Here is a 46,737-nt window from a genome sequence, read left to right as displayed (position 1 = left end):
TAGTATGCCTTATGGACAGAATTTATTTAAAGGTATAGTCGATGATAAAGGCGATGATGAATTTCTTGAACGCATAAAAGACACCTTAAAAATCAATGGGTTGACATATTTTAATGAACCAATGGATTCTTTAAATCTTGATGCATTTTTATCTATTAATAATTATCATGCAGGTTTTGCGGCAGTGGCTGAATATCCAGCGATTACTGTTCCGATGGGTTATACGGATAAAGGAGTGCCAAAGGGTTTAACTTTTATAGCCAAGCGACTTCAAGAAAAGCAGTTGTTAGAATGGGCTTATGTTTATGAACAGGCTACTAAAGCTAGGAAAGAGCCAAAAGCGTATAATTAATTGATAAGAGTGTTAATTTTTTCCCATAGCTGGTTGTCATAACCTGATGGGCCTAGATGGCCTTCGGCGCTATTTTCTCCAAGCCTTATTATAACGAGGTTTTGACTTGGTATTACGTATAATTTCTGATCATTAGCACCAAGTCCAGCAACTAAATCGTCTGGTGCATTAGGAATTAATTTACCGCTAAATGTTTCTGTGGTGCCTGGTAACTTAAAGGACGTTTTTCCATTAAGCCACCATAAATAACCATACGCTTTATTTAGATCTTGAGAAGTATTTATCATAGCATCAAAATAATCGGAATCATTAATAATAACTTCATTGTCCCAAACACCATTGTTTAAACATAATAATCCAAACCGAGCCATACTTCGAGCATCACTATTATAAATATTATTATATCCACTTTGTAGCCAGAAGCCATTCATACCAATTTTATTCCTAATTTTTTCGGTGAAGTAGTCTTCAAAATTTTCGTTAACGGCACTGGTAATTATATTGTCAAGTAAAGTATATGGTGCATTATGATAATACCAAAAAACACCTGGCTCATTCAAATAATAAAGACAGTCTGTATCTGTACAAAACTGATTAAAAAAGTCCGTATAGTCTAAGCCTGTAGTCATAGTAAGATGATGGATTACCTCAATATTATTTTCCTCTTCATTAGTAAGACTAGACCAACCATTTCCCAAGTACTGCGCGGAAGAATCATTGAGGTTTATAAAACCTTCATCTTGAGCAATTCCCAATGTCATAGCTGTGAGTGTTTTTCCAGCCGATGCCCAATACCAGATATTATTTTGAGTAAAGTTATTCATGTACCACTCCGTTACAATTTTACCGTCCTTAAGAATTATGAAAGCTTTTGTATTTGAGTTTTCTAAAAAATTGAAAAGCGGCTGCGTGGCATTTTCATTCCAGTTGAGATCTGATAAATTTTCGGTATCCCAAATTTCGGAATTCAAAGGTGGGAAGTACATATTCTCACCTGATGGTGTATCTATTGTATCGTCATTGCTATCTGATGCACAAGAAAATGACAATACAATACCCAATAAAATATAGGTTAGGCGCATTAATTTCATAATTGTGGTTTGTTTTTAAGACCTATAAATATATTAAAGGTTTAATTTAGATTGTATCTTTGCCCACTGATTTAATTTATCATGCGTACTAAAACAATAAAGAAGAATAGAATCAACGTCGTCACTTTAGGGTGTAGTAAAAATGTTTACGACAGTGAGGTATTAATGGGTCAACTAAAGGCGAGTGGAAAAGATGTGGTTCACGAGCAAGAAGGAAATGTTGTTGTAATTAACACTTGCGGTTTTATAAATAATGCAAAAGAGGAAAGTGTGAATACCATTTTGCATTATATGCAGAAAAAGGAAGCGGGTGATGTTGATAAAGTTTTTGTTACAGGTTGTTTGAGTGAACGTTATAAGCCAGATTTAGAAAAAGAAATACCAAACGTAGATCAGTATTTTGGTACTACCGAATTGCCGAGTTTATTAAAAGCTTTAGGCGCTGATTATAAGCACGAGTTAATAGGTGAACGCTTAACGACAACACCAAAAAATTATGCCTATTTAAAAATTGCTGAAGGTTGTGATAGACCTTGCAGTTTTTGTGCAATTCCTTTAATGCGCGGTAAGCATAAAAGTACTCCGATTGAAGATCTAGTTACTGAAGCTGAGAAACTAGCCGTAAATGGAGTTAAAGAGTTGATTCTTATTGCCCAAGATTTAACCTATTATGGATTAGATCTCTACAAAAAAAGGAATCTAGCAGAACTTCTAGAGCAACTGGTAAAAGTAGAAGGTATCGATTGGATTCGCTTACATTATGCTTTTCCAACTGGATTTCCGATGGATGTTTTAGACGTTATGAACCGCGAGCCGAAAATATGTAATTATTTAGATATCCCATAACAGCATGTTTCAGATTCAATACTGAAAAGTATGCGCCGCGGAACTACTAAAGAAAAGACTACAAAACTTTTAAAAGAATTCAGAGCTAAAGTACCTGAAATGACCATTAGAACCACATTAATTGTCGGTTATCCAGGTGAAACCGAAGAAGACTTTCAAACCCTTAAGGATTGGGTAAAGGAGATGCGTTTTGAACGATTAGGTTGCTTTACCTATTCCCATGAGGAAAATACGCATGCCTATAATTTAGAAGATGATGTTCCTGAAGAGGTGAAAATGAAACGTGCCAATGAGATTATGGAAATTCAATCTCAGATTTCTTGGGAACTAAACGAGGCCAAAATTGGTCAGGAATTTAAAGTAGTAATTGATAGAAAAGAAGGCAATTACTTTGTTGGTCGTACAGAATTTGATTCACCAGACGTGGATAATGAGGTCTTAATTGATGCCTCTAAGACTTACCTTAAAACAGGAGAATTTACTAAGGTTAAAGTTATTGAAGCTGAAGATTTTGATCTCTATGGTTTAGTTGTAGATTAAAAAAGGCAGATCACTACCTGCTTTTTCTTAACCAACTAAATAATTTACATGCTATAATTAGTCCCATTGCTTTGTACTTTTGGTTAATCCCTGCTAAAGTACAATTCCTGGTCAAATGTAAGTGAGTTCATTAACATCGAAACTATCATCTTTTGAAACATAAACCATCTGCGTCATTGAAGTAGCCAAATCGCTCTGCGCCTATAGCCATATATGGTGTCTCCAAAATTGGATGATTATTTGCCTTTTAAAACATCACCTTCAATTAACAGATATTTAGTTATTGATTGTTGGACGTATAAAGTAAATGACGCAGTAGCTAGGACTAACCATCCAATCCTAATCCATTTGGATTGCTCTTGAAAAAATAATTGAGAAAACCCTATAACAAACCAGGTAAAATTAAAAATAAGGTTTTGCTTACTCATGTTTCTCTTAAAGTGAATTTTCATTAGAGTTCAATAAAACAGGTTTGCCAAATCCTAGTTCTTCAAGCCTCTCTAATTGCGTTGCCGCATCACCAACAATAAGATAAATCATTTGACTTGGTTTAATGTATTTGTCTATTAGAGTTTTGACATCATTTACAGTCATATTCTTGACAATGGTTTCGCGTTGTTTTGCATAATCGTCAGCTAAACCATAATTGCTAATATAACTCAACATACTGAGTATTGCATCTAAAGTTTCAAATGCTCTTGCTGTACTCTTAATCGTATACCCTTTAGTGACATCGAGATCTTCAGTATTGTAATTTTCGCCGTAATTCTCAAGAATTTCTTTAACTAAACTTGTAGCCTCATAGGTTACATTAGTGCGGATTCCACTGTTAATTCTAAAATTACCTTGCTGTGAAGTACCGCTAAATCTTGACCTTATGCCATATGTGTAACCTTTACCTTCTCGTAGTTGCTGTGTAAATTGTGAAGCAAAACCTCCACCACCTAAACGGTAGTTCATTACAGTAGCCGCATAATAATCGTCATCGGTTGCTTTCAAAGAAGGATAACCGAATTGGATAACAGATTGTTTTGCACCAGGTACATCGTAAAAATATACTTTAGAAGTTTCAGGATATAAAGGTAAGGGTAGTTCTGGTAGCGAGACCTCTTTTATGTTCCAATTTGAGTTGATGTTTTCTAAGGCATTCACCACCTTGCTTTCAGAAATGGCGCCAACTACATGTAGGTTTGTTAAAGTAGGCGAGAGGTTGTTTTTATAATATGTTTTTAAATCTAAGATTGAAATACGCTCAACAGATGCCTCTGTACCGCTATTATCATATGCCAGTATATTTTGCTCGCCATATAATAATTTTGAAAATTCAATTTCAGCGATTTGATTTGGATTTGCCTTGCCTCTTTGAATACGACTAAGCGTACTTTGCTTTAATAATTCAAACTCATTTTCGTCCCAACGTGGTTCAAGAAGAATTTCAGAGACTAAATCCATTGTAGCATCAAAATGTTTTGATAATGTGGTTCCTGAAATTGTAATGTTTTCATTACTTGCAAAGGCTGAAATTCTAGCACCAATACTTTCAATTGCCTTTTCTAATTCTTCAGGTGTTTTATTCTTAGTGCCTTTAGTCATTAGATTGGCGAGTAAATTAGAAACACCAACTTTGTCTTTATTTTCTAGTAATAAGCCACCAGCAATCTGCATTTGAAATTGAACTAGCGGAACTTCGTTATTTTCTATGCCATATACCTTTAATCCTGATGATAATTCTCTTTTCCATACATCAGGAATATTAAGTTCTGGGCTCTCGCCATAGGGTGGCTCTATACTTCTATCAAAGCTACTTGGTGTGCGCTCATAGGTAGCAACAATACTCGCATCAAATTCTTCTTCTGCTCCTTGTACTATTTGTTCTTCAATTACATTTGCTAGTTGTGAATTGTCAAGAACTAGATTCTTTTGACCCTTAGGTACGAAGCTAGTTGCAATATAGTTCTGGTCTTTAATATAGGTTTTGTAGACGCGCATAACATCCTCTGGTGTTACAGCTAAAATATTTTTTACATCTTGATTTATGAATGCAGGATCACCTGCAAAAATTTCGTATTGAGCAAGTTGAAACCCTTTTCCTAAAACACTAGATAGTCCTTGGTAAAAACGTGTTTCTTGACCAGCTTTTATGCGATTCAAGTCTTCCTTTGAAATCCCGTATATTTCAAAATCTTTTAATCCATCTTGAATAGCCGAAGCCACAGCGTTTAAATCTTTTTGATTAAACGCAGTAATAGATAAAGTAAGTTGACCAGCAATTTCGGATAATTGTTGCGACATTCTGACGTTACTTGTGAGTTTTTGATCTTCAACAAGAACTTTGTATAGCGGAGCTTTTTTACCTTGAGTAAGGTACTGTGTTAATACCTGTAAGGCATATGAATCTGGATGATATTGGTATACTGTCGGCCATGTCATTGTTAATCTTGGAGCACGCGCAAAGTTATCTTCATAAAACAAACGCTTAGATGATTTTAAAGTGACAGGTTGCTTTTCAATTTCAGGAATTTCCTCACCTCTCGGAATTTCATCAAAGTATGTTTTGACCCAGGTTTTTGTTTGTTCAACATCAATATCTCCAGCTATAGTTAAAGTAACATTATTAGGAACATACCAACGTCTGAAGAATTCTTTTACATCCGCTAATGTTGCATTTTGTAAATCCTCCAAAGACCCGATGACTTCCCAGCTGTATGGATGTCCCTCAGGATATAAGTTGGTATTTATAACATAAGAATTGTGTCCATAAGGTTGATTATCCACACGTTGACGCTTTTCATTTTTAACCACTTGCTTCTCTTTAGCAAGCACAGGATCAGTAACTGTATTAATAAAGAAGCCTAATTTATCCGCTTCGGCCCAAATCATTTTTTCCAAAGCATCTTTAGGAACTGTTTGAAAATAATTGGTACGATCACGGCTTGTAGAACCATTAGCACCAGAACCACCAATACGTGCACTCATTTGGTCCAAACCACCTTTACCTAAATTTTCAGATTCTAAGAATAATAAATGTTCAAATAGATGTGCAAACCCTGTTCTTCCTTCTTTTTCTCTTGCAGACCCAACATGTGCTGTTAATGCTACAGCTGCGACAGGATCTGATCTGTCAACATGTAAAATAACTTGCAAACCATTATCTAAAGTGAACTTTTCGTAATCGACTTTAAATTCTTTTGTTGTGTCTTTGGTTTCGTTTTGTTTGCAGGATGTTATTGCTGATAGGATGAAAAGGCTTAGGACTAGTGATTTGATTGATTTCATGATTTATAAGTGCATATATAGCTTCTAAAGTACAACTTTTGATGTATTTCAATGTTAAATAAACCACAAGAAAACTGATATACAATTCTATTTTTAGAGTTGTATATCAATTTAAAATAATTACTCTGTATTTAATCCTGAATTATAGATCTAACAGACTTACACTCGTTTTCATCAATTGAACAAACACCTACCTTGTCTGAACATATCCAAGCTTTAGTTAAATCAGAATTAATCACAACATTTGGAAAGCACTTCTCATCTTTACCCACACAAGAATTATAAATTGTATTAAAGACAGAGTTTTCATTTAAGTAAAGATTACTAAAGTGATTCTCTAAGAATCTAACCGTTTTCAACCTTTTTTGATAATGGTATAAGATTACATAGTAGTATTCCTCTCTTGATTCTCCAAGTGTTATTGCCTTTTTGATTTCTAATTTATCATAAGTATCTCCTTTAGATTCTTTAGAAAATAACTGATTAGAAATAGATTTTTTAAAAGTAAGTGTATCTATTACATATTCAAAAGAATTGTTTTTTACTTTTCCGAAAAGTACAAAGTTTGGTTCTTTTTTTTCGATTTCTTGAGAAGAAGATTTGCAAGAATAAATAAGTAACAGTATCGCCAATAAATAAAGCCTCATACCACTTACTTATTACAATCCAACAGACGCTGATCTTGTACAATCTGCACTACACTCTGTACAAATCCATACTTTTATTTTTTCACCAAGAACAGTTAAGGTAGCTCTTATAGGAAGGCAACCAGTTGTCGAACTACACCCTGTTGTAGTGCATGTAACAGTTCCACTATTCATGGTTGATACAATCAAATTGTTACCTCTTTTAAGCGCTCATATTTAACACTTAAATTGTCTACACTTGCTAATTGCTCAAACTTAGCTAATAAATTTTCTTTATCGACTCTAATAATAGGTTTTCCATTTTTTAATTCAGCTACAGAATCACCTTTAATAGATTCAAAATCATTATCTTCTTTAGTACAGGAAGTAAATGATAGTACAAAAAGTAATAAAAATAAGCTTAAGATTTTTAAATATTTAGTTTTTATTTTTTTAAATTTTATCGATTATTTTTTGTGTCAACAAGAATTAGTCTAATGTTATTTTATGTCGATTAAACTTTCAAGTATTTCGACTTTGGGTGATTAGTCCATTAAAATCAATTTAAATTTGATATTATCACTAAAGTTACGTTAAAACTGATTAAAATCTAGACCTAATAGTACGTCTGTTTCAAATAAAAATTTTGTGAGAACATAATTTACAATTCATAAGCATTATTATTTACAAAGAAAATAGAGTTGACTAAGAACAACTTTCCATTTTCCCAGAAACTTCTGAATAAGGGATTGTCTGCCATATAGATAACACTTCCACTACCCATACGTTCCTCTCCAAATACTAATGTTTGGTTAAGATTAGCCAATGCATCTTTACCAGCAAATCCAGAATAGACTTTGGTATCTGTGATGTAAGCCACGTTATAACCGCTATTTAATAGGCTGTAGCCAGAACTGCCAATTTTTAATGTAAAATAGGTGTCGTCATATCCAAATGCCATAGGATGTGTGTGGTCTACATTAGATTTAAATATAGCTCCTGTAATGAGTTGATTGGTGTATTCGCGTTCACGATCAGCATAAGCTGTAAGATTATCTGAATCGTTACTGACTGAAGGAGATTTATAGCTAAGACTAAAACCATCTTTACCAGCAAAACTTCTTAGAGCACCATCAATAGCGATGACCTTTCCACCGTTTCTTACCCAATCTTTAAGCTTGGACATGTTACTTTCGCCTAAGACGCTACCGTAATAGCCACTAGGAAGAATTAATACGTTGTATTTACTTAGGTTAGTTCTACTTAAATCGTTTGTATTTATAGAAGTTAATGGATAATGTAACTGTTGCTCAAAGAAATGCCATATAGCACCATAACTTAGTGAAGACGTACCTTCTCCTGATAAAATGGCTACTTTTTGTTTGTTAACGAGTTTAATATCTGGAGATCCAATATCTGGCGTTGTTTGTGAGAATCCGGAAGTAATTGTGGTTAAGAATCGTAAATGTTTTTGCGCAATTTTATTAATTGTTGTGGTAAAATCAGTAATGTGCTTATTGTCTCCTTTAGTTATTATTAATGAACCACGTTCAAAATTTGAACCATTAGAACGAAATGGTTTTTCAGTAAATCGAACTTTGATATTATTTTTTAATAATTCCGCAAGAAATTGTGCATCGTCCATAGAATTCCACTTACTTACATAACCATAGGCATCGTATACGACACCGAGGTCTTTGCGTTCAAATTGTTTAGAACTACTTATTTTGTTGATGCTTGCAATGGCATCTAAACCATAAGCATAAGGTAGAGACCACGCTGTAATATCGTAGGTTAAAGAATCAGATAATTTAGCATTAGGTTCAAAAAGTACTTTGACCATTTTTCCTTTTGGTTGATCAGAATGGATAACTAAAGTTTCGTCATTAATTGACATACTACCTTGCTGTCCAGTAGCATAATTAAAACCTGAAACTTTATTGCCAGATGCATTTTCAAATTGAATTTCGTGCGTTTTTAAAAGCGCTTTTAGGCTGTTTAAATTATCTGCATTGCCTTTTAGGACGTAACTTTTATATTTAAGATTTGAATTGTCAAAAAACTTAGCAAATTGGTTGTTCAATTCTTTTGCATTTTTTGATGCTATTTCCACTGTTGATATCCCTGTGGTTGTGTGATGTGTAAGGCGTTCTACCAAAGTCAATACATGACCTTCATTATTTAAAATCCCTAAACCAGCCATACCATGACCACCTTGTTCGTAGGTCATACCTATGGCTCCCATATAGGTCGGATAGGTGTCACCGTAACTAGGGTAAAACAAATCGAAACGTTCTCGTGTAAAGAAAAGCCATCCTTCGGCATCAAAATATTTTGAATGGTTTTTTCCAATTTGAGTTTGGAAATCCCTTTGCCAATCGGTTATAATTTCATGGAAAGGTTCTGCTGCAGGTGCAAAATAGTAAGGCTCATTAATGCCTTGTTCATGAAAATCGACGTGAATATGAGGCATCCACTTGTTATAAACTTTAATTCTAGCCTGTGTTTCTATTTGTGAAGCCCAAACCCAATCTCTGTTAAGATCAAATAAGTAATGGTTTGGTCGTCCTCCTGGCCATGGCTCATGATGTTCGCTTGCTTGTTGATCGATATCATAAGGTTGGCTCGCAGTTTCATTAAACCAGTTAACATAGCGATCTCGCCCATCTGGATTAATACCAGGATCTATAATAACAACCGTATTTTCTAATAATCCCTTTCGTTCGGTAAGCAATTTGTAGAGCGTAAGCATAGCAGCTTCAGAACTTGAAGCTTCATTACCATGAACGTTATAGCTCAACCACACAATTGCAGTATTCGTTTGATCGGGTGTTCCATCCAAAAGTCCAGTGTTTTTAAGGTTATTTTTTCTGATGGTCTCTAGATTTTGCATGTTGCCTTCGCTCGAAATATAAGCCAGGTATAAAGGTCTACGCTCATAAGTAGAACCATATTGTTCGAGCTTCACTTGATTTGGAAGTGCAGTCGCTACATTTTGGAAATAGTCGATTATTTGATGATGGCGGCTAAACTGAGTTCCGATATCATAGCCTAGAAACTCACTTGGGGATTTAATATTTTGTCCTGATACTAAAGTAGTATTAAAACAAGCAATCAATAAGATGACTAATAATTTGCGCATGAAATGTGTTGGTTTGAATATATAACAAGTAAATATAAAGACTGTAGCTCACATTAATGCTCTTGTGATTTGAATTAACTAAAAATTAGGAATTAGATTATTGACTTAGCGTATCTTTATACCTTCTTATTATTTTTATATGCCAACCGACTGTATCCCCTATAAAGACACCAACTATTTTTCGGATTTTATTTGTAATTATATTAGCCAGAAAAGTGATTTAAAAGGTCTATATCATCGTTTTCCTGTATTAGAAAATTTTAAGGCACAGCTGAAGGAAAAATCAGCTCATAAGCTTACCAATAGCAATCGAGCTGTTTTGGTAAATACCCTTCTTAAGCAATATGCTTTAGTGGATACTTCAGAATTTACCTTAAATAATATAGAACTATTAGCATCAGATCATACATTTACGATTACAACTGGTCATCAGCTTAATTTATTTACAGGGCCATTATATTTTTTGCATAAGATTATTTCAACGATTAATCTTACCAAGCAATTGAAAGATAAATTTCCAGAGTATAATTTTATACCTGTGTATTGGATGGCTACAGAAGATCACGATTTTGATGAAATAAACTACTTTAATTTTAGAGGGAAAAAGATACAATGGAATTCTGATCAGTCAGGTGCTGTTGGCCATTTTAATACGGAAGGATTGGAGGATGTTTTGGCCATACTTAGTTCAGAGTTTGGGCTAGGCAAACATGCAGATCAGTTGAAATTTTGGTTTAAAGAAGCTTATTTAAATCATAATAATCTTGCTGATGCAACACGTTATTTGGCCAATCAATTTTTTAAAGAATATGGATTGGTGGTTGTTGACGCAGATGATAAGGATCTTAAGACGTTGTTTGTACCGCAAATGGAAAAGGAATTGTTAGAGCAAACGGCATTCCATAACGTTTCTGAAACAAATAAAAACCTTGAAGCCTTAGAACTAAAAATACAAGTCAATCCAAGAAATATCAATTTGTTTTACATCGATCAAGGATTAAGAGAACGCATTGTTTTTGAAGATGAAAATTATAGTGTACTTAACACTGAAATTACTTGGAGTAAACCTGAACTAATTGATCATTTAAGGCAATTTCCAGAACGCTTTTCACCAAACGTGATTATGCGTCCGTTGTACCAAGAGGTTATTTTACCAAATCTTTGTTATATCGGCGGTAGTGGTGAAATGATATATTGGTTGCAATTGAAATCTAATTTTGAAGCACAAGACGTAACGTTCCCAATGTTGCTACTCAGAAATTCTGCATTGATAAAGACCAAAAAGCAATCGGAAAAGCAACAGAAATTAGAGATATTGGATTTGGATTTGTTTTTAGATCGTAATTCATTTATCAATAAAAGAGTCAGAGCCATTTCTAATATTGATATAGATTTTAAAGATCAAATTAAACATCTTGAAGACCAATTTAAAGATTTACATGAGCTTGCTGAATTAACGGATAAGTCCTTTATAGGTGCTGTGAAAGCACAAGAAGTAAAGCAGTTAAAAGGGCTTAAAAATTTAGAGAAGCGATTGCTTAAAGCCCAAAAGCGAAAATTAAAGGATCATATCGAACGCAGTACGGATCTAAAAGATGAGCTTTTTCCCAATGGTAGTCTGCAGGAACGAAATACTAATTTTTCAGAATTGTACTTAGAATTTGGTGATGATTTAATTACTGGGTTAATGGCATCATTGGATCCATTGAACATTCAGTTTTCAGTGATAACTTTATAATACTATCATGAATTCTTGATTGGTTTCTTATGTATTAAGTTTGTGTTTTTTTCCACGTGGAAAACTCGTTTTTTTTTTTAATGTTTTTTTTTTTTTAATTTTTTTTTTTTTTCCAATTTTTTAAATTGTTTTTTTTTTTTTTTCTATGGCCATGCTTAAAATATTAGTCGTTTCCTTAAGAGATTCCTTAGGTAACGAATACCAGCATCTCGTACTATATTTTTTGAATATGAAACTGCAAACGCCAAGATTTGGGTTTTGAGTTTATAGAATTTTCCGACAGCATAAACTATAGAATTTGAGACAGTAAATTTATTAAATAACTATTCAAACACTTGAATATTACAAATAGAATTTAACCTGTCAATTTTAGAATTGAAGGTAACATGGCGCAGGCTAGAATTTCTATCATATTAGTAAAAGAGTGAAAGCTTATGTATTATTTTCTGCAGAATTAGTTTTTCCAAATATGCATCATAGCAATAACGCAACAAACTAAGTGAATTTGGTTTGGAATGGAAACCATGTTGGTTTCGAAATTAATAGTTGTCGTACGTATTTTTAAACATCTATTCAACGGGACCTTATTGCAAACAAAATTACCAATACAACCTATTTTGATAATGCGGCTCAAGTAATAGTATACTATTAGAGAATTTTTATGAATGAATTCACAGTAAACTCTACTTAATCAGAGACTTTTCAGTTTAGGGTTATAGGCTAATTGCTGTTTAAATCATTGTTAAAAAAATATCTAAAAAAATAGCAATGTGAAAATTTACAATCTGAAAGCAATTGTTATTTTTGCACATGCAACAAAACAAAGTCCTAATTTTAGATTTTGGATCCCAGTACACACAGCTTATTGCAAGACGTGTAAGAGAATTAAATATCTACTGTGAGATTCATCCTTTCAATAAAATCCCTAACGATCAAGCCAGTTTTAAAGCTGTAATTTTATCTGGTAGTCCTAATTCGGTAAGAGGAGAGGATGTGCTGCATCCAGACTTGTCTGAGATAAGATGTAAAAAACCTGTTTTAGCCGTATGCTATGGCGCACAATATTTAGCACATTTTTCTGGAGGTGAGGTAGCAGAATCCAACACGAGAGAGTATGGAAGAGCCAATTTAGGTTTTATAAAGACTGATGAAGATTTTTTTGAAAATATTCATGAAGGTAGTCAGGTTTGGATGAGTCATAGTGATACTATTAAAAAATTACCTGAAGGTGGAGTGCTACTAGCGAGTACTGAAGATGTAGAGAATGCTGCATTTAAAATTGAAGGTGAGGATACATTTGCTATTCAATTTCATCCAGAAGTGTACCACTCAACAGATGGTCATCAATTGCTTCAAAATTTCTTAGTTAAGATTGCAAAAATTGAGCAGGATTGGACTCCAAATGCCTTTGTTGAAGAAACAATTGCTGATTTAAAGGAAAAACTCGGAAATGATAAAGTAGTCCTTGGATTATCCGGTGGTGTAGATTCTTCTGTAGCAGCTATGTTATTACATAAAGCTATTGGTGACAATCTATATTGCATCTTCGTAAATAATGGTCTTTTGCGAAAAAATGAGTTCGAAGATGTACTACATCAATACGAAGGCATGGGATTAAACGTTAAAGGTGTAGATGCTTCGGCACGCTTTTTGGATGCCTTAGCAGGAAAGAGCGATCCTGAAGAAAAACGCAAAACGATTGGTCGCGTGTTCATTGAAGTTTTTGATGATGAAGCACATTTAATAAAAGATGTAAAATGGTTAGCCCAAGGAACAATCTATCCCGATGTTATTGAAAGTGTATCGGCTACTGGTGGCCCTAGTGCTACCATTAAGAGTCATCACAATGTTGGAGGTTTGCCTGATTTTATGAAATTAAAGGTTGTAGAGCCATTAAAGACCTTATTTAAAGATGAGGTAAGACGAGTAGGTGCATCTATGAATATGGATTCTCAATTATTAGGTAGACATCCGTTTCCTGGTCCTGGATTAGCAATTCGCATACTGGGAGATCTAACTCGTGAGAAAGTACGTATATTACAAGAAGTCGATGCTATTTTTATTAATAATCTTCGTTCTTGGAATTTGTACGACAAGGTATGGCAGGCTGGTGCTATGTTATTGCCGGTAAATAGTGTAGGTGTTATGGGAGATGAGCGTACTTATGAGAAATGTGTAGCACTTAGAGCCGTCGAAAGTACAGACGGCATGACAGCAGATTGGGTGAATTTACCATATGAGTTTTTACAAAAAACTTCAAATGAGATTATAAATAGAGTAAAAGGGGTTAATAGAGTTGTTTATGATATAAGCTCTAAGCCACCAGCGACCATTGAATGGGAATAAATTAGTGATTTAAAAGCTGATTTTGTTTCATATTGTTAAGTCAGCTAAAATTAATTAAATGAAGAATTTATTATCAGTCTTACTAATCATTGCAGCTTTGAATCTTGGTGCTCAAAACTATGTTGAGCATAAGGTGAAAGAGGGTGAAACCATTGAAAGTATAGCCAAAAAATACTTGGTTACACCATTTGATATTTTTGCATTAAATCCTGATGCAAAATCTAATTTTCAAATTAACAGGGTTTTAATTATTCCTAATTCAAGAATTAAGAATGAGCCAATTGTAGAGGAATCTCGAGAATTAATAGGATATAAAAATCACAAAGTTAAGCGTAAAGAAACGTTATTCGGTTTATCTCAAAAATATGGTGTCTCCGAAGAAGACATAAAAAAAGCAAACCGCTTTTTGTATTCAGAAAACTTGAAGAAAGGAAATAGAATCAGAATTCCTAGGTTTAAAACCATTATTTCTAAACAAACCTATAGGAACACCCTTAAAAAATATGCTGTACAACCTAAGGAAGGTAAATGGCGTGTTGCTTATAAATTTGGTATTACCGTTGCTGAGTTAGAAGCACTAAATCCAAATATGAATCCTGTGTTACAGCCTGGTGATGAGCTTAATGTGCCTAATGTTAAGGATGATGAAGAGAGAATTATTGAAACAGCTTATAATTATTATGAAGTATTACCTAAAGAAGGTTTCTACAGACTAAAAGTTAAAACTGGATTAACTCAAGAAGAATTGGAAGAATTAAATCCTGAGCTGAAAGAATCAGGATTAAAAGCTGGAATGGTACTAAAGATACCAGCTACCATTGATACTGAAGCGAATCTTTCAGGTGTTGAGACTGTAGAGTTGACTTCAAAACTTAAGAATTTCGAAACCAAGAAATTAGCACTTATGTTGCCTTACCGTCTGAATAGAATTGATATAGATTCTATGGCTGAGGTAAAGTCTATGATCAAGAATAACAGATTGTTATCTATAGTTTTAGACTTTCATGTAGGAGTAACGATGGCACTTGATTCTGCAAAACGATTAGGGATTTCGTCCGATTTAAAAGTTTTAGATACCGAGTACCGCGCTGCTAGAACTAGAGAATTATTAGAGGATAACGATTTTTCAAATTATGATGCTGTTATCGGACCAATGGAAGAAAAGAGTTTTGATCGTGTAGCATCGGCATTAAAACGCGATAACATACCCGTTATTGCAGCACTTAATAAACCGAAGGAAGTGTATTCAAATGTTTTTCAAACTATACCTGAGGATAAACTATTGCGAAAGGCAATGATTGAGTTTGTGAAAAAAGACAGCTTAAAATCAAAAGTTATTATCATTGCAGATCAATCGCATCGGGCTATAAGTAATCAATTAAAAAACGAGTTTCCAGGAGCGACTCAATTTTTTTCAGAACGAAATAAGAAAACAGGAAATGATGATTTTTTCCTTTATCCTGTGCGTTTGGAGAATACATTTTCTAAAGGAAAGACTGTTGTTTTCTTAGAGACCAATAATGATACCTTCGTCTCAAGTGTTGCTAGTATGGTCAATGGTTATGTTAGTGAAGATATCGAAATTGTTTTAGTGACATGTAATAAGAATAAAGCATTTGAAGGCAAGGATATTGATAATAATTATTTATCCAATCTTAAATTTCATTACCCATCGACGCATAGAAGTTATGACGAGACTAAAAATAGTAGTTTTGTTAGAGCTTATAAACGAGAATATGGAGTATCTCCAAGTAAGTACGTAGCTAGAGGATTTGATATAACTTTAGATGTTCTTTTACGTTTGGCGTCTGAGGAAAACCTTTATGAGGCTTCTGCAGATGTTATTGAAACAGAGTATATAGAGAATAAGTTTAGATACAACAAGTCTTTATTTGGTGGCTACATAAATGAAGCTGTTTACATTGTGAAATATGATAATTTAAGGATAGTAGAAGCCAATTAGTATGACGTCAAAAGTAACTTACCTAGGAAATCTCAGAACAGAAAGTATACATATTAGATCAGGAAATTCTTTCATTACAGATGCTCCTACAGACAATAATGGTAAAGGTGAAGCGTTTTCTCCTACAGATACTGTTGCCACAGGATTAGCAAGTTGTATGCTTACAGTAATGGGAATTAAAGCCAGAGATATGGATATTGATATGACTGGGACTAAAGCGCAGGTAACAAAGACCATGGCTAGTAATCCAAGGCGTATTTCAAAAATTGAAGTGGTGTTAAATCTTCCATTTGAAGCTGATGAAAAAACTAAAACAATTCTAGAGCGTTCAGCAAACACTTGTCCTGTGTATCACAGTTTACATCCTGATATTGAAAAAGATATCACGTTTAACTGGCAATAAATGCAAGTGAAATATATACTCGTTTTTTTAGTTTTATTTTTTGTTGCAAATCCAAGCAGTAAAGAGACCATGACATGGAATGCGTCTCGTAAGTTAACTTGGTCAGACTTTAAGGCTAATCCAAATCCAAGTTCTGGAGCTGTAGCTTTAACGGCTTCTGGAATTACATTTGGTTATTCAGTTAAAACATCTGGAAAAAGAATTGTAGATTTTTCAGCGTCAGTAGAGGCTCATTTTTATCCTAATAAGTCCTGGTATATTAAGGAGAGGGCAAATACTTATATTTTAAAACATGAACAATTACATTTTGATATCACAGAGCTCTATGTCCGGAAGTTCAGACAACAATTGGATGGATTGGTTGTCAATCAAAATATCAAAATTCAAATGAATCAAATACATAAGGCAATAAATGACGCGCTAGATAACACTCAAAGGACTTATGATGAGCAATCGAACCACTCTATAAATTTAGAAGCGCAAAAGTATTGGGAAGCTTATATCACTGAAGAGTTACTAAAATTAGAAAAGTATAAATCAGAGTAATTTGGAAGGGTCTAAAGAAGCATTGATTGAACTAGCGCATTATAAAATGCCTTTTGGAAAGTACAAAGGTGAATATCTAGTAGATATCCCAGAATACTACTACACTTGGTTTAAACAAAAAGGATTTCCTGAAGGTAAGCTTGGAAGAATGATGCTTCAAATGCATGACATAAAAATTAATGGTCTAGAGGAATTAGTAAATACTATTAAAAGGGACTTTTCTAGAAAAACTGACTTATAAATCATTGACTTAAATTAAAAATGCACGCTTCTCTAATTGCCCAAACTTCATTAAAAGTTATTGGTATTTTGTGATTAATAATCCACTGACTGATATAGTTTTTGTGAAAATTAACTTTGAAATCAACGACTTGACTAGGCGAGATAATTTGTTCTAATACAATGTCTTTTTCTATATTTTTAATATCTGAATTTTGTGATGTGTAATCCAAACGTTTACCGTTTTGCTTCAGATAACAGTGAGCTTCTGGAATATAATCTAACCCATTTCGAGTTAGAACAGTACCTATATTTCTTGTGTTCGACTCTTTCATTTTGTAAATGCCCAAAATCAATTCAATATTAGTGATCGTATTTAAATCCGCAACATATTTAAGGAACGCATGTTTAGAACTACAGGTGCCTTTTTGTTCTTTCCAAACTAGAGTAATGTCTTTTCTATTGCTATTTCTACCATAGGGTAAGTTTCTAACAATTGCTAACAGCTCTTTCCAAGTCTGTATTTGACTCGCAAGTAATTCTAATGTTAGAGGGTCTTTAGATTTTAATGTATAGGCTATTTCCACACCATAAAAATAACATATTAACAAACCTTGAACAATTCTACGATTCCTCGTTTTATTTTGTAAATTTGCCTGCGTTTAACAACGTAACATGTCCACAAACCCTAAGTATATTTTTGTAACTGGTGGTGTGTCTTCTTCTCTCGGAAAAGGCATAATTGCTGCCTCTCTAGCCAAACTCTTACAAGCACAAGGTTATAGAATAACAATTCAGAAGTTAGATCCATATATTAATATAGATCCTGGAACCTTAAATCCCTATGAACATGGTGAATGCTATGTAACTGATGATGGTGCAGAAACAGATTTGGATCTTGGACATTATGAACGTTTTTTAAATGTGCCAACATCACAGGCTAATAATGTTACCACTGGAAGAATTTATCAAAGTGTAATTGATAAAGAACGGCGTGGTGAATTTTTAGGTAAGACCGTTCAGGTTATTCCTCATATCACAGACGAAATCAAACAGAGAATACAGATTTTAGGTAATTCTGGTGATTATGATATTGTAATTACAGAAATCGGTGGAACCGTTGGCGATATTGAATCACTGCCTTATGTAGAAGCTGTTCGTCAGTTGCAATGGGAATTAGGTGATAATAATGCCTTAGTTATTCATTTAACACTAATTCCGTTTTTATCTGCAGCAGGCGAATTAAAAACAAAGCCAACACAGCATAGTGTAAAGACTTTAATGGAGAGTGGTGTGCATGCAGACATTTTAGTTTGTAGAACAGAACATCAGTTACACGATGGTCTAAAGGAAAAACTCGCTCGTTTTTGTAATGTTAAAAAGGAAGCTGTTATTCAGTCTATAGATGCTTCAACTATTTATGATGTGCCTAACCTTATGTTAGAAGAGGGACTAGATAAAGTGGTGCTTGAGACGTTAGACCTCAAGAGCGATGAGCCTGATTTAAATCGATGGAATGAATTCTTGAAACGTCATAAGAATCCTAAGAGTGAAGTAATTATTGGACTCATTGGTAAATACGTAGAACTTCAGGATTCTTACAAATCAATCCTTGAAGCCTTCATCCATGCAGGTGCTGAAAATGAGGTTAAGGTGCGTGTAGAATCAATACATTCAGAATATTTAAATGAAGATAATATCGATTTTAAACTTGGTCACTTAGACGGAATTCTTGTTGCACCTGGTTTCGGAGAACGGGGAGTTGAAGGCAAGATTGATGCAGTTAAATACGTTAGGGAAAATAATATTCCATTTTTAGGGATCTGCTTAGGAATGCAAATGGCAGTTATAGAATATGCTAGAAACGTGCTCAATCTTAAGGATGCTAATTCTATAGAAATGGATGCATCTACTACAAATCCAGTTATTAATCTTATGGAATCTCAAAAGCATGTAGTTAATAAAGGTGGTACTATGCGTTTAGGTGCTTGGGATTGTGCTATTAATCAAAATACTATAGCATTTAATGTGTATGGTCAAACCAATATCAAAGAACGTCATAGACATCGTTTTGAATTCAATAATCACTATAAAGAGGCTATTGAAAGTGCAGGAATGAAAGCGACAGGATTAAATCCCGATACTGGACTTGTAGAAATTATTGAAATTCCTGAACATAACTGGTTTGTTGGTGTACAATACCACCCAGAATATAAAAGTACTGTTGCCAATCCACATCCATTGTTTGTGGCCTTTGTTGGGGCAGCATTAAAGTATAAGAATAAAAAATAATATGCCACTTTGGCGTAAAGTGAACTTTGGATAGCTTTTTGGGATAACAAGATCATTAATCAGTCAGCCGCAGAAGCGGATATAAATTATGGAAGAAAAGAAACTCGATATTAACTCTATAATAGGGTTTGTCCTTATTTTTGGTATACTGGTATTTATGATGTACCAAAATACACCTACACCTGAAGAGTTAGAAGCTCAGAAAAAGGCAGAGCAAGAGCAGGTTGAAGCAGAACAAAGGGAAAGTAAACAAAATGAAACTCTTGTAACCACAAGTCAGGATTATGCACCTGTAAAGGCATTAGATTCTACTCAGCTAGCAGAAGCCAAGAATAGACTTGGTGCCATTTCATACGCATTAACTTTACCAGGTGATGATATGACTATCGTAGAAACTGACGTTTTTGAATTAAAGTTTCAACGTCAAGGAGGCCAATTAGCTGAGGTAAAGCTAAAAAACTTTGTGGATTATGATTCTGTGCCTATATATATGGTCAAGAATCAAAATAGCAATTTCAATATCACCTTTAATACTAATGATGGTAGGCTCCGTAACACTCAGGATTTTCCATTTCAACCAAGTGTTACAAAAAGCGGTGATAACACTGTTGTTTCTATGAAGCTTAAATTCTCTGAGCAAGAGTTTTTAGAGTATAGATATGAGTTAAAGCCGGATGATTATATGATTGATTTTTCAGTTAAGTCACAAGGCTTAAATGGTATATTCAACACCTCTCAGCCAATTACTTTAGATTGGAGACAAAAGGGAATACGTCATGCTAAAAGTATCAGTTACGAAAACCGTTACACGCGTTTAACATACATGCATGATACAGATCGTGTTGAGAAGTTAGGCCAAATGGGTGATGACGAGGAAACGGTAGAAGATGTGGAATGGTTGTCTTACCGTCAGCACTTTTTTAGTTCAATACTTGTAGCGAATGATAATCCATTCAGCAAGGTAGAAATGACTTCAAAAAACCTTGTAGAAGATGAAGAAGTAGATTCACTTTTCACAAAGTTGTATACCACTAAAATGCCTTTGGCTTTTAATGGAGGTGAGGTTAATAAAAACTATGGATTGTATTATGGTCCAACAGATGCAAAAACATTAAAAGCATATGATAAGAACCTAGAAGAGAGTATTCCTTTTGGTTGGGGAATTTTCGGTTGGATTAATAAAGCTTTATTTATTCCATTATTCGGATTCTTGAGTGGTTTCTTGCCATATGGTATAGCCATTATTGTGATGACAGTTTTAGTGAAAATAATGCTGTCATTTGTTCAATACAAGCAATTTTTATCACAGGCAAAGATGAAAATACTGAAGCCAGAGTTGGATGCGATTAGAGCCAAGTATAAGGATAATAAAATGAAAGCGCAGCAAGAAACTATGGCCTTGCAAAGTAAAGCAGGTGCAAGTCCGCTTAGTGGATGTTTACCTGGCTTAATGCAGATTCCAGTATTTTATGCCTTATTTATGTTTTTCCCAACAGCTTTTGATTTAAGACAAAAAAGCTTTCTTTGGGCAGATGATTTAAGTTCTTTTGATTCAATATATGATTTCCCTGATGGATTCAGTATCCCTTTTTATGGAGACCATGTGGCTTTATTTCCAATTTTAGCAGCAGTTGCCATTTTCTTCTACATGAAAATGACAACAGGTCAACAAACTGCTATGCAAGGGCCACCACAAGAAGGAATGCCTGATATGAGTAAAATGATGAAGTACATGATTTACTTCTCACCATTACTAATGCTAGTTTTCTTTAATAACTATGCCTCTGGATTAAGTTTGTATTATTTTATTTCTAACTTAATTAGTATTGGAATCATGTTGGTGATTAAGAACTATATCATTGACGAGGAAAAAGTTCTTGCTAAAATTGAAGTGAGTAAGAGTAAACCTAAAAAACAGAATCGTTTTCAAAGGAAAATGGCTGAGATGATGGAGCAGGCAGAACAGCAAAAGCAAGCACAGCAGCGTCGTAAGAAGTAGTAATTACGATTGTAAGATTTTTATTTTAGTTAGCCTTAGTTCATACAACTAAGGCTTTTTTTGTTTCTTATTACTACACTAATTCTTTTTGTAATTTTAACAATGAGATTAATAAAAGTAGTATGAGAATTCAACCAAATGATAAAATAGCTACATATGGAAGCTATTAGAAGGAAAGAAGAGCAACTAAACTAAGGATTAAACTGCGTAAGCTTAGAATACTGTTTACATATGTGTTGTAAAGTCTATTCTTTTTCATAAAAGTTCGGAGTTATAATAGGTCGTTTATGATAATAGGACGGTACAAAAAAACCCAGACGGACGTCTGGGCTTTTACTAACTAAATCAATCAATATAAAAATGAGGTAATCAGCCTCGATCTTTCCTATCCTTGTGGTGTTAAAATTACACGGTCTATAACGTGAACTACACCATTTGTTCCTTGTATATCTACAAGCGAAAGAACAATATTACTTACACGACCATTAGCGTCAGTTAAAGTAAAATTATTTGTATCTGCAGTGATATCACCACCTATTGTCCCTACTGTTCCACTGGTTAATTGACCAGATGTTACATTGGCTCCGTTAACTACGTGATAAGTTAAAACTGCATCAACAGTTGCTTCATCTAAATCTGTTAAGGCTGCAAGTTCTAATTCTCCTAATAATCCTATAAAAGCATCATTCGTTGGTGCAAAAACTGTAAAAGGTCCAGCATCACCATTAGAAACAGTACTTATCCACGGAACTGTTGGAGATCCTGTGTCCGCATATGCTAAAGCATCTACTAAAATTGATAGAGCATCATTAGTAGTTGCAAAAGTTGCGATAGTTGGTCTAGCAATCACTTTATCTACAACATGAATAATTCCATTTGTAGCTGTAACATTTGGTGTAGTTACATTTGCACCACCTGTTACACCAGATCCTCCATTCAATTCAACAACTCCATTGTTCACATTATAATATAAACTTAACGTAGTATTATCTGGTCCTGGAGAAGCAGTTGAAGCATAGCCAGATCCAGCATCTATAAGAGTTTGGGCTTCAATAGTAGCACCTATAATAACATGGTTTAAAAGAATGTTTCTAACCACTTCTTCTTCTGCAGCACTTAAGTTGTTTAAGTCTAAACCTGTATCGCTTAATAAAGTTGCAAAGGCGTCATTGGTCGGTGCAAATACAGTAAAAGGTCCAGTACCTTCTAAGGTAGATACTAATCCAGTTGCTTCTAAAGCTGCTGCTAAAGAAGTAAAACCATTTGCTAAAGCTACATCTACAACTGTTGTAGAATCTACACCACCACCGGTGTTGTTGTCATCATCACTGCTGCATCCAGTTAAACCTACAACTAATAAGAATACTGTCAGTAATTTGAATGTTTTTGAAATAATTTTCATTTTTTTGGGTTTTTAAAATTGTTCAACATTGCACAAACCTATATAGTTTGTTTAACAAAACTACAAAATGATTAAACAAAAATTTTATCTAACTTTTATTTTTACAATAATTTTAACACTTGCCTTTGCTCAAAAATCCGTCAATCAGTATAATAAAGACGGCAAACGTCACGGATTATGGACAAAGACCTATTATAAGACAGATCAAAAACGATATGAAGGCACTTTTGTCAATGGTAAAGAAGTAGACACCTTTAAATATTATGCCTTATCAAAGGGAAAAAGTGTTTTAAGCGCTATTAAAATATTTAACCCAACCGATAGTATTTCTGACGTTATTTTTTATTCTTCCAAAAAGAAAATTATAAGTAAGGGTAGGATGAATGGTAAGCGCTACATTGGTAAATGGGTCTATTTCCATAAAGATGGTGTTAGCTTAATGATTGAAGAGTATTTTAACGATAATGGATTATTAGATGGAGAGCGAAAAGTGTTTTATCAGTCAGGTAATCTAGCTGAAAGTGCCCAATATATGAATGGAAAATTGGAAGGTACGTCTAAATGGATTTTAGAAAATGGTCAGGTATTTAGATCATCCGTATATAGTAAAGACCAGTTAAATGGTAAAACAGTAAATTATGATTCTTCGCAAAATATAACCTCAGAAGGAAAATATACAAATAATCGTAAAGTAGGGATCTGGAAATATTATGAAGGAGGTAAAATCAAAAAAGAAATAGATCACACCAACCAAGTCGTGATTAAAACGTATGAATAGCCTTAAACTATATTAATGATAGTTTTTATGCATGGCAGTCACACAAAGTTTACCTTTTTTATTTTGTAATTTTGCCGCTGATTTTGAGTCTAAATATAAATTCAAATTTATAGTCAAAGTGAAACGTGTCATTGTAGGACTTTCGGGAGGAGTTGATTCTAGCGTTGCAGCCCATGTTTTAAAAGAACAAGGCTACGAGGTGATTGGCTTATTTATGAAGAACTGGCATGATGATTCTGTGACTATTTCGGATGAGTGTCCATGGTTAGAAGATAGTAATGACGCAATGCTGGTGGCTGATAAATTGGGAATTCCTTTTCAAACAGTTGATCTTAGTGTTGATTATAAAGAACGTATTGTCGACTACATGTTTAATGAATATGAAAAAGGTCGTACTCCTAATCCGGATATTTTATGTAATCGCGAAATAAAGTTTGATGTCTTTATGGACATTGCTATGAATCTTGGTGCAGATTATGTTGCAACAGGACATTACTGTAGAAAGGGAACCATTGAGAAAAATGGAACCAAAATACATCAATTACTTGCAGGCGTAGATGGAAACAAAGATCAATCATACTTCTTATGTCAATTGTCTCAAGGACAATTGGCAAAAGCATTATTTCCAATAGGTGAATTAACCAAACCACAAGTCCGAGAAATTGCCAAAGCTCAAAATTTGATAACTGCGGAAAAGAAGGATTCTCAAGGTTTATGTTTTATTGGGAAGGTACGGCTACCAGATTTTTTACAGCAACAGCTAAAACCAAAAGATGGAATTATTGTTGAAGTGGATCAGACCTTAGATATTTACAATCAGGCTTTACCAATATTTGATTCAAAAGAACAGGAATTGGCATATTTATCTAAAAAGCCGGAGTATGCGGTTTCAGATGGCAAGGTTGTGGGTAAACATCAAGGAGCGCACTATTTTACTAAAGGGCAACGTAAAGGACTAGCTGTAGGTGGTACAAAAGAACCTTTGTTTGTTATAGAAACTGATGTTGAAGAAAATATCATATATACTGGTCAGGGTAAAAATCATCCGGGTTTACTTCGTAATGTTTTATTTGTAACGAATGAAGAACTACATTGGATAAGAGAGGATTTAGCACTTAAAGATGGTCAAACCATGCAAGTCATGGCCCGAATTCGATATAGACAGCCTTTGGAGAAAGCAACATTATACAAGGTTGCAGGTGGTCTTTATGTTGAGTTTAACAATAAGCAATCCGCAATTACAGAAGGTCAATTTGTAGCTTGGTACCACAGGAATGAATTATTGGGCTCTGGTGTAATTGCGTAGTAGATAAGCTATTCTTTATACGTACCTTTAACTTTTATTGTAAAGCATTTATGGCAAATAGAATTACCTCACTTTTTAATATCAAATATCCGATTATTCAGGCAGGAATGATTTGGAATAGTGGTTGGAAATTAGCTTCCGCTGCTAGTAACTCTGGGATTTTAGGTCTAATTGGAGCCGGTTCTATGTATCCTAATGTATTACGAGAACATATACAAAAATGCAAGTCAGCAACTGATAAACCATTTGGAGTCAATGTACCAATGTTATATCCGAACATCGAAGAGATCATGAATATTATAGCCGAAGAGGATGTTAAGATTGTATTTACGTCAGCAGGAAATCCAAAAACTTGGACTAAATGGTTACAAGACCAAGGTATTACTGTTGTTCATGTGGTTAGTTCTGTAAAGTTTGCATTAAAGGCCCAAGCAGCTGGTGTTGATGCAGTTGTTGCTGAAGGGTTTGAAGCTGGAGGCCATAATGGGCGCGATGAAACCACGACCTTAACTTTAATACCAATGGTAAAAGAACAATTGACGGTTCCTTTAATTGCAGCAGGTGGTATTGCTACAGGAAAAGCTATGCTAGCTTGTATGGTTCTTGGGGCAGATGGTGTGCAAGTAGGTAGTAGATTTGTAGCTAGCGACGAATCTTCGGCACATCAAGATTTTAAACAAGTCGTGGTAGATGCTAAAGAAGGTGATACACAATTAACCCTAAAAGAATTGGCACCAGTAAGGCTTATTAAAAATAAGTTCTATAACGAAATCCAAGAATTATATAAAGCAGGACCTACAATTGAAGAATTAAAAGCTCTCCTTGGTCGTGCGAGAGCCAAGCGGGGAATGTTTGAAGGAGATTTAGAGGACGGAGAACTTGAAATTGGCCAAATAGCCGGCTTAATTCACACTGTAAAACCCGTTGCTGATATTGTCGAAGATATGGTTAGGGAGTTTGAAGAAGCTAAGAAGGCTATTGCTTCACTTTAAATATACTTGACTTCAATTAAGAATTCACAATGAATTTTATTCGTTTAGCTTAGATCCAAACCCTACTTTTGTACAATGGTTTTGAGCAACTATACTAAAGAATTTAGATATAATCTTAAACTAGCCTCTCCAGTAATTTTAGGTATGCTAGGGCACACATTCGTTGGTTTTATCGATAACGTTATGGTTGGTCAACTAGGTTCTGCTGAATTAGCAGCGGTCTCATTAGGAAATAGCTTTATTTTTATTGCAATGTCTATAGGCATAGGGTTCTCCACAGCAATAACTCCGCTAGTTGCAGAGGCAGATACTGAAGAAAACTTCTCAAAAGGAAAATCCGTTTTTAAACATGGTTTCTTTTTATGTACGGTTTTAGGAATTTGCTTGTTTTTACTAGAACTTCTTGCTAAGTCTTTAATGTATGTAATGGATCAGCCAGAGGAAGTGGTTGTCCTAGCCATTCCATATTTAGATTTAGTGGCGTTTTCTTTGATGCCACTTATTGTTTTTCAGGCATTTAAACAGTTTAGCGATGGTTTGTCCATGACTAAATACCCTATGTATGCAACTATTGTTGCTAATGTTATTAATGTCGCAATTAACTACGTACTCATTTTTGGAAAATTTGGTTTTCCGCAAATGGGAATCGTTGGTGCTGCAATCGGAACATTAATTTCACGATTTGTTATGTTGTTCTTTTTGTGGTGGATACTTGCCGTAAATAGGAAATCTAAAGCCTTTGTTACTAATGTTAAGTTTTTTAGATTGAGCTTACCAAGTGCCATGCAGATGTTTTTTGAAGTTGGCATATTTACAGCAGCTATTTGGCTCAGCGGGTTACTTGGTAAGAATGCGCAAGCTGCTAATCAAATCGCTTTAAATTTAAGTTCTATGACCTTTATGGTGGCTATGGGATTAAGTGTCGCAGCCATGGTTAGAGTTGGTAATCAAAAAGGGCTTAAAGATTATATTAATCTTAAACGCATAGCTGAGTCCATTTTTTTAGTCGGTTTTATATTTGCAGTTCTTTTCGCTTTGTTATTCGCTATTTTTCATGAGATCTTGCCTCATCTATATGTGGACTTAGATGACCCGGCAAATGCATTGGATACAGCTGAAGTGGTGCAAATTGCAGCAAGCTTGCTTTTAGCAGCTGCTGTATTCCAGATTAGTGACAGCTTGCAAGTTATAGCATTAGGTGCCTTAAGAGGGCTGCAAGATGTAAAGATTCCAACCCTAATAACATTCGTTTCCTATTGGTTGGTAGGCTTTCCGGTGAGTTATTTTCTTGGAAAAGAGGAAGCGTTAGGAAGTCTTGGAATTTGGTTAGGACTATTGGCAGGATTAACCATTGCAGCAATTTTATTGTTCATTCGGTTTAATTATCTTACAAAGCGTTTAATTTTGCAACAAGACAATATTTAAAAATGGAATTACCAAAATTCATTCTAGGAGATAATACAGACCATCCTGATGCGATTTATATTATTCATACAGAATTCCCTAGGTTTATCATAAATCTTGAGAATGATGAAGTGGAGTGGTTCGAGGAGTTTGATCAGCATGATCAAAAAGAATTAGAAACAGAAACTGAGAACTATATTAAACAAGCTACTGAATTTTACGATAGGGAAGTAGCACGTTACGAAGACTAATGCTAGACAGGCTTTTAGAATTAGATACTGAACTTTTTGTTTACCTCAATAGTCTTGGTAACTCATCATGGGATTGGCTCTGGCTCGCTATTACAAATGAGTTTACCTTTGTGCCTTTGTATGCAGTTCTATTATTTCTTATCTACAAAAGGTTAGGATGGAAAGCCTTACTTGTAATTGTGATAACCATCACCTTGATGATATTATTTACAGATCAGACTACTAATCTGGTAAAGCGTTCTGTGCTTCGCTTTAGACCTTGTGCATGTGATGAAATTAAAGACTTTATCCGTTTCATAGCTGAACGTTGCAGTTCTAATCGAAGTTTCTTTTCGGGCCATGCCTCTAACTCTATGGCTGCTGCAGTATTTGGTGGCTTAGTGTTACGACCGTACTTTAAAAACCTCATATTCATTCTTTTAATGTGGGCAGTATTAGTGGCTTATAGTCGTATTTATGTTGGTGTGCATTTTCCAGTGGATTTAATTTGCGGAATGATCTTTGGCGCACTTGCCGGATTTGGTTTTTACAAGTTAAATAAGTTTGCTTTAAGACGCTTTATTTCAGACTAAGGCGATAGAGGTGATTTACCAATCGACTACGATGGCTTCTAGTGCCTTTTTTAGAAGTATTTAAATCGTATATCGCTATAAACTCAATGGTGTAAAGATCATTAATCTGATCATAACTACTAAGTTCGTTGGCGCTATTGGTAAGTAAATGAAATTCTTTTTCTTCAGGAATTTGTAGTCCTTCTTCTGATTTTAACTTTGGTATTTTATCTCCATAGTGGTAAATGGCTTCAGGTGAAACCTCATTTATACTATAGAGTGATAGTTTTGAGTCGGTAAGTTCAGAGACTGATTTATAATCTGCCTGAATTTGCATTTCAGAAATTGGTAAAGCAAATAACCCTAAACTCATCATAAAACTAATTAAGAGATAAAAGCTAATTTTAATATTATTGGATTTTAAACTTTTAATCAAAAAGATTCCTATTAAGAGCAATATAATTGTGATTAATAAAAATCTAATTAAAACCCAACCCGTTAAAAAAGGTCCAAAAAAGAATCCTAGAAGTCCAAATAATAAACCCATACTTGCAATCAAACCAAAAGCAAAATATACAGGTATAGTTTCACGTTTGTGCTTAATGTTTTTAAACTCTCGAGTTAGATAATCGATATAAAAACCAATATTAAGTGCTAACGGAATTAATACTGGCATTAAGTAACGCGACTTCTTCTCTGGTATCAAAGAAAGTAATGCCACGGCTATTATGGTCCAAAAGAAGCTAAAGCGGTAGGCTTTTAAATTTGAAACTCTAGATTTCATGTATGGATACAACAAACTAATAAAAGCTGGTATGGTCCATAAACCACTTTGAATAAAGAAGCTCCAGTAATAATAAAAAGGCCTTACGTTATAACTGCTCCAATTTGAAGTTTCTTTTGATGCAATAGCTGCAAAGGTTTCAGGATCTGCGATTCTTACATGAAAATACCACCATCCACCTAATACAATGCCAAATATCAATAAGCTCATCAACTTTAAAAAATGAAGAACTCTTCCTTTGAGTTTAAACGATATACCATAGGCAATCACAAAAGATAGGAATAGCACATAAAGCGATACAGGGCCTTTAGAAAGCACAGAACAGGCTAAAAAGAGTACGAATAACAAACTATTGACAATGCTTGTTTTTTGACTTTGAAACATTTGAAATAATTGATACAATGCCATTAGCATAAAGGCATGTGTATAAATATCCCAAGGGGCTTCAATGATAATACCAATCACATAAAATGAGCTTAAGACTATAAATCCGTTCATTAAACTATGTGATTTATTAAGTTGTAGTTTTTTAGAGAAGAGGTAAATGGAAATACCGATACTTGCCATAAATAATAAGGCTGGCCAACGCAATGCTAAAAGAGACTTCATGCCGAAAAGCATTCCAAAAACTGCGGTAACCCAAGTGGGTAGTGGTGGTTTTTGATAACGTGCTTCACCATTCATTGTTGTAAGAATCCAGTTGTCATCCGTTATCATTTCTCTGGCAGAAATGAAGTTACGCGCTTCCATGATTGTTACTGGAATGACATCTATAGTAAAGCCAAGCATTAGTATTACAAAGAGTAATAAACTGAGGATTGGATATCTTTCGAGGTACTTAATCATTAGTTGTTTGTCTAATTAAAAAAGCATTGCGTGCATAAATAATCATTCCAAAAAGGTGACCAATAAAAAGTACTGGATCTTCTCGAATAATAGCATAAGTTAAGATTAAAGAGGCACCAATTAAACTTAATACCCAAAATCCCATTGGTAATGAAGACTCCTTATGACGTTCTGAATGTATCCATTGGTAAATAAATCGTAATGTGAATATTATCTGAGCAACAATTCCTAAAATCAGCAACCAAGTTGGGATAGCCTCATTTTTAAATAAGAGTTCAATATCAATTTTATTGTTGTTGTAGTAGAAGACAACAATAAGAATAGGCACAATAAATAGTAAATATTGCAATAGTTTTGGCATTTTTTGCCATTGTCCTTGTAATTGAAGATTTCGTATATAAATAAAATAGGTTAAACTTTGACCAAGCATAATGGCAAAATCTAATCTTAAATAACCATAAACAAATAGTAAAAACGACGCAATAAGACTCAAAGTCCAAAAAGTACTAGGTGTAATTACTCTACGGTGTTTCTCAGAGGTAATCCATTGCACCAATAATCTTGAAGAAAATAAAATTTGTGCTAAAAAACCAATACTGTAAATTATCCAATCTTTCATTTACTGGATTTTGCAACGTCGTAATTGATGTATTTTTTCTTCATCCATAGGTAGGCAAAACAGTCCATTAATGGTCCAATTAGGCGGTTCCATACCCCAAACTTTGCTGTGCCTGCAATTCGAGGAAAATGCTGTACAGGAATTTGAATAACTCGGCCATTCTGTAACATAATCATTGCTGGTAAAAAGCGATGTAAACCTCTAAACATTGGAATACGTTTAGCGTAATCGGTCTTAATAACTTTTAAAGGACATCCTGTATCATCCATGCCATCTTTTGTAAAAGTACGTCTAATACTATTAGCAATTTTAGAAGACATGTTTTTTACAAATGAATCTTTACGATTAGCACGGACTCCCGTAACTAATTCGTGAGTGTCTATATGTTCGAGTAAAATATTAAAGTCTTCTGGTGCAGTTTGTAAATCGGAATCTATATAGCCTAATAGTTCTGTGTCCACATGATCAAAACCTGCTTTTATGGCAGCGCTTAATCCTCTATTTTCTTTAAAGCTTATAAATTGGAAGGCCTTATTGCTATCACATATCTCTTCGATCATGGTCTGACTTGCATCTGAAGAGCCATCATTAACAAAAAGAACCGCAGTAGGTACAGATGCTATTGATAGATACTTTGATAGTTCTGTTTCAACCCGTTCAAGATTATCTTCTTCATTATAAACAGGAACAATAATCGTAAACTTATAAGACATATAATTGATTGCTTCGTTCCTGCAAAAGTATAGTTTTTTTCTTATAAAGAAAGTAAGTATTCCGCAGCGGCAAATGGAGTCGTTTTGCCAGATTCAATACGTGTAATTTGATGTTGCAACTCGGACTTTACTTTGGTAGAGGAATAGAAATCAGATTTTAAACGTTCTTCAATGGTTTGCAGTAGCCAGAATTTATTCTGTTGGTTTCTATTTTTATCAAAAAAATGATTAGCCTTTGTGGTTTTAAGGTAGTTCTGAATTAATGTCCAAACATCGTTAATGCCTTCTTGTTTTAAGGCACTGCACAAAGATACTTTAGGTATCCATCCAGAATCTTTTTCTGGATATAAATGTAAGGCGCGGTTAAATTCAACTTTCGCTGATTTAGCAGCTTTAAGATTATGACCATCGGCTTTATTTATAACTATAGCATCGGCCATTTCAATAATCCCACGTTTTATGCCTTGCAATTCATCACCAGCACCTGCCAGTTTAAGCAATAAGAAAAAGTCAACCATACTATGCACTGCAGTCTCGCTTTGTCCAACTCCAACAGTTTCTATTATTATGGTATCAAAACCAGCAGCTTCACATAAAACTATAGTTTCTCTTGTTTTTCTGGCCACACCTCCTAAAGAATCGCCTGAAGGCGACGGTCTTATAAATGCATTTTCATCTTTAACAAGATCTTCCATACGAGTTTTATCTCCAAGAATACTTCCTTTACTTAAGGTGCTACTTGGGTCCACTGCAAGTACAGCAACCTTTTTCCCAATACTTGTAAGGTAACTACCAAAAGCTTCAATAAAAGTACTTTTTCCTACCCCTGGAACTCCAGTTATACCGATGCGTACAGATTTGTTTGAGTGAGGTAAACATGCAGAAATTATGTCTGTTGCTTTTTTTGTGTGCGTCTTGTTTTTACTTTCCACTAAAGTAATGGCTCTACTCAAATCTGTAATATTTCCCGAAGAAATACCAGCTACGAGTTCTTTAATAGAGGGTTGTTTTTTACGCTTGGCTTTTATTGAGGCTGCAGAATTTGAACTTAATATTTCTGGTGGAGAAATACCATCTTGTTCATGCAAAGCGGATTTATATGTTTTATTCTTTTTAGCCACTTTGCAATCACTGGTTAGGGTGCAGAATTGGGATATACTACAACTGGTATTTCAATAAGTGTCTGATCCCAAGCCATAGTGAGTTTAAGATTTCCTGTTTTATTATCAAAAGCAATGGTGAATTTTTCTACAATTTCTTCTAAGTCTTGTTTAGGAACCTCTAATTCGATAACATCAAAATTTGGATCCCACATGGGTTCCATTTTCTCATTGACACCCCATTTGTAATCTTTGGAGTTAAACATTACTTTCCAAGAATTTTTCATTGGTACCGTCCAGAGGGTATACTTTCCTTTTTTTAACAGCATCCCATCGATCATCAAGTCTTTGTTAGTTTGAAATGTCGTAGCTTCATTAGCGCCAGTTCTCCAAACCTTATCAAAAGGTACTAAAGCACCAAAAATTTCTCTATCACGTTTTGAGGGTCTGTTGTATTCAACATTAAGTTTTAAATCATTTAAAGTAATCTTAGCAGTATCCTTTGGACTTTTACGAAAAAATAAGTTCTCACCAAATGCCAAATAGATAACAAGACCTAGAGCAATAACAGATAAGACAATAAGGAGACGTTTTAGCATGAGTCTTTTTCTTAATCGGTTCTAAAATTTAAAGATAATTCAATTCCCTAAATTTATAGAACAGAACGCTGAATTTTAAGCAAATCTTATAAATTTTTAAAAAATTAAACTTTTTTGTCACACATAAATAAATGTGTCGTCTTTAAAGCGAACCGATCACAAAAACCAATTTATCATTAGTACGCTACAAATTCATATTGTTGAAAAATGCAAGAAGAATGATAGACAAGCACAGATGCAATTGTACAATAAATATTGCGATGGTATGCTCATAGTGGCACTTCGATTTGTCAAGGATACTATGGAAGCTGAGGATATTGTTCAGGAGGCATTTATCAAAGCATTCTCTAATTTAAATCAGTATAGGGCAGAGGTGGCCTTTGGGGCTTGGTTAAAACGAATTGTTGTTAATCACTGTATTGATGTATTAAAATCAAAACGTCAGCGCTTAATGGAATTAGAAGAACATCATTTAAACGTTGTAGATGAAGACTATGAAAATGAGTGGTTAGTTGATGATGAGATTACCTTAGAAGAGGTAAAACAGACAATTGAAGAATTGCCAGAAAAATATAAGTATGTTGTGATGTTGTACTTAGTAGAAGGTTACGATCATCAGGAAATTTCAGAAATATTAAATATTACTGAAGTGGCCTCAAGAACACAGTTATCACGTGGTAAACAAAAGTTACAAGCAATATTAAAATTGAAGAAAAATGGCACAAGATCTTAAAAATTTATTTGAAAAGGACTCCAATGCGCAAAATGCTAAAATGTCTAAAGGTCATGAAGCAAGGTTTCTATCTAAACTGGATGACGCCTTGCCACAGGAGACAAAAGCTTCAAGATTTAGTTTCTTAAATATTGCAGCAAGTGTAGTGGTGATATTAGGATTGAGCTTTGGTGCTTACCAGTTTTTAAACAATTCCGGCGGTGATACTCCTGAAGGAACCGAAGTAGTTAATGGAGGAGAATCCAAGAAGGACATTAAAAGTATGGGAGAAGTCGTTCCTGATTTAAAGCGAGTAGAGGACTACTATTTAGCAAGCATCAACCTTGAGTTGTCTAAAGTACAAATGACACCTGAAAATAAGGACTTAGTTGATGGCTATATCCAAAGGCTAAAAGAGCTCAATGACGAATACGACAATCTTATTCTAGAACTCAATGAAAATGGTCCAAATGAAGCAACTTTAGATGCTTTAATAGATAATTTAAAGTTTCGATTAAATCTCGTTATGAGACTCAAAGAAAAGTTACAGGAGTTTAATGACGACGCCTTTGAACAAGTAATCACATAATCAATATTATACATTAAATCAAAAAACGAACAGTTAAATCAAAAAATCATGAACACAATTAGAATTTTAGTATTGTGCCTTATAACCACAATTGGGTTTGCACAGAAGAAATTAAGTAAAACATCACAGTCTATTAAAGTCAATAAGGATGTTGTGGTAGATCTAAATACCAGCTATGCCGAAATTGAAATCAGTACGTGGAATAAAGATATTGTTGAGGTTGAAGCCTATATTGAAAGCGATAAGTTATCAGAAGAGCAGTTAGAGCGTGCTTTAAAAGCATGGAATCTTAGGGTAGATGGCTCAAATGACAACGTAACTATTTCTTCTCAAGGCGGAAGAGTACTCGGCCTTTTTGGTGAAGAGGATTACACAGCGATTTTAAGAGACTTGGAGTTTGAATTAGCAGATGTGCCGGAGATTTCAGAGATATTGGTATTGCCAATGGCAATGTTAGCCGATATGCCTGCGATACCGGATATGCCGGATATGCCAGAATTTCCTGAACTACCTGAATTACCGGACGGGATTAAATCAATTAGTTTTGATTATGACAAATATCACGAAGAAGGTGAGAAGTATTTAGCAGAGTGGAGTAAAAAGTACGAAAAGAAAGGTGGCAAGGAATTACAAGAAAAAATGGAAGCCTGGGTAAAGAAATTTTCGGAATCGGGATACCAAGAGAAAATGGCAAAATGGGGCGAAGAATATGGAAAGCGTTTTGAAGGCAAGTGGGCAAAAGAAATGGAAGAATGGGGAGAAAAATTTGGTGAGTCTTATGCAAAGGATATGGAAAAATGGGGAGAAGAATTTGGAAATGAATGGGCTGAAAAAATTGAAGCTTGGGGTGAGCGTTTAGGTAAGCAAATGGAAATGCAGGCTGCAAGAATGGAAAAAGATGCCGAACGTGCTTCTAAAATGGCAGAGCGTGAGGCAAGAATAGCGGAGCGCTATGCAGAGCGTATTCAAGCAGCAGCAGAACGTGCAGAAGCAATGGAAGAGCGACGAGAGCAAATGAGCGAGCGAAGAGAATCTGCTTTAGCAAGGCGTTTAGAATCTGGAAACAACACTAAAGTAAGAAAGGTCATTAAAATTAAGATTCCTAAAAAGGCTAAACTTAAAACAGATATTAGGCATGGTGAAATAAAATTATCGTCCGTATTGTATAATATGGAAGGTGAAATATCTCATTCTAGCTTATTAGCAGAAAGTATTGATGGAAGCGAAACGTCCATCAATACTTCCTATTCTGATGTTTTAATTAATAATTGGTTAAACGGAACTTTAGGATTAAAATTCGTAGATAATGCATTACTGAAAAATGCTCAAGGATTATCATTAACATCCAATTCATCTAATGTTAATATCGACTACCTATCAGGTAATAATATAATAGATGGTAGTTTCGGTGAATTAACCATTCATAATATTTTGGATTCTTTTAAGAATTTAAACTTAGTTTTAGAGAATAGTGAAGCATGGCTTAAAATTCCTAGTGTTGAATATAATCTTATGTTTAATGGTGATCGTTCTAAGTTTAATAATGAATATAAAAAGCTTAAAACTATCAATGGAAATAACACAAACAAATCTATAATCATTAATGCTAAATATAGCAATGTAACTATGAATTAAGCCTTTATGTTGTTTGTTGCCTAAAGGTTTATTCTTCATTATCTTTCCTGTTTTCCATTAAAATAGATTCTTATTTTTATGGAAATTTATTTTTTATGGCCCTAAGTCAATTTGAGTTACTTCTTTCGAAAATTCATTCATTTCCAATTCTTAAAGATTTAGAATTGGCTGATTACACTACTTTGGATTTATCAGTAGCTAATGCAGCACTTAAATCTGTTGATGTCTCTTCATCAGATGCATTAGAGAATTACATCTGGAATTATATTAAAACTCAGGATGCTAAAGCCGCTTATGGCGGTTATTTAGAGCAACGCGGTATTTATGAACGTAGTAATTATTTCAACAAAGTACATCCTGATGAAGAGCGAAATATTCACTTAGGACTCGATTTATGGATTGAATCCAATACTGCTATTCATGCTCCACTTGAAGGCATCATTCATAGTTTTAATAATAATACCAATCATGGCGATTATGGTCCAACGATAATATTAAGTCATCAGTTTGAAGGTTTAAATTTTTACTCGCTTTATGGGCATTTAAGTTTGGCATCTATAAAAGGTCTTCAAATAGGTATGCCTATTAATAAAGCACAGGAGTTTGCTCGTTTAGGTACAGCAGAAGTTAATGGAGATTATCCACCACATTTACATTTTCAAATTATTAAAGATATTCAGCATTATAAAGGTGATTATCCGGGTGTAAGTAATAAAATTGATTTAGAGTTTTATAAAATGAACTGTCCAGATCCAAATTTACTATTGAAACTTTCCTAATACTATTCAAAATCGTCTAAGGAAAGGTGTTTTGATATTCGTCTTTACCGATGGTTGCACCTTCTGCAGAATTACAGTCCATAGTAATTTTCGATACACCATTAGATTTTTCGACAAAGACATTAAACTGTCCATAGTAAGCTTGTTCATTAATTTTACCTTTTTAAATATTCAGTCTCACTTCTAGATTTTAATCTATTGACAATTGCAAGACATATTATGCCTATAAGCATAATGTGTCCTGTAATAATTTTAACAATACCAAAATTGGCAATTGCAATAATAAGTGTTAAAATCCCTCTGCCTCCTATTTCGTACTTAACTCCGTTTTCAATCTTCATTGCAAAGTATAACGATGCTATACATAAGAGAGTTGTAAAAAGTAATGCAAAAAACTGAGGCTTTGCATATTTAAAGGAACTAGGAAGTTCTGAACTATATTTGAATTTTGGACTTTCACTTTTTAAAAAATCAAACACCTCTTGTTTTGTGTTTTTATCTTTTATTATTAGCTCATCCTCCGAGCTATTACCAAAGTATATTTTGATATAATCTTTACCAGTTTGATTTTCAATAAGAGTAATGTAAGAATATGGTATGCTGAATAGGTTTTTTAAAAAATCTAATTGTGTAGATTGTTCATTTAATCTTTGAAGTTCTTCTTCTTTTGGATTGCCCTTATAAATACATTTATCTTTTATTAAGATTAATTTGTTCGACTTTTAATTTCTTTGTTTCCAGTATTTATGCATTGTGAAATTATCTATAGAGTCATACCAAATTATTCTCAGAAAGCTAAAGTATCATTTTTATCAACACTCGGCTCGGATGACTTTATTTTTTCCACTGTATCCAATACTCTTGTAAGCTCTCTTTGGTTATTTTTAAATCACTAATATTAAAGTTCGTGTTCTTCTATTAGTACATTTTTTTAGTTGTTCTTTTCTTTGACAAAGGGTAGGAGCTTGGCCCCAACCACCAACATGGTCAAAAGAGGTATAGGCTTTACATTTCTCTTCAACACGTTTAAAAGGAATTTCCAAAAAATAAGTTACAATACCAGAACCCATGCCATCAGTAGTCATTATAATTTTATCAAAATCTACCATGACATATTTGCCTTCTTGGTATAATTTTTTAAGTTCATCACCAACCTTGGTGGACATTGAATTAGAGAATTGGTGTGCAACATCATCACCGTTAATAAACTCTTCACCTTGGTAAGTTCCTTTGCAAGCATCGTCTGTGCAAGTAATACTTTTAGTCTCATAAAGAGTTAAGTGGGCAGAATCTCTTTCGTTTTTGCAGTTAACAAGGATTAAATACGGTATTATAAAAAGAATGAGATAAAAACGTTTCATGTCTTAAAATAAAAAATCCCGATGCATTACATCAGGATTTTTAAATATATAATTCAAACTAATTTTTAGTCAATCACTAAAACCCATTCACCTTTATCGATTAATGGAATGGCTTGTTTATACTTCACTTCTTTGCTTTCACCACTCATGACATTTTTAATGGTTACACGATCGTTACGGCCAATTTTTGGTTGCTCTCTAACGATGGTTTCTACGACTTGTTGCTGGCGAGATGCATTTTGCCCAACGGCTCTACTTTGCGCAGCACGTTCGTCCATGTTCTGGATTTCTTCTTTTTGCTCAGTCGTTTTCTCCTGACGACGTTTTTTAGCTTCTTGAATTGTATTCGCGGTTTCCTGAGGAATTTCGCCTTTAAACAAGAATGAAATTACATCTTTGTTAACCTGATCAATCATGCCCTTGAATAACTCGAAAGATTCAAACTTATAAATTAATAATGGATCCTTTTGCTCATGAACTGCTAACTGAACAGACTGTTTTAACTCATCCATTTTACGCAAGTGCGTTTTCCAAGCGTCATCTACAATGGCTAAAGTAATATTCTTCTCAAAGTCATTAATTAATTGTGTTCCCTTTGATTCGTATGCTTTTTCTAAGTCTGTTACTACTTGTAAGTTTTTAATACCATCAGTAAACGGTACAACAATACGCTTAAAGCGATCACGCTGTGTATTATAAACGTTTTCTATAACTGGATAGGCTAAATCTGCAGCGCGCTGCATTTTTTCACGATAGTGCTTAAAGGCCTCCTTGTAGATAACTCCAGCAATCTCTTGCTCACCCATTTTACCGAATTCTTCTTCAGAAATTGGTGAAGCCATTGAGAAGTAACGAATTAACTCAAACTCAAAGTTTTTATAATCATTCGCTGCCTTATTAGTCATTGCAATACCTTCTGAGGTATCAAAAATCATGTTGGCTAAATCCACACGAAGACGCTCACCATGTAAAGCATTACGACGACGTTTATATACTACTTCACGCTGCGCGTTCATAACATCGTCATATTCTAATAAGCGTTTACGCACACCAAAGTTGTTTTCTTCTACTTTTTTCTGAGCACGCTCAATAGATTTTGAAATCATTGAATGCTGAATCACTTCTCCTTCCTTAAGACCCATACGGTCCATCATTTTAGCGATTCGTTCTGAACCAAAGAGGCGCATTAAATTATCTTCTAAAGACACGTAAAATTGTGAACTTCCCGGATCTCCTTGTCGACCTGCTCTACCACGTAATTGTCTATCGACACGTCTTGAGTCGTGACGTTCCGTACCAACAATAGCAAGACCGCCTGCTTCTTTTACTTCGTCACTCAATTTAATATCTGTACCACGACCTGCCATGTTAGTGGCTATGGTTACCTGGCCAGCATTACCAGCTTGTGCAACGATTTCTGCTTCTTTCTTGTGCTGCTTAGCGTTAAGTACATTATGTGGTATTTTACGAATACTTAACATCTTACCAAGTAACTCTGAGATCTCAACATTGGTCGTACCAATTAGAACTGGACGTCCAGCATTTGACAAGCCTACAACTTCATCAATAACGGCATTATACTTTTCACGCTTGGTTTTATAAACTAAATCTTCTCTGTCATCTCTTGCGATAGGTCTGTTAGTTGGAATTTCAACAACATCTAATTTATAGATTTCCCAGAATTCACCAGCTTCTGTAACCGCAGTACCTGTCATACCAGATAATTTGCGGTACATTCTAAAATAGTTCTGAAGCGTAACTGTTGCGAATGTTTGTGTTGCAGCTTCAATTTTCACATTCTCCTTAGCCTCTATAGCTTGGTGTAATCCATCTGAATAACGACGACCATCCATAATACGACCGGTCTGCTCATCAACGATCATCACCTTATTATCCATAACTACATACTGTACATCCTTTTCAAAAAGGGCATAAGCTTTCAATAATTGATTGAGTGTATGGATACGTTCTGATTTAATACTAAAGTCTCTGAATAAATCTTCCTTTAGAACCGCCTCTTCTTCAGCTGCTAATCCCTTTTCTTCAATCTTAGCGATTTCGGTACCCATTTCTGGCATAACGAAGAAGTTTGGATTATCTTTTCCAGAGAGGTAATCAACACCTTTGTCGGTTAACTCTACTTGATTATTTTTCTCGTCAATTACATAATAGAGTTCAGCATCTACTTTTGGCATTTCTCTATTATTATCTTGCATGTAGAAATTCTCAGTTTTTTGAAGTAATTGTTTAACACCTTCCTCACTTAAGAATTTAATTAAAGCCTTGTTTTTAGGGATACCTCTGTAAACACGTAATAATTGAAATCCACCTTCTTTGGTATCTCCTGAGGTAATTAGTTTTTTAGCTTCGGCTAAAACACCTACAAGGTATTTACGTTGTACAGATTCGATCTGTTCTACTTTGGGTTTCAACGCATCAAATTCATGTTCATCTCCTTTTGGAATTGGCCCAGAGATAATTAATGGCGTACGTGCGTCATCAACTAATACAGAATCTACCTCATCGACTATAGCGTAATGGTGTGGGCGTTGTACTAAATCTTCTGGTGAATGCGCCATATTATCACGTAAGTAGTCGAAACCAAATTCGTTATTAGTACCATAAGTTATATCTGCGTTATAAGCTTTACGACGCGCATCAGAGTTTGGTGTATGGTAATCAATACAATCTACACTGAGTCCATGAAATTCAAAAATAGGAGCCATCCAAGCACTATCACGTTTAGCTAAATAATCGTTAACTGTAACAAGGTGCACACCTTTACCAGCAAGTGCATTAAGGTATACAGGGAGTGTTGCGACTAAGGTTTTACCTTCACCTGTTTGCATCTCAGCAATTTTACCTTGGTGCATGGCAATACCACCAATGAGCTGAACGTCATAGTGAATCATATCCCAAGTAATTGGCTTACCAGCAGCATCCCAAGAATTAGCCCAGACTGCTTTGTCCCCGTCTAATGTTACGTAGTCTTTACTTCCAGACACCTCTCGATCAAAGGCATTTGCAACTACAGAAATTTTTGGATTATGAACAAAACGTTTTGCGGTTTCTTTAACCACAGCAAAGGCTTCTGGTAGGATGTCATTAAGCACTTCTTCTGTAACCTCGTAAATGTCATCTTCTATTTTATCAGCAGCAACGTAAATATCCTCACGTTCATCAATGTCTTCAGTGATTTCAGCTTTTGCTAATAATTCGTTTTGTTTTTCTAGAAGTGGCTTTCTAGCTTCAGCAATCTTATCTTTAAATTCTATAGTTTTTGCTCTAAGCGCGTCGTGGGATAAGGCTTCTAAGCTACTTTCGAAGGTTTTAATCTTATCTACAATTGGTTTAATAGCACTTACATCCTGCTTGGATTTGTCTCCAACAAACACTTTAAGTACTTTATCTAATATACCCATGGTCAATATTTTGTAATAGCCTGCTTAGTGAACAAACTATGTGTTAATTTCAGTAAAATGGTTGGCTTGTAAGGCCTAATAGGATTCTTGTTTTAAGAGAATCCGAAAATAAAAAAAGTCTCTCAGTTAAGATAACGCAAGAGACTTTTTTTGTGATTTCATTATATGTTAATATTCGTCCTCATTCCAGAGGTAATCTTCGTCAGTTGGATAGTCTGGCCAAATTTCTTCAATTGAGTCGTACGAATCTCCTTCGTCTTCAATCGCTTGTAAATTTTCTACAACTTCAAGAGGTGCTCCTGTTCTAATAGCATAGTCAATAAGCTCATCTTTTGTTGCTGGCCAAGGTGCATCACTTAAATATGATGCTAATTCTAATGTCCAATACATTTGCGTGTAATTTTAATTTTTGCAAAAATAAATTTTTAGCTGAATAATTCAAGAAAAAACTAAATTATTTGAAATAATAATAAAAAGAACGTCTAAACTTCATCTTTTGAGCTCATTTCTTTCGATGTTCAGCCCTAAACTGAAGACTTAAAAATCACGATTCTTTTTTTGGAATCCACTTAATCTCTTCAGCTTGCAAATCATGTGACAACTTCCGTGCCAATACAAATAGATAATCAGAAAGACGATTTATATACATAAGTGTTTCTGGTTGAAAAGGCTCTAATTCATTGAGGTGAGAAGCTAAACGCTCTGCTCTGCGACACACAGTACGTGCTATGTGACAGAATGACACCGTTTGATGCCCTCCTGGAAGTACAAAGTGTGTCATTGGCGGTAAACTATCTTCCATAAGATCCATTTCCCTTTCTAGTTTTTCAATATCAGCATTCGAAATCTTAGGAATGTTTAATCTTGCTTTCCCATTTTTAAGTGTTGCTTTTTCAGGATCTGTTGCTAGGATAGCACCAACTGTAAATAATCGGTCTTGAATTTCCATCAAGGTGTTTTTGTACAATTGATTAATATTTTGATCACGTATAAGACCAATGTGTGAATTTAGTTCATCAACAGTACCGTAACTTTCTATGCGAATATGATGTTTAGGAACCCGTGTGCCACCAAATAGCGCTGTTGTTCCTTTATCACCTGTCTTTGTGTATACTTTCATATAGCAAAGTTAAGGATAATGGCTCTAAGTAAGAAGTATAAAAAATGATTAACTGTTGAAGGTGTCGCTCTCAATAATACCATCACGTAAACGAATAACACGTTTAGCATGTGCAGCAATATCCTCTTCGTGAGTTACCATAATAACGGTGTTTCCCGCGGTATGAATCTGATCGAAGAGTGCCATGATTTCTGTTCCTGTTTTGGAGTCCAGATTTCCTGTTGGCTCATCAGCCAGTATGATTGAAGGTTTATTTACGAGAGCTCGGCCAACTGCAACACGTTGTCTTTGTCCACCTGATAATTGATTTGGTTTATGATCCATACGATCCTCTAAACCTACATCAATTAAAACTTCAGTAGCGCGATCATTACGTACTTTCTTTGAGGCACCAGCATAAACCATAGGTAGGGCCACATTATCCAAGGCAGTGGTTCTTGGTAATAAGTTAAACGTTTGGAATACGAAACCAATTTCTGTATTTCGAATATCCGCTAACTCATCATCGGTCATTTGACTCACATCCTTGCCGTTAAGTTTATACATACCAGCCGTAGGTGTATCTAAACAGCCTAGAAGATTCATTAAAGTTGATTTACCAGAACCTGATGGGCCCATGATGGCAACATATTCACCACGTTTAATATCAAGATCTATACCTTTTAGTACATGAACAATTTCTTGCCCTAGTTTAAAATCGCGAATAATGCCTCTAATTTCAATGACGTTGTCACTCATAAATTATATGGTGTTGGTTGCTTAAATCCTTTGCAAGATAAAAGAATTAAAAAATCAGTTCGCCAATAAGACGTTAAAGTTAACGCCATGTTACAATCTAATCTTAAAATGTTCTTTGGCTTGCTCTTTTCTAAAAAATACAAAGCCTAAATGGAAACAGTCTACCGTAACCCTAACAGATTCGTGATTTTTAATGTGTTGCCAAGCTTCTGTCATGCCTTTAGACCAATAAATATCATCAAAAATAAAGACGGAATTGTTATTTGCTTTCGGCAGAAGCATTTCAAAATACTCAATGGTAGCGACTTTATTATGGTGCCCATCAAAATAGATGCAATCATAGGATGGCTGACTAAGATTGGGTATGGCTTCGAAAAACGCACCTATTTGAAAGGCTATATTTTCAATACCTAAAATATTCAATTTTGATTGTGTAAATTCTGAGGTCTTCTTGCAACCTTCAATGGAAGTTACTCTTGTATGTTTATTTGACAGTGCAAATGCATAGGTGCCAACTCCTAAAGAGGTGCCTAATTCGAGGATAGTGTTTATGTTAAAGTATTGACTCAGTCTGTATAGCAGTTGTGCTTCTTTTTTAGAACTACTTGAAATATTCACCATTCGTCTTACTTTACGGCGCTTTGAATTCAGCGACTTAGAGCCTTCACCACGGTCTATAACCTGTAATATTTTATCAGAAGATTTTAATAGTCGACGATAGTTATTAATTAATCCATAATCAGAATATTTAGTTTTATCATAAAGGCACTTTGTCACAAAGTTGTAGATAAATGGAGAGTGCACGCCATGCTGATTTGTGGCAGATAGTATGAATTTTATATAAGCTATGAATTGATGCATTACTGTTCTAGTTTTTCTGCTAACTCAAACCATCTCATTTCCTTTTCTTCAATAGTGTCTATTATCGTTTGAAGTTCTGTGGATAAAGTATTAATGTCGTCTTCTGATAGTTCTGGATTATTAAACTTGCTCTCGAGCGCTTTTTTATCCAATTCTAAAGACCGGATTTTAGATTCTAAATTTTTGTATTCTTTCTGCTCATTATAGGATAATTTATGTGCTTCATTTTGTTTAAGGGCCTTTGAACTATCTGATTTTTCAACACTTATCTCATGTTTAGGTTGACTAGAATCGTATGCTCTAAAATCTGAATAATTACCAGGAAAGTCTTCGATAATGGCATTTCCCCTGAATACAAAAAGATGGTCGACAATTTTATCCATAAAGTAACGATCATGCGATACTACTAATAGCACGCCAGGGAAGTCCATTAAAAAGCTTTCAAGGACATTTAAGGTAACAATATCTAAATCGTTTGTAGGTTCATCTAAAATAAGTACATTGGGATTTTGAATTAGAACGGTACATAAGTAAAGTCGTTTTTGTTCACCACCACTTAACTTTTCAACAAAATCATATTGTTTTTTGCGATCAAAAAGAAAACGTTCTAATAATTGTTGCGCACTTATTTGTCTACCCTTTGCAATTGGAATATAGTCGCCAAAGGCTCTAATGACATCAATGACTTTTTGCTCTGGATTTACGGTAATACCGCCTTGTGTATAGTATCCGATTTTTACTGTTTCTCCTAATACAATTTTTCCACCATCAGGTTGAATACCTCCTGTAAGTAAATTTAGGAAAGTTGACTTTCCTGTGCCATTTTTTCCGATGATTCCAATGCGTTCTCCTTTTTTAAAGGAATAGTCAAATCCATCGAGAATATTTTTGTCTTTGAATGCTTTAGAAACATTATGAAACTCAATGATCTTACTACCAAGACGTTCCATATTTATCTCTAGTTGTACGTGATGATCTTTACGGCGTTGATGTGCTTTTTTCTTTATTTCAAAGAAATCATCAATTCTACTTTTTGATTTTGTAGTTCTCGCCTTGGGTTGGCGTCGCATCCAATCCAGTTCTTTTTTAAATAGTTGTTTGGCTTTACCAGTTTCTATAGCTTCATTTTCAATTCGGGCTTCTTTTTTTTCTAAATAGTAAGAATAATTACCCTTATAGGTGTAGAGTTGACCGTGATCTAGCTCAATGATTTCGTTGCACACACGTTCTAAAAAATACCGGTCATGGGTCACCATAAAAAGCGTTTGTTGAGTCTTAGCAAAATAATCCTCTAACCATTCAATCATTTCAAGATCTAAATGGTTGGTTGGTTCGTCTAAGATGAGAATATCTGGTTGACTTAAGAGTGCTTGAGCTAATGCTAATCGTTTCTTTTGTCCACCTGAAAGTGTACTCACTTTCATGTTAAGATCGTTAAGTTTTAGTTGCGAAAGTGTTTGCTGATATTGTGTTTCAAATTCCCAAGCATTTGTTTGATCCATCGCATCAAAAGCCCTTTGATAAGCCTCTGTGTTCTCTGGATGTTTTAAAGCTTTTTCATAGTTTTTAATTATCTCTAAAATAGGAATGTCAGAAGCGAAAATTGTCTCTTCAATGGTTAAGTTAATATCAAGCTCTGGTTCTTGGTTGAGAAAAGCCAGACGTAAGCCTTTCCTAACTACAATTTGTCCTTGATCAGCTGTATCTTTTCCTGAAAGAATATTAAGAATGGATGTTTTGCCACTTCCGTTTTTTGCTACAAAAGCAATCTTCTGATTTTTATGAATGCTAAACGACAAATTTTCGAAGAGAATAAGTTCGCCATAAGCCTTAGAAATATTTTCTACGTTGAGGTAATTCACACTAATTTTTTTACAAAGAACGAAATAAACCGAAAAGAAACCTAATAGTTTTGTTATTGCTGGTGATACATTATATTTGTCGGTAAACACCTATTTTACCCATGAAAAGCATAAAGCTTTTGATTATTGTCCTAAGTTGTATCCTTGTGTCGTCATGTATTCCTCATAAAGACATAGTTTATCTTCAGGATAAAGAAAATTCAGGATATGATACAATTCCGAATAACTTATCCGAAGTACAAAAGCCTTATAGGATTCAGATTGATGATATTTTAAATATTAGAATTAAGGTTTTGGATCAGGAGAATGTTCAGATTTTTAATCCAACAAGTGACGAAAGTGTATTGCAAGCAAGTATTGCTGAGCGCGCATATTTTGATGGTTTTACAGTTGATTTACATGGGAATATTAGAATTCCTATTTTAGGTGAGATGAATGTACTTAATTACACCGTAAGAGAGATAGAAAATAAAATTAAAAAGAAACTACTTGAAGAACAGTTCAAAGAAACCTCAAATATATTTGTAACCGTAAAATTAGCCGGGCTTAGATATACTGCAACAGGTGAAATTAATTCGCCTGGTACCGTAACGCTCTATAAAGAACGTGTTGATATTTTTGAGGCTATTGCCAATGCTGGTGAGATACCTGTAACTGGTAATAGAAAAGAGGTAATGATTATTAGACAATATCCTCAGGGACAGAAAATTCACAGTCTAGATTTAACAGATGTTAATGTAATGAAGTCACCTTACTATTATATCCAACCTAATGATATGATATATATAAAACCGCTCAGGCAAAAATCTATTGGTACAGGCGAAACAGCTGTTTCGAGTATAACTACATTAGCAACAGTTATTACACTCATTACCTCAGTAATTATACTTTATTCGCTTTGATAAGATGGATTATAAAGATTATGAAGATACTG

The 46,737-nt window shown here is 34.5% G+C and carries 39 protein-coding genes and 1 pseudogene; 21 read left to right on the top strand and 19 right to left on the bottom strand.

Features of this window, described 5'->3' with window-relative positions; translation table 11 throughout:
- Window positions 1-352: amidase family protein (locus HRU49_RS03250; RefSeq protein ID WP_296354116.1), on the top strand; the 352-nt coding region annotated here is incomplete at its 5' end.
- On the opposite strand, the gene HRU49_RS03245 is transcribed toward HRU49_RS03250, so the two are convergent.
- On the bottom strand, window positions 349-1,443 hold the full coding sequence (locus tag HRU49_RS03245) for a serine hydrolase domain-containing protein (protein WP_296354115.1): 1,095 nt from the start codon (window positions 1,441-1,443) through the stop codon (window positions 349-351). The genes HRU49_RS03250 and HRU49_RS03245 overlap by 4 nt on opposite strands.
- Before the next feature lie 81 nt (window positions 1,444-1,524).
- Between HRU49_RS03245 and rimO the strand changes: the two are divergent.
- Window positions 1,525-2,829 (top strand): annotated as a pseudogene (gene rimO / locus HRU49_RS03240) (30S ribosomal protein S12 methylthiotransferase RimO).
- 236 nt (window positions 2,830-3,065) lie between these two features.
- Here the strand turns inward: rimO and HRU49_RS03235 are convergent.
- The 4 genes from HRU49_RS03235 to HRU49_RS03220 all read right to left on the bottom strand — a co-directional run bounded on the left by HRU49_RS03235 (window position 3,066) and on the right by HRU49_RS03220 (window position 9,873).
- Window positions 3,066-3,257, bottom strand: coding sequence for a hypothetical protein (locus HRU49_RS03235; protein ID WP_296354113.1), 192 nt, complete (start codon window positions 3,255-3,257; stop codon window positions 3,066-3,068).
- Window positions 3,258-3,264: 7 nt separating this feature from the next.
- Complete coding sequence (locus tag HRU49_RS03230) at window positions 3,265-6,105, bottom strand: pitrilysin family protein (protein ID WP_296354111.1); 2,841 nt, start codon at window positions 6,103-6,105, stop codon at window positions 3,265-3,267.
- Between the two features lie 131 nt (window positions 6,106-6,236).
- Window positions 6,237-6,752: a hypothetical protein gene (locus tag HRU49_RS03225; protein ID WP_296354109.1), complete on the bottom strand. Its 516-nt coding sequence runs from the start codon at window positions 6,750-6,752 to the stop codon at window positions 6,237-6,239.
- 640 nt (window positions 6,753-7,392) lie between these two features.
- A complete protein-coding gene (locus HRU49_RS03220; protein WP_296354107.1) occupies window positions 7,393-9,873 on the bottom strand; it encodes a M14 family metallopeptidase in 2,481 nt (826 codons plus the stop codon).
- A 139-nt stretch (window positions 9,874-10,012) separates the two neighbouring features.
- Here HRU49_RS03220 and bshC point away from each other — a divergent pair, with 139 nt between their 5' ends.
- The 6 genes from bshC (at window position 10,013) to HRU49_RS03190 (ending at window position 17,110) form a co-directional block, all read left to right on the top strand.
- Window positions 10,013-11,611, top strand: coding sequence for a bacillithiol biosynthesis cysteine-adding enzyme BshC (gene bshC, locus HRU49_RS03215; RefSeq protein ID WP_296354105.1), 1,599 nt, complete (start codon window positions 10,013-10,015; stop codon window positions 11,609-11,611).
- An 810-nt stretch (window positions 11,612-12,421) separates the two neighbouring features.
- The gene (gene guaA / locus HRU49_RS03210; RefSeq protein ID WP_296354103.1) at window positions 12,422-13,957 is read left to right on the top strand and encodes a glutamine-hydrolyzing GMP synthase; all 1,536 of its coding nucleotides are present in this window, start codon (window positions 12,422-12,424) and stop codon (window positions 13,955-13,957) included.
- Window positions 13,958-14,015: 58 nt separating this feature from the next.
- Entirely contained in the window at window positions 14,016-15,920 is a 1,905-nt protein-coding gene (locus tag HRU49_RS03205; protein ID WP_296354101.1) for a LysM peptidoglycan-binding domain-containing protein, read from the top strand.
- 1 nt (window position 15,921) lies between these two features.
- Window positions 15,922-16,323 (top strand): OsmC family protein, encoded by a 402-nt coding sequence (locus HRU49_RS03200; protein ID WP_296354099.1) that lies wholly within the window; start codon window positions 15,922-15,924, stop codon window positions 16,321-16,323.
- A 6-nt stretch (window positions 16,324-16,329) separates the two neighbouring features.
- Window positions 16,330-16,869, top strand: coding sequence for a DUF922 domain-containing protein (locus HRU49_RS03195; RefSeq protein WP_296354096.1), 540 nt, complete (start codon window positions 16,330-16,332; stop codon window positions 16,867-16,869).
- A gap of 1 nt (window position 16,870) precedes the next feature.
- On the top strand, window positions 16,871-17,110 hold the full coding sequence (locus HRU49_RS03190) for a DUF3820 family protein (protein ID WP_296354094.1): 240 nt from the start codon (window positions 16,871-16,873) through the stop codon (window positions 17,108-17,110).
- Between the two features lies 1 nt (window position 17,111).
- Here the strand turns inward: HRU49_RS03190 and HRU49_RS03185 are convergent, their stop codons facing one another.
- Entirely contained in the window at window positions 17,112-17,675 is a 564-nt protein-coding gene (locus HRU49_RS03185; RefSeq protein WP_296354090.1) for a hypothetical protein, read from the bottom strand.
- Between the two features lie 88 nt (window positions 17,676-17,763).
- Between HRU49_RS03185 and HRU49_RS03180 the strand changes: the two genes are divergently transcribed.
- On the top strand, window positions 17,764-19,380 hold the full coding sequence (locus HRU49_RS03180) for a CTP synthase (protein ID WP_296354088.1): 1,617 nt from the start codon (window positions 17,764-17,766) through the stop codon (window positions 19,378-19,380).
- Window positions 19,381-19,468: 88 nt separating this feature from the next.
- Window positions 19,469-21,379 (top strand): membrane protein insertase YidC, encoded by a 1,911-nt coding sequence (gene yidC, locus HRU49_RS03175; RefSeq protein ID WP_296354086.1) that lies wholly within the window; start codon window positions 19,469-19,471, stop codon window positions 21,377-21,379.
- 385 nt (window positions 21,380-21,764) lie between these two features.
- Here yidC and HRU49_RS03170 read toward each other — a convergent pair whose 3' ends face one another.
- Complete coding sequence (locus HRU49_RS03170) at window positions 21,765-22,781, bottom strand: fasciclin domain-containing protein (RefSeq protein WP_296354084.1); 1,017 nt, start codon at window positions 22,779-22,781, stop codon at window positions 21,765-21,767.
- A 67-nt stretch (window positions 22,782-22,848) separates the two neighbouring features.
- On the opposite strand from HRU49_RS03170, the gene HRU49_RS03165 reads away from it, so the two are divergent.
- The 6 genes from HRU49_RS03165 to HRU49_RS03140 all read left to right on the top strand — a co-directional run bounded on the left by HRU49_RS03165 (window position 22,849) and on the right by HRU49_RS03140 (window position 28,084).
- Complete coding sequence (locus tag HRU49_RS03165; RefSeq protein WP_296354082.1) at window positions 22,849-23,559, top strand: toxin-antitoxin system YwqK family antitoxin; 711 nt, start codon at window positions 22,849-22,851, stop codon at window positions 23,557-23,559.
- A gap of 118 nt (window positions 23,560-23,677) precedes the next feature.
- Window positions 23,678-24,865 carry a tRNA 2-thiouridine(34) synthase MnmA gene (gene mnmA, locus HRU49_RS03160; RefSeq protein ID WP_296354080.1) on the top strand — a complete coding sequence of 396 codons (1,188 nt, stop codon included), beginning with the start codon at window positions 23,678-23,680 and terminating at the stop codon, window positions 24,863-24,865.
- Between the two features lie 50 nt (window positions 24,866-24,915).
- Window positions 24,916-25,857, top strand: coding sequence for a nitronate monooxygenase (locus HRU49_RS03155; protein ID WP_296354077.1), 942 nt, complete (start codon window positions 24,916-24,918; stop codon window positions 25,855-25,857).
- Window positions 25,858-25,932: 75 nt separating this feature from the next.
- Complete coding sequence (locus HRU49_RS03150) at window positions 25,933-27,282, top strand: MATE family efflux transporter (protein ID WP_296354075.1); 1,350 nt, start codon at window positions 25,933-25,935, stop codon at window positions 27,280-27,282.
- 2 nt (window positions 27,283-27,284) lie between these two features.
- Window positions 27,285-27,512 carry a hypothetical protein gene (locus HRU49_RS03145; protein WP_296354073.1) on the top strand — a complete coding sequence of 76 codons (228 nt, stop codon included), beginning with the start codon at window positions 27,285-27,287 and terminating at the stop codon, window positions 27,510-27,512.
- Window positions 27,512-28,084, top strand: a complete 573-nt coding sequence (locus HRU49_RS03140) for a phosphatase PAP2 family protein (protein ID WP_296354071.1) — start codon at window positions 27,512-27,514, stop codon at window positions 28,082-28,084. The genes HRU49_RS03145 and HRU49_RS03140 overlap by 1 nt, the downstream gene beginning before the upstream one ends.
- Here HRU49_RS03140 and HRU49_RS03135 read toward each other — a convergent pair.
- Genes HRU49_RS03135 through HRU49_RS03115 form a run of 5 tightly spaced genes read right to left on the bottom strand, consistent with a single transcriptional unit; the run spans window position 28,071 to window position 32,724 of the window.
- Window positions 28,071-29,693, bottom strand: coding sequence for a glycosyltransferase (locus HRU49_RS03135; RefSeq protein WP_296354068.1), 1,623 nt, complete (start codon window positions 29,691-29,693; stop codon window positions 28,071-28,073). The genes HRU49_RS03140 and HRU49_RS03135 overlap by 14 nt on opposite strands.
- Entirely contained in the window at window positions 29,686-30,312 is a 627-nt protein-coding gene (locus HRU49_RS03130) for a lipid-A-disaccharide synthase N-terminal domain-containing protein (protein WP_296354065.1), read from the bottom strand. Before HRU49_RS03130 ends, HRU49_RS03135 begins: the two co-directional genes overlap by 8 nt.
- Window positions 30,309-31,025, bottom strand: coding sequence for a glycosyltransferase family 2 protein (locus HRU49_RS03125; protein WP_296354063.1), 717 nt, complete (start codon window positions 31,023-31,025; stop codon window positions 30,309-30,311). Before HRU49_RS03125 ends, HRU49_RS03130 begins: the two co-directional genes overlap by 4 nt.
- A 41-nt stretch (window positions 31,026-31,066) precedes the next feature.
- Window positions 31,067-32,146, bottom strand: a complete 1,080-nt coding sequence (gene meaB, locus HRU49_RS03120) for a methylmalonyl Co-A mutase-associated GTPase MeaB (protein WP_296354061.1) — start codon at window positions 32,144-32,146, stop codon at window positions 31,067-31,069.
- Between the two features lie 14 nt (window positions 32,147-32,160).
- Window positions 32,161-32,724: a DUF2911 domain-containing protein gene (locus HRU49_RS03115; RefSeq protein ID WP_296354058.1), complete on the bottom strand. Its 564-nt coding sequence runs from the start codon at window positions 32,722-32,724 to the stop codon at window positions 32,161-32,163.
- A 175-nt stretch (window positions 32,725-32,899) separates the two neighbouring features.
- Here HRU49_RS03115 and HRU49_RS03110 point away from each other — a divergent pair, with 175 nt between their 5' ends.
- The 4 genes from HRU49_RS03110 to HRU49_RS03095 all read left to right on the top strand — a co-directional run bounded on the left by HRU49_RS03110 (window position 32,900) and on the right by HRU49_RS03095 (window position 36,439).
- Entirely contained in the window at window positions 32,900-33,457 is a 558-nt protein-coding gene (locus tag HRU49_RS03110) for an RNA polymerase sigma factor (protein ID WP_296354117.1), read from the top strand.
- On the top strand, window positions 33,441-34,025 hold the full coding sequence (locus tag HRU49_RS03105; RefSeq protein WP_296354056.1) for a hypothetical protein: 585 nt from the start codon (window positions 33,441-33,443) through the stop codon (window positions 34,023-34,025). The genes HRU49_RS03110 and HRU49_RS03105 overlap by 17 nt, the downstream gene beginning before the upstream one ends.
- 48 nt (window positions 34,026-34,073) lie before the next feature.
- Window positions 34,074-35,660 carry a hypothetical protein gene (locus HRU49_RS03100; RefSeq protein ID WP_296354054.1) on the top strand — a complete coding sequence of 529 codons (1,587 nt, stop codon included), beginning with the start codon at window positions 34,074-34,076 and terminating at the stop codon, window positions 35,658-35,660.
- Between the two features lie 95 nt (window positions 35,661-35,755).
- A complete protein-coding gene (locus tag HRU49_RS03095) occupies window positions 35,756-36,439 on the top strand; it encodes a peptidoglycan DD-metalloendopeptidase family protein (RefSeq protein ID WP_296354052.1) in 684 nt (227 codons plus the stop codon).
- Between the two features lie 884 nt (window positions 36,440-37,323).
- Here HRU49_RS03095 and HRU49_RS03090 read toward each other — a convergent pair.
- The 7 genes from HRU49_RS03090 to HRU49_RS03060 form a co-directional block, all read right to left on the bottom strand.
- Window positions 37,324-37,800: a hypothetical protein gene (locus HRU49_RS03090; protein WP_296354051.1), complete on the bottom strand. Its 477-nt coding sequence runs from the start codon at window positions 37,798-37,800 to the stop codon at window positions 37,324-37,326.
- A 65-nt stretch (window positions 37,801-37,865) separates the two neighbouring features.
- A complete protein-coding gene (gene secA, locus HRU49_RS03085) occupies window positions 37,866-41,222 on the bottom strand; it encodes a preprotein translocase subunit SecA (RefSeq protein ID WP_296354049.1) in 3,357 nt (1,118 codons plus the stop codon).
- A gap of 168 nt (window positions 41,223-41,390) precedes the next feature.
- Window positions 41,391-41,612: a DUF2795 domain-containing protein gene (locus HRU49_RS03080; RefSeq protein ID WP_008272287.1), complete on the bottom strand. Its 222-nt coding sequence runs from the start codon at window positions 41,610-41,612 to the stop codon at window positions 41,391-41,393.
- Window positions 41,613-41,766: 154 nt separating this feature from the next.
- Window positions 41,767-42,342 (bottom strand): cob(I)yrinic acid a,c-diamide adenosyltransferase, encoded by a 576-nt coding sequence (locus HRU49_RS03075; protein ID WP_296354047.1) that lies wholly within the window; start codon window positions 42,340-42,342, stop codon window positions 41,767-41,769.
- Window positions 42,343-42,390: 48 nt separating this feature from the next.
- Window positions 42,391-43,080, bottom strand: coding sequence for an ABC transporter ATP-binding protein (locus HRU49_RS03070; RefSeq protein ID WP_296354044.1), 690 nt, complete (start codon window positions 43,078-43,080; stop codon window positions 42,391-42,393).
- Window positions 43,081-43,170: 90 nt separating this feature from the next.
- Window positions 43,171-43,941 (bottom strand): class I SAM-dependent methyltransferase, encoded by a 771-nt coding sequence (locus HRU49_RS03065; RefSeq protein ID WP_296354042.1) that lies wholly within the window; start codon window positions 43,939-43,941, stop codon window positions 43,171-43,173.
- Window positions 43,941-45,803 (bottom strand): ABC-F family ATP-binding cassette domain-containing protein, encoded by a 1,863-nt coding sequence (locus HRU49_RS03060; protein WP_296354040.1) that lies wholly within the window; start codon window positions 45,801-45,803, stop codon window positions 43,941-43,943. The genes HRU49_RS03065 and HRU49_RS03060 overlap by 1 nt, the downstream gene beginning before the upstream one ends.
- Window positions 45,804-45,904: 101 nt before the next feature.
- Here HRU49_RS03060 and HRU49_RS03055 point away from each other — a divergent pair, with 101 nt between their 5' ends.
- Window positions 45,905-46,705: a polysaccharide biosynthesis/export family protein gene (locus tag HRU49_RS03055; RefSeq protein WP_296354039.1), complete on the top strand. Its 801-nt coding sequence runs from the start codon at window positions 45,905-45,907 to the stop codon at window positions 46,703-46,705.
- Window positions 46,706-46,737: the final 32 nt, after the last annotated feature.

The organism is Winogradskyella sp. (assembly GCF_013213975.1).
Taxonomy (GTDB): Bacteria; Bacteroidota; Bacteroidia; order Flavobacteriales; family Flavobacteriaceae; genus Winogradskyella.
This window is presented reverse-complemented; position numbering and strand designations above follow the sequence as displayed.

Bases quoted from the DNA above. Each gene is read 5' to 3' on its own strand.
- HRU49_RS03245 (WP_296354115.1), bottom strand. From the start codon at position 1,443: ATGAAATTAATGCGCCTAACCTATATTTTATTGGGTATTGTATTGTCA.
- HRU49_RS03235 (WP_296354113.1), bottom strand. From the start codon at position 3,257: ATGAGTAAGCAAAACCTTATTTTTAATTTTACCTGGTTTGTTATAGGG.
- HRU49_RS03230 (WP_296354111.1), bottom strand. From the start codon at position 6,105: ATGAAATCAATCAAATCACTAGTCCTAAGCCTTTTCATCCTATCAGCA.
- HRU49_RS03225 (WP_296354109.1), bottom strand. From the start codon at position 6,752: ATGAGGCTTTATTTATTGGCGATACTGTTACTTATTTATTCTTGCAAA.
- HRU49_RS03220 (WP_296354107.1), bottom strand. From the start codon at position 9,873: ATGCGCAAATTATTAGTCATCTTATTGATTGCTTGTTTTAATACTACT.
- bshC (WP_296354105.1), top strand. From the start codon at position 10,013: ATGCCAACCGACTGTATCCCCTATAAAGACACCAACTATTTTTCGGAT.
- guaA (WP_296354103.1), top strand. From the start codon at position 12,422: ATGCAACAAAACAAAGTCCTAATTTTAGATTTTGGATCCCAGTACACA.
- HRU49_RS03205 (WP_296354101.1), top strand. From the start codon at position 14,016: ATGAAGAATTTATTATCAGTCTTACTAATCATTGCAGCTTTGAATCTT.
- HRU49_RS03200 (WP_296354099.1), top strand. From the start codon at position 15,922: ATGACGTCAAAAGTAACTTACCTAGGAAATCTCAGAACAGAAAGTATA.
- HRU49_RS03180 (WP_296354088.1), top strand. From the start codon at position 17,764: ATGTCCACAAACCCTAAGTATATTTTTGTAACTGGTGGTGTGTCTTCT.
- yidC (WP_296354086.1), top strand. From the start codon at position 19,469: ATGGAAGAAAAGAAACTCGATATTAACTCTATAATAGGGTTTGTCCTT.
- HRU49_RS03170 (WP_296354084.1), bottom strand. From the start codon at position 22,781: ATGAAAATTATTTCAAAAACATTCAAATTACTGACAGTATTCTTATTA.
- HRU49_RS03165 (WP_296354082.1), top strand. From the start codon at position 22,849: ATGATTAAACAAAAATTTTATCTAACTTTTATTTTTACAATAATTTTA.
- HRU49_RS03155 (WP_296354077.1), top strand. From the start codon at position 24,916: ATGGCAAATAGAATTACCTCACTTTTTAATATCAAATATCCGATTATT.
- HRU49_RS03150 (WP_296354075.1), top strand. From the start codon at position 25,933: ATGGTTTTGAGCAACTATACTAAAGAATTTAGATATAATCTTAAACTA.
- HRU49_RS03145 (WP_296354073.1), top strand. From the start codon at position 27,285: ATGGAATTACCAAAATTCATTCTAGGAGATAATACAGACCATCCTGAT.
- HRU49_RS03140 (WP_296354071.1), top strand. From the start codon at position 27,512: ATGCTAGACAGGCTTTTAGAATTAGATACTGAACTTTTTGTTTACCTC.
- HRU49_RS03135 (WP_296354068.1), bottom strand. From the start codon at position 29,693: ATGATTAAGTACCTCGAAAGATATCCAATCCTCAGTTTATTACTCTTT.
- HRU49_RS03130 (WP_296354065.1), bottom strand. From the start codon at position 30,312: ATGAAAGATTGGATAATTTACAGTATTGGTTTTTTAGCACAAATTTTA.
- HRU49_RS03125 (WP_296354063.1), bottom strand. From the start codon at position 31,025: ATGTCTTATAAGTTTACGATTATTGTTCCTGTTTATAATGAAGAAGAT.
- HRU49_RS03115 (WP_296354058.1), bottom strand. From the start codon at position 32,724: ATGCTAAAACGTCTCCTTATTGTCTTATCTGTTATTGCTCTAGGTCTT.
- HRU49_RS03105 (WP_296354056.1), top strand. From the start codon at position 33,441: ATGGCACAAGATCTTAAAAATTTATTTGAAAAGGACTCCAATGCGCAA.
- HRU49_RS03100 (WP_296354054.1), top strand. From the start codon at position 34,074: ATGAACACAATTAGAATTTTAGTATTGTGCCTTATAACCACAATTGGG.
- HRU49_RS03095 (WP_296354052.1), top strand. From the start codon at position 35,756: ATGGCCCTAAGTCAATTTGAGTTACTTCTTTCGAAAATTCATTCATTT.
- HRU49_RS03090 (WP_296354051.1), bottom strand. From the start codon at position 37,800: ATGAAACGTTTTTATCTCATTCTTTTTATAATACCGTATTTAATCCTT.
- secA (WP_296354049.1), bottom strand. From the start codon at position 41,222: ATGGGTATATTAGATAAAGTACTTAAAGTGTTTGTTGGAGACAAATCC.
- HRU49_RS03080 (WP_008272287.1), bottom strand. From the start codon at position 41,612: ATGTATTGGACATTAGAATTAGCATCATATTTAAGTGATGCACCTTGG.
- HRU49_RS03075 (WP_296354047.1), bottom strand. From the start codon at position 42,342: ATGAAAGTATACACAAAGACAGGTGATAAAGGAACAACAGCGCTATTT.
- HRU49_RS03070 (WP_296354044.1), bottom strand. From the start codon at position 43,080: ATGAGTGACAACGTCATTGAAATTAGAGGCATTATTCGCGATTTTAAA.
- HRU49_RS03065 (WP_296354042.1), bottom strand. From the start codon at position 43,941: ATGCATCAATTCATAGCTTATATAAAATTCATACTATCTGCCACAAAT.
- HRU49_RS03055 (WP_296354039.1), top strand. From the start codon at position 45,905: ATGAAAAGCATAAAGCTTTTGATTATTGTCCTAAGTTGTATCCTTGTG.